This is a genomic window from Agreia sp. Leaf283 (assembly GCF_001422485.1).
Taxonomy (GTDB): Bacteria; Actinomycetota; Actinomycetes; order Actinomycetales; family Microbacteriaceae; genus Agreia.
Map to the genome: position 1 here is coordinate 398022 of NZ_LMNF01000003.1, position 56445 is coordinate 454466.

The 56445-nt window shown below is 67.1% G+C and carries 55 protein-coding genes and 1 tRNA gene (2 of these 56 running past the window's edge); 40 read left to right on the plus strand and 16 right to left on the minus strand.

The window, feature by feature from the left end; genetic code table 11:
* The 9 genes from ASF51_RS15525 to ndk form a co-directional block, all read left to right on the plus strand.
* Positions 1-218, plus strand: partial view of an ABC transporter permease gene (locus ASF51_RS15525; RefSeq protein ID WP_055931812.1) — the end only. The gene continues 727 nt to the left of window position 1, outside the view; the window shows 218 of its 945 coding nt (coding positions 728-945); its start codon lies beyond the left edge, outside the window; its stop codon occupies positions 216-218.
* Positions 215-1033, plus strand: a complete 819-nt coding sequence (locus tag ASF51_RS15530) for an ABC transporter permease (RefSeq protein ID WP_055931815.1) — start codon at positions 215-217, stop codon at positions 1031-1033. The genes ASF51_RS15525 and ASF51_RS15530 overlap by 4 nt, the downstream gene beginning before the upstream one ends.
* Positions 1030-2730, plus strand: coding sequence for an ABC transporter ATP-binding protein (locus ASF51_RS19370; protein WP_055931818.1), 1701 nt, complete (start codon positions 1030-1032; stop codon positions 2728-2730). Before ASF51_RS15530 ends, ASF51_RS19370 begins: the two co-directional genes overlap by 4 nt.
* A gap of 54 nt (positions 2731-2784) precedes the next feature.
* Positions 2785-3123, plus strand: a complete 339-nt coding sequence (locus ASF51_RS15540; RefSeq protein WP_055931822.1) for a metalloregulator ArsR/SmtB family transcription factor — start codon at positions 2785-2787, stop codon at positions 3121-3123.
* Positions 3120-3863 carry a DUF2071 domain-containing protein gene (locus ASF51_RS15545; protein WP_055931825.1) on the plus strand — a complete coding sequence of 248 codons (744 nt, stop codon included), beginning with the start codon at positions 3120-3122 and terminating at the stop codon, positions 3861-3863. The genes ASF51_RS15540 and ASF51_RS15545 overlap by 4 nt, the downstream gene beginning before the upstream one ends.
* A 234-nt stretch (positions 3864-4097) precedes the next feature.
* The gene (ileS, locus tag ASF51_RS15550; protein WP_055931828.1) at positions 4098-7532 is read left to right on the plus strand and encodes an isoleucine--tRNA ligase; all 3435 of its coding nucleotides are present in this window, start codon (positions 4098-4100) and stop codon (positions 7530-7532) included.
* On the plus strand, positions 7525-8940 hold the full coding sequence (locus tag ASF51_RS15555) for a folylpolyglutamate synthase/dihydrofolate synthase family protein (protein ID WP_082480173.1): 1416 nt from the start codon (positions 7525-7527) through the stop codon (positions 8938-8940). Before ileS ends, ASF51_RS15555 begins: the two co-directional genes overlap by 8 nt.
* On the plus strand, positions 8937-9347 hold the full coding sequence (locus ASF51_RS15560; RefSeq protein ID WP_235497282.1) for a DUF4233 domain-containing protein: 411 nt from the start codon (positions 8937-8939) through the stop codon (positions 9345-9347). The genes ASF51_RS15555 and ASF51_RS15560 overlap by 4 nt, the downstream gene beginning before the upstream one ends.
* A 69-nt stretch (positions 9348-9416) precedes the next feature.
* Positions 9417-9833: a nucleoside-diphosphate kinase gene (ndk, locus tag ASF51_RS15565; RefSeq protein WP_055932296.1), complete on the plus strand. Its 417-nt coding sequence runs from the start codon at positions 9417-9419 to the stop codon at positions 9831-9833.
* A gap of 34 nt (positions 9834-9867) precedes the next feature.
* Here the strand turns inward: ndk and ASF51_RS15570 are convergent, their stop codons facing one another.
* Positions 9868-10482, minus strand: a complete 615-nt coding sequence (locus tag ASF51_RS15570) for a vitamin K epoxide reductase family protein (RefSeq protein WP_369797322.1) — start codon at positions 10480-10482, stop codon at positions 9868-9870.
* Positions 10483-10797: 315 nt separating this feature from the next.
* Here ASF51_RS15570 and ASF51_RS15575 point away from each other — a divergent pair, with 315 nt between their 5' ends.
* Positions 10798-13461 carry an Rne/Rng family ribonuclease gene (locus ASF51_RS15575; protein ID WP_055931834.1) on the plus strand — a complete coding sequence of 888 codons (2664 nt, stop codon included), beginning with the start codon at positions 10798-10800 and terminating at the stop codon, positions 13459-13461.
* Positions 13462-13492: 31 nt separating this feature from the next.
* Here the strand turns inward: ASF51_RS15575 and ASF51_RS15580 are convergent, their stop codons facing one another.
* A complete protein-coding gene (locus ASF51_RS15580) occupies positions 13493-13771 on the minus strand; it encodes a DUF4031 domain-containing protein (RefSeq protein ID WP_055931837.1) in 279 nt (92 codons plus the stop codon).
* A 71-nt stretch (positions 13772-13842) separates the two neighbouring features.
* On the opposite strand from ASF51_RS15580, the gene ASF51_RS15585 reads away from it, so the two are divergent.
* The 13 genes from ASF51_RS15585 to ASF51_RS15645 all read left to right on the plus strand — a co-directional run bounded on the left by ASF51_RS15585 (position 13843) and on the right by ASF51_RS15645 (position 23924).
* Positions 13843-14910, plus strand: coding sequence for a permease (locus ASF51_RS15585; RefSeq protein ID WP_082480178.1), 1068 nt, complete (start codon positions 13843-13845; stop codon positions 14908-14910).
* A 4-nt stretch (positions 14911-14914) separates the two neighbouring features.
* Positions 14915-15646 carry a TIGR03943 family protein gene (locus tag ASF51_RS15590; RefSeq protein ID WP_235497283.1) on the plus strand — a complete coding sequence of 244 codons (732 nt, stop codon included), beginning with the start codon at positions 14915-14917 and terminating at the stop codon, positions 15644-15646.
* On the plus strand, positions 15636-16997 hold the full coding sequence (locus tag ASF51_RS15595) for a hypothetical protein (protein ID WP_055931841.1): 1362 nt from the start codon (positions 15636-15638) through the stop codon (positions 16995-16997). Before ASF51_RS15590 ends, ASF51_RS15595 begins: the two co-directional genes overlap by 11 nt.
* A 196-nt stretch (positions 16998-17193) precedes the next feature.
* The gene (rplU, locus tag ASF51_RS15600) at positions 17194-17502 is read left to right on the plus strand and encodes a 50S ribosomal protein L21 (protein WP_044442947.1); all 309 of its coding nucleotides are present in this window, start codon (positions 17194-17196) and stop codon (positions 17500-17502) included.
* A gap of 14 nt (positions 17503-17516) precedes the next feature.
* Entirely contained in the window at positions 17517-17771 is a 255-nt protein-coding gene (gene rpmA / locus ASF51_RS15605) for a 50S ribosomal protein L27 (RefSeq protein ID WP_044442950.1), read from the plus strand.
* A 92-nt stretch (positions 17772-17863) separates the two neighbouring features.
* Positions 17864-19378 (plus strand): GTPase ObgE, encoded by a 1515-nt coding sequence (gene obgE / locus ASF51_RS15610; protein WP_055931844.1) that lies wholly within the window; start codon positions 17864-17866, stop codon positions 19376-19378.
* 11 nt (positions 19379-19389) lie between these two features.
* A complete protein-coding gene (proB, locus tag ASF51_RS15615) occupies positions 19390-20169 on the plus strand; it encodes a glutamate 5-kinase (protein ID WP_200926149.1) in 780 nt (259 codons plus the stop codon).
* 10 nt (positions 20170-20179) lie between these two features.
* Positions 20180-21448, plus strand: a complete 1269-nt coding sequence (locus tag ASF51_RS15620; protein ID WP_055931850.1) for a glutamate-5-semialdehyde dehydrogenase — start codon at positions 20180-20182, stop codon at positions 21446-21448.
* Positions 21449-21505: 57 nt separating this feature from the next.
* Positions 21506-21724, plus strand: a complete 219-nt coding sequence (locus ASF51_RS15625; RefSeq protein ID WP_055931853.1) for a hypothetical protein — start codon at positions 21506-21508, stop codon at positions 21722-21724.
* 12 nt (positions 21725-21736) lie between these two features.
* Positions 21737-22339 carry a nicotinate-nucleotide adenylyltransferase gene (gene nadD / locus ASF51_RS15630; protein ID WP_082480193.1) on the plus strand — a complete coding sequence of 201 codons (603 nt, stop codon included), beginning with the start codon at positions 21737-21739 and terminating at the stop codon, positions 22337-22339.
* Positions 22336-23358 carry a hypothetical protein gene (locus ASF51_RS15635; RefSeq protein WP_157412187.1) on the plus strand — a complete coding sequence of 341 codons (1023 nt, stop codon included), beginning with the start codon at positions 22336-22338 and terminating at the stop codon, positions 23356-23358. Before nadD ends, ASF51_RS15635 begins: the two co-directional genes overlap by 4 nt.
* Positions 23359-23364: 6 nt before the next feature.
* The gene (gene rsfS, locus ASF51_RS15640) at positions 23365-23742 is read left to right on the plus strand and encodes a ribosome silencing factor (protein ID WP_055931859.1); all 378 of its coding nucleotides are present in this window, start codon (positions 23365-23367) and stop codon (positions 23740-23742) included.
* Positions 23743-23848: 106 nt separating this feature from the next.
* Positions 23849-23924, plus strand: a tRNA-Ala gene (locus tag ASF51_RS15645).
* A 134-nt stretch (positions 23925-24058) separates the two neighbouring features.
* Here the strand turns inward: ASF51_RS15645 and ASF51_RS15650 are convergent.
* From ASF51_RS15650 to ASF51_RS15660, 3 genes are read right to left on the minus strand one after another with little or no spacing between them, the layout of a single operon-like run.
* On the minus strand, positions 24059-24949 hold the full coding sequence (locus ASF51_RS15650) for an SMP-30/gluconolactonase/LRE family protein (RefSeq protein WP_055931864.1): 891 nt from the start codon (positions 24947-24949) through the stop codon (positions 24059-24061).
* On the minus strand, positions 24946-25677 hold the full coding sequence (locus tag ASF51_RS15655) for a FadR/GntR family transcriptional regulator (RefSeq protein WP_055931867.1): 732 nt from the start codon (positions 25675-25677) through the stop codon (positions 24946-24948). The genes ASF51_RS15650 and ASF51_RS15655 overlap by 4 nt, the downstream gene beginning before the upstream one ends.
* A complete protein-coding gene (locus tag ASF51_RS15660) occupies positions 25674-26447 on the minus strand; it encodes an SDR family NAD(P)-dependent oxidoreductase (protein WP_055931870.1) in 774 nt (257 codons plus the stop codon). The genes ASF51_RS15655 and ASF51_RS15660 overlap by 4 nt, the downstream gene beginning before the upstream one ends.
* A 44-nt stretch (positions 26448-26491) precedes the next feature.
* Between ASF51_RS15660 and ASF51_RS15665 the strand changes: the two genes are divergently transcribed.
* Positions 26492-27226 (plus strand): SDR family oxidoreductase, encoded by a 735-nt coding sequence (locus ASF51_RS15665; RefSeq protein WP_055931873.1) that lies wholly within the window; start codon positions 26492-26494, stop codon positions 27224-27226.
* Between the two features lie 33 nt (positions 27227-27259).
* Positions 27260-29278: a beta-galactosidase gene (locus tag ASF51_RS15670; protein ID WP_055931875.1), complete on the plus strand. Its 2019-nt coding sequence runs from the start codon at positions 27260-27262 to the stop codon at positions 29276-29278.
* A gap of 10 nt (positions 29279-29288) precedes the next feature.
* On the opposite strand, the gene ASF51_RS15675 is transcribed toward ASF51_RS15670, so the two are convergent.
* Positions 29289-30350, minus strand: coding sequence for a LacI family DNA-binding transcriptional regulator (locus tag ASF51_RS15675; RefSeq protein ID WP_055931880.1), 1062 nt, complete (start codon positions 30348-30350; stop codon positions 29289-29291).
* A gap of 217 nt (positions 30351-30567) precedes the next feature.
* On the opposite strand from ASF51_RS15675, the gene ASF51_RS15680 reads away from it, so the two are divergent.
* The 10 genes from ASF51_RS15680 to ASF51_RS15725 all read left to right on the plus strand — a co-directional run bounded on the left by ASF51_RS15680 (position 30568) and on the right by ASF51_RS15725 (position 41761).
* Complete coding sequence (locus tag ASF51_RS15680; protein WP_055931883.1) at positions 30568-31857, plus strand: ABC transporter substrate-binding protein; 1290 nt, start codon at positions 30568-30570, stop codon at positions 31855-31857.
* Between the two features lie 68 nt (positions 31858-31925).
* On the plus strand, positions 31926-32864 hold the full coding sequence (locus ASF51_RS15685; RefSeq protein WP_055931886.1) for a carbohydrate ABC transporter permease: 939 nt from the start codon (positions 31926-31928) through the stop codon (positions 32862-32864).
* A complete protein-coding gene (locus ASF51_RS15690) occupies positions 32861-33700 on the plus strand; it encodes a carbohydrate ABC transporter permease (protein ID WP_055931888.1) in 840 nt (279 codons plus the stop codon). The genes ASF51_RS15685 and ASF51_RS15690 overlap by 4 nt, the downstream gene beginning before the upstream one ends.
* Before the next feature lie 6 nt (positions 33701-33706).
* A complete protein-coding gene (locus tag ASF51_RS15695; protein ID WP_055931890.1) occupies positions 33707-35992 on the plus strand; it encodes a family 78 glycoside hydrolase catalytic domain in 2286 nt (761 codons plus the stop codon).
* 171 nt (positions 35993-36163) lie between these two features.
* Positions 36164-37102 carry an alpha/beta hydrolase gene (locus ASF51_RS15700; RefSeq protein WP_055931893.1) on the plus strand — a complete coding sequence of 313 codons (939 nt, stop codon included), beginning with the start codon at positions 36164-36166 and terminating at the stop codon, positions 37100-37102.
* Between the two features lie 43 nt (positions 37103-37145).
* Complete coding sequence (locus ASF51_RS15705; RefSeq protein WP_055931896.1) at positions 37146-37958, plus strand: SDR family NAD(P)-dependent oxidoreductase; 813 nt, start codon at positions 37146-37148, stop codon at positions 37956-37958.
* A gap of 31 nt (positions 37959-37989) precedes the next feature.
* Complete coding sequence (locus ASF51_RS15710) at positions 37990-38979, plus strand: helix-turn-helix domain-containing protein (RefSeq protein ID WP_055931899.1); 990 nt, start codon at positions 37990-37992, stop codon at positions 38977-38979.
* A 63-nt stretch (positions 38980-39042) separates the two neighbouring features.
* Positions 39043-39405: a VOC family protein gene (locus tag ASF51_RS15715; protein WP_055931902.1), complete on the plus strand. Its 363-nt coding sequence runs from the start codon at positions 39043-39045 to the stop codon at positions 39403-39405.
* A gap of 62 nt (positions 39406-39467) precedes the next feature.
* Complete coding sequence (locus tag ASF51_RS15720) at positions 39468-40100, plus strand: TetR family transcriptional regulator (protein ID WP_162236969.1); 633 nt, start codon at positions 39468-39470, stop codon at positions 40098-40100.
* Between the two features lie 26 nt (positions 40101-40126).
* Complete coding sequence (locus ASF51_RS15725; protein ID WP_055932311.1) at positions 40127-41761, plus strand: MDR family MFS transporter; 1635 nt, start codon at positions 40127-40129, stop codon at positions 41759-41761.
* Here the strand turns inward: ASF51_RS15725 and ASF51_RS15730 are convergent.
* Entirely contained in the window at positions 41738-42778 is a 1041-nt protein-coding gene (locus tag ASF51_RS15730; protein ID WP_055931909.1) for an FUSC family protein, read from the minus strand. The genes ASF51_RS15725 and ASF51_RS15730 overlap by 24 nt on opposite strands.
* A gap of 39 nt (positions 42779-42817) precedes the next feature.
* Here ASF51_RS15730 and ASF51_RS15735 point away from each other — a divergent pair, with 39 nt between their 5' ends.
* Entirely contained in the window at positions 42818-43333 is a 516-nt protein-coding gene (locus tag ASF51_RS15735) for a MarR family winged helix-turn-helix transcriptional regulator (RefSeq protein WP_055931912.1), read from the plus strand.
* A gap of 46 nt (positions 43334-43379) precedes the next feature.
* Positions 43380-44204 (plus strand): UbiA family prenyltransferase, encoded by an 825-nt coding sequence (locus ASF51_RS15740; RefSeq protein WP_235497285.1) that lies wholly within the window; start codon positions 43380-43382, stop codon positions 44202-44204.
* Here the strand turns inward: ASF51_RS15740 and ASF51_RS15745 are convergent, their stop codons facing one another.
* Together ASF51_RS15745 and ASF51_RS15750 are read right to left on the minus strand one after the other, a co-directional pair.
* Positions 44205-45392 carry a hypothetical protein gene (locus ASF51_RS15745; RefSeq protein ID WP_055931915.1) on the minus strand — a complete coding sequence of 396 codons (1188 nt, stop codon included), beginning with the start codon at positions 45390-45392 and terminating at the stop codon, positions 44205-44207. It abuts the gene before it with no gap.
* 46 nt (positions 45393-45438) lie between these two features.
* Positions 45439-46068 carry a DsbA family protein gene (locus tag ASF51_RS15750; protein ID WP_055931918.1) on the minus strand — a complete coding sequence of 210 codons (630 nt, stop codon included), beginning with the start codon at positions 46066-46068 and terminating at the stop codon, positions 45439-45441.
* 154 nt (positions 46069-46222) lie between these two features.
* Between ASF51_RS15750 and ASF51_RS15755 the strand changes: the two genes are divergently transcribed.
* Complete coding sequence (locus ASF51_RS15755; protein ID WP_055931921.1) at positions 46223-46777, plus strand: YceI family protein; 555 nt, start codon at positions 46223-46225, stop codon at positions 46775-46777.
* Positions 46778-46846: 69 nt separating this feature from the next.
* Here ASF51_RS15755 and ASF51_RS15760 read toward each other — a convergent pair whose 3' ends face one another.
* The 7 genes from ASF51_RS15760 to ASF51_RS15790 form a co-directional block, all read right to left on the minus strand.
* A complete protein-coding gene (locus ASF51_RS15760) occupies positions 46847-47485 on the minus strand; it encodes a TMEM175 family protein (RefSeq protein WP_055931924.1) in 639 nt (212 codons plus the stop codon).
* 9 nt (positions 47486-47494) lie between these two features.
* Entirely contained in the window at positions 47495-48448 is a 954-nt protein-coding gene (locus ASF51_RS15765) for an alpha/beta fold hydrolase (RefSeq protein WP_055931926.1), read from the minus strand.
* Between the two features lie 94 nt (positions 48449-48542).
* Positions 48543-49640, minus strand: coding sequence for a winged helix DNA-binding domain-containing protein (locus tag ASF51_RS15770; RefSeq protein WP_055931928.1), 1098 nt, complete (start codon positions 49638-49640; stop codon positions 48543-48545).
* 32 nt (positions 49641-49672) lie between these two features.
* On the minus strand, positions 49673-53125 hold the full coding sequence (locus tag ASF51_RS15775) for a DNA polymerase III subunit alpha (protein ID WP_055931932.1): 3453 nt from the start codon (positions 53123-53125) through the stop codon (positions 49673-49675).
* A 5-nt stretch (positions 53126-53130) separates the two neighbouring features.
* Entirely contained in the window at positions 53131-53457 is a 327-nt protein-coding gene (locus tag ASF51_RS15780) for a DUF6504 family protein (RefSeq protein WP_055931937.1), read from the minus strand.
* 137 nt (positions 53458-53594) lie between these two features.
* Positions 53595-54611 (minus strand): App1 family protein, encoded by a 1017-nt coding sequence (locus tag ASF51_RS15785; protein ID WP_055932317.1) that lies wholly within the window; start codon positions 54609-54611, stop codon positions 53595-53597.
* Positions 54612-54699: 88 nt separating this feature from the next.
* A complete protein-coding gene (locus ASF51_RS15790; RefSeq protein WP_055931940.1) occupies positions 54700-55437 on the minus strand; it encodes an SOS response-associated peptidase in 738 nt (245 codons plus the stop codon).
* A 67-nt stretch (positions 55438-55504) separates the two neighbouring features.
* On the opposite strand from ASF51_RS15790, the gene ASF51_RS15795 reads away from it, so the two are divergent.
* Positions 55505-56164: a TetR/AcrR family transcriptional regulator gene (locus ASF51_RS15795; protein WP_055931943.1), complete on the plus strand. Its 660-nt coding sequence runs from the start codon at positions 55505-55507 to the stop codon at positions 56162-56164.
* 138 nt (positions 56165-56302) lie between these two features.
* A protein-coding gene (locus ASF51_RS15800) for an ABC transporter ATP-binding protein (RefSeq protein ID WP_055931946.1) crosses the window boundary here: on the plus strand, positions 56303-56445 show its 5' end (the start). The gene runs 703 nt beyond the window's last position; the window shows 143 of its 846 coding nt (coding positions 1-143); its start codon is at positions 56303-56305; the stop codon falls past the right edge of the window.

The following is a 56445-nucleotide window of genomic DNA, read 5'->3' on the forward strand; positions in this document are numbered from 1 at the left end:
TCGGGGGAGCCGTGATCGTGGAGTCGGTCTTCGCCAGGCCCGGGCTCGGTCGGGTGGCGCTCGCGGCGATCACGAACCGCGACCTGCCTGTCGTGATGGGCATCATCGTTTTCACCGCGATCGTCTTCGTGCTCGTCAATCTCGTGGTCGATCTGGCGTATCGCGCGATCGACCCGCGCATCGGTGCGCCGACCACCGCGATCCGGGGTGCGCGATGAGACGCCGGTTCGCCGCCCGGGCCGGCCTGATCGTGGCCGCGCTCTTCCTCGTCGCGGTCACGCTCATGGCTGTCGCCCCAGGGCTCTTCACGCCCCTCGACCCGCTCGCCACTGACACCGACCAGGTGCTGCGGCCGCCGGGCTGGGGTCACCCGTTCGGCACCGATCAGACCGGGCGGGACATGTTCGCCCGAGTGGTCTACGGCGCGTCGTACTCGCTCGGCGTGGGCGCGGGCGCCACCGCCGCCGCACTGGTGATCGGGGTGGTCGTCGGCACGCTCGTGGGCCTCGCGCCCCGGGTCGTCGACGGCGTGGCGATGCGTGGCGTTGAGATCCTGCTCGCGTTTCCGGAATTCCTCATCGCGCTCTTCGCCATCGCCGTTCTCGGGCCGGGCCCCGTGAACGTGGCCACCGCCGTGGGCGTCGCGGCGCTCCCGGCCTACATCAGGGTCGCCCGGGCGGAAACGCTCGTCGTGCGGCGCTCGGGATATGTGGAGGCGGCCCGGGGGCTCGGGGTGCACCCACTCCGTGTGGCCGTCTCGCACGTCGTGCCGAACACTCTCCGCCCGCTCGGCGTGATCGCCACCATCGGCATCGGAACGACGATCGTCGCGGCGGCGGGCCTCAGCTTTCTCGGACTCGGCCCGCAGGACCCGACGCCGGAATGGGGACTCCTGCTCTCGGGCGGTCGAAATCTGCTCGCCCAGGCCTGGTGGGTCGCCTTCTTCCCGGGCGTTCTGATCACGGGCACGGTCGTGTCGGCGACCGTCGTGGGGCGTCGCCTGCGTCGCGCCGGCGAAGGAAGGCGATCATGACCGATGCCCGAGAGGTCGTGCGCGCCACGGGGCTGACCGTGCGCTTCGGGCCGACGGTCGTCGTCGACTCCGTGTCGCTCTCCCTGGCTGCCGGCGAATGCCTGGCGATCGTGGGGGAGTCGGGGTCGGGCAAGACCCTGACGGCGCGGGCGCTCCTGGGCCTGCTGCCCGATGACGCCGTGCTCTCCGCCGACGAACTGCTGATCGACGGCGTCGACGTTCGCCGCTTGTCCGAGGCGGACTGGCGGCGCATCCGCGGTGCCCGCGTGGGCCTCGTGAGCCAGGACGCGCTGGTCTCGCTCGACCCGCTGCGCCGGGTCGGTCGCGAGGTCGCAGAGGTGCTCGAGATCCACGGCGATCCGTCGTCGGGCGACCGGATGCCCCGGGCCGCGCTCGACGAGACGGTCACCGCCCAGCTCGGCCGGGTCGCCGTGCCGGAGCCGGAGGAGCGCGCGCGCCAGTACCCTCACGAGCTGTCCGGGGGCCTTCGCCAGCGCGCGCTGATCGCGTCGGCCCTGGCCGGCGAGCCTGGTGTGCTCATCGCCGACGAACCGACGACGGCGCTCGACGTGACCGTGCAGGCGCAGGTGCTCGAGCTGCTGTCGGGGCTGCGCGACGACGGTCTGGGAATCATCGTGATCAGCCACGACCTCGCCGTCGTTGCGGGGATCGCCGACCGGGTGGCCGTGATGCGCAGCGGGCGCATCGTCGAGGAGGGTACGACCGTCGAAGTTCTCTCGAACCCGCGGCACCCCTACACGCGGATGCTGCTGGCGGCGGCGCCGCGGCTGCCTGCTACGCCGTTCCCTGAGCCGTCGTTCCCTGAGCCGTCGTTCGCTGAGCCTGTCGAAGGGAGCCGCCCTTCGACAAGCTCAGGGAACGGCCCTTCGACAAGCTCAGGGAACGGGACTTCTGCAGGCTCAGGGAACGGCCCGGTGCTGCGTGCCACCGGGCTGGGGCGTGACTTCCGCCGCCCCGACGGGGGCGTGCGCTCGGCCGTCGACGATGTGTCGTTCGACGTGCTCCCCGCCGCGGCGATCGGCATCGTGGGGGAGTCGGGCTCGGGCAAGACCACCCTCGCCCGCCTGCTCCTCGGATTCGACGCGCCCGACCGGGGCTCCGTGACGCTCGACGGACAGCCCTGGAGCGGCGTGAAGGAGGGCCGCAGGCGATCGCGGCGCGGCGACATCCAGTACATCAGCCAGGACCCGCTCGGATCCTTCGATCCGCGATACACCGTCTCGCGCATCGTGGCGGAGGGACTGCGCGGCGGCCCCCGCACGTCGTCCCGCAGCCGGGCCGCGCGCATCCGGGCCCTGCTCGACAGCGTGGGCATCGACTCGTCGCTCGCGGGCAGGCGGCCGCACGAGCTGTCGGGTGGCCAGCGGCAGAGGGTCGCTATCGCCCGCGCCATCGCGTCGGAACCGCGCATCCTGGTGTGCGACGAGCCGGTGTCGGCGCTCGACGTGTCGATCCAGGCCACGATCATCGACCTGCTCGCAGGGCTGCGTCGCGACCTGGGCGTGGCGCTCGTGTTCGTGTCGCACGACCTCGCCGTGGTGGCCACGCTCTGCGATGACGTGCTGGTGATGAGGGATGGCCGTGTGGTGGAGCGCGGAGCGATCGGCGAGGTATTCGCCCACCCGCAGCACCCCTTCACGAAGGCGCTCGTCGATGCGGTGCCGCGGATGCCGTGACGTACGTCGTTATATAGCACTTGAGCTAATTAGCACCGGTGCTATAGTGCGAATATGCGAAACGACGATGCCACCTCCGACGTCTTCACGGCTCTGAGCTCGCCTGTACGGCGACAGATCCTGCAGGAGCTGCGCGACGGCGAGCTGGCCGCGGGTGACATCGCCGGCCGCTTCCCCGTCTCGGGCCCCACGATCTCCCGGCATCTGTCCGTGCTGCGCGGCGCGGGGCTGGTCACCGAGCGGCGCGACGCGAACCGCATCCTGTACTCACTGGTGGGCGACAGGCTCGCCCTGTCGGTCGGCGACTTCCTCTCGGCCGTCTGCCCCGAGCAGATGGTGCTGCGGGGCATGCAGAAGGCCACAGCGACGACCGAGATCGAGGCGACAGCATGAGCTACCTGCTTCCGGCCCTGTCTGCCGTGATCGAACGACGGCTGCTCATCAACTACAGGCTCGACGCGTCAGTCGCCGCCGACATGCTGCCCGAGGGGCTGCGGCCGCAGCTCGTCGACGGTTCCGCCGTGGCCGGCGTGTGCCTGATCAGGCTCGGCGGCATGCGGGCGTCGTGGATGCCGGCGGCGCTCGGCTGGGGAGCCGAGAATGCGGCCCACCGCATCGCCGTCGAATGGGACGACGAGTCCGGGGTTCAGCACGGCGTGTACATCCCCGTGCGGCACAGTGCATCTCGTCTTCCCGTGCTCGTCGGAGGGCGTCTCTTCCCCGGCGTCCACCGGCACGCGCGATTCAGCGGGTCCGAGACGGCCCATCGCATCCGGGTCGAACTCGAGGCGTCCGACCTCCAGGTGTCGGCCGATGTGGCCGTGGTCTCCGAATGGCGCAGCAGGCTCTTTCCGACGATCGACGACGCGTCGGCGTTCTTCCAGGCCGGTTCGACCGGATGGTCGCCGCGGCGAGGGTCGGCCGGGCTCGACGGGCTCACGCTCGAGACCGAGCAGTGGAGTGTCGAACCGGGCCGATTGCTGCACGTCGAGTCGTCGTTCTTCGACGCGCTGCCCGAGGGCAGCGCCGAGCTCGACAGTGTGCTCGTGATGCGCGACGTGCCCATCGTGTGGCGACAGCCGCATCGTGCCCTTCGACCGGCTCAGGGAGCGGAGAGCGCACCGGTCGGGTAGAATTGGCAGCAGCATGACAGTGATCCGGCAATCACCGGTGAGTCTTCGGAAGAAAGGCACGCGAGAGCGGGCCGAGTAGAGCCGAACGGGTCTGGCCCGTCACAGCCAAAGAACAAGCGGCCGATCGAGGTGAACACCTCGAGCGGCAAGCGAGGTGGTACCACGCGGGTCGGAGCGTTTCCGTACCAGGCGTCCTCGTGGAACAGGCAACGAACCAGCCCGTCCAGGAGAAGCATGTCGTACCCCAAGAACTCTGAAGAGAACGCAGGCGAGCAGCACCGTCACGCGGCGCCCGCCATCACGCCGAGCCCGAACTTCCCCGCGATCGAAGAAGAGGTGCTCGGCTTCTGGAAGGCCGACGACACCTTCAGGGCGTCGATCGAGAACCGTGCGGATGCCGACGAGTGGGTCTTCTACGACGGCCCGCCGTTCGCGAACGGCCTGCCCCACTACGGGCACCTGCTGACCGGCTACGCCAAGGACCTCTTCCCGAGGTTCCAGACGATGCGCGGCAAGAAGGTCGAACGCCGCTTCGGCTGGGACACCCACGGACTGCCCGCCGAGCTCGAGGCCATGCGTCAGCTGGGCATCACCGAGAAGAGCCAGATCGAAGACATGGGCATCGGGGTCTTCAACCAGGCGTCGCGCGACTCCGTGCTGCGCTACACCGGCGAATGGCAGGAGTACGTGACCCGCCAGGCCCGCTGGGTCGACTTCGAGAACGACTACAAGACCCTCGACATCACCTTCATGGAGAGCGTCATCTGGGCGTTCAAGCAGCTGCACACCAAGGGCCTCGCCTACGAGGGCTTCCGGGTGCTGCCGTACTGCTGGCACGACGAGACGCCGCTGTCGAACCACGAGCTGCGCATGGACGACGACGTCTACAAGATGCGCCAGGACCAGACCGTCACCGTGACGTTCCCGCTCACCGGGGCCAAGGCCGAGGCGCTCGGCCTCACCGCCGTGCGCGCCCTGGCCTGGACGACGACACCGTGGACCCTGCCGACGAACCTGGCGCTCGCGGTCGGCCCGGGCATCCAGTATGCGGTCGTGCCGGGCGGGTCGAACGGCGCCGCCGACGTGCACGAGGACAGGCTCGAGGGGGAGTCGCACGAGTACCTCATCGCGCAGGACCTCGTGGGCAACTACGCGAAGGACTTGGGCTACGAGTCCGCCGACGACGCCATCGCCGCGATCTCGCGCACCCACCTGGGGGCCGAGCTCGAGGGCATCACCTACGACCGGCTCTGGGACTACTACGCCGACACCGAGACGTGGGGAACGCAGAACGCGTGGCGCATCCTCGTCGCCGACTATGTGTCGACCACCGACGGAACCGGCATCGTGCACCAGGCGCCCGCCTACGGTGAGGAGGACCAGAAGATCTGCGAGGCCGCCGGAATCCCCGTGGTGATCTCGGTCGACGAGGGCGCGCGATTCCTGCCCGCCGTCGCCGACGTGGTCGGACTGCAGGTCTTCGAGGCGAACAAGCCGCTCACCCAGCTGCTGCGCGCCAACGGACGTCTGCTGCGCCAGGCCAGCTACGAGCACTCCTACCCGCACTGCTGGCGCTGCCGCAACCCGCTGATCTACAAGGCCGTGTCGAGCTGGTTCGTGCGCGTCACCGAGTTCCGCGACCGCATGGAGACGCTCAACCAGGAGATCAACTGGATCCCCGAGAACGTGAAGGACGGCCAGTTCGGCAAGTGGGTGTCGAACGCCCGCGACTGGTCGATCTCGCGCAACCGCTACTGGGGATCGCCGATCCCGGTGTGGAAGAGCGACAACCCCGAGTACCCGAGGGTCGACGTCTACGGATCGCTCGACGAGCTCGAGGCCGACTTCGGCGTGCGCCCGACAGATCTGCATCGCCCGTACATCGACGAGCTCACGCGCCCCAACCCCGACGACCCCACCGGGCAGTCGACGATGCGCCGCATCGAAGACGTGCTCGACGTGTGGTTCGACTCGGGCTCGATGCCGTTCGCCCAGGTGCACTACCCGTTCGAGAACCAGGACTGGTTCGACAGCCACAACCCGGCCGACTTCATCGTCGAGTACATCGGGCAGACCCGCGGCTGGTTCTACACGCTGCACACGCTGTCGACCGCGCTCTTCGACCGACCCGCCTTCCGCAACGTGGTCAGCCACGGCATCGTGCTCGGCAGCGACGGGCAGAAGATGTCGAAGAGCCTGCGCAACTACCCCGACGTCTCCGAGGTGCTCGATCGCGACGGCTCGGATGCGATGCGCTGGTTCCTCATGAGCTCGCCCGTTCTGCGCGGCGGCAACCTCGTGGTGACCGAGGAGGCGATCCGCGAGGCGACGAGGCAGGTTCTGCTGCCCCTGTGGAGCACGTACTACTTCTTCACCCTCTACGCGAATTCCGCCAAGCCGTCCCCTGAGCCTGTCGAAGGTTCGTTCCCTGAGCCCGTCGAAGGGGCCGGAGGCTACGAAGCGCAGCTGAGCACCTCGTCGACCGACGTGCTCGACCGCTACCTGCTGGCCAAGACCCGTGAGCTCATCCACGACGTCGCGGCAGACCTCGACGCCTACGACTCGACACTCGCCACCGCCAAGCTGCGCGACTTCGCCGACGTGCTCACCAACTGGTACGTGCGTCGCAGCCGCGACCGCTTCTGGTCGGGAACCGACACCGCGGCCTTCGACACCCTCTTCACGGTGCTCGAGGCCGTGACCCGCGTGGCCGCGCCCCTGCTGCCTCTCGTCACGGAGCGCATCTGGAAGGGTCTCACCGGAGGCCGCAGCGTGCACCTCACCGACTGGCCCGACGAGAACCGCTTCCCGGCCGATCCCGGCCTCGTGCACGCCATGGACCAGGTGCGGGAGATCTCCTCCACCGTGCTCTCGCTGCGCAAGCAGAGCGGTCTTCGCGTGCGCCTTCCGCTGGCCAACCTCACCATCGTGGCGTCGAATGTCGAGGCGCTGCGTCCCTTCGAGGGCATCCTCGCCGACGAGCTCAACGTGAAGAGCGTCACCCTGGTCGAGCAGCAGCCCAACAGCGCTGTCGAGTTCGGCATCACGTCGAAGCTCACGGTCAACGCGCGGGCAGCCGGCCCGCGTCTGGGCAAGCAGGTGCAGCAGGTCATCAAGGCCGCCCGAGGCGGCGACTGGTCGGAGAGCAACGGCGTCGTGACGGCGGGCGGCATCGACCTGGTCGAGGGCGAATACGAGCTCGTGCTCGAGACGCAGGATGCCGGGGACGGCTCCCACGCGGCCCTCGCGCTGCTCCCGGGCGGCGGCTTCGCACTGCTCGACACCGCGACCACCCCGGAGCTCGAGGCGGAGGGCCTCGCGAGAGACATGATCCGAGCTGTGCAGGACGCGCGCAAGTCCGCCGGGTTCGAGGTCAGCGACCGCATCGTGCTCGACCTGGTCTTCTTCTCCGACACCGATGCGGATGCGCTGCGACAGGCATCCTCCGTCGACGTCGCGGGGGAGACCCTCGCCACCAGCTTCACCATCTCCGGCCCCCGTGACACCCCCGCCCTCGAGGGGTACCGTGAAAGTCTGGTCACCGAGTGGATCGGCGACGCGGTGGCCACGTCACCCGAGCACGTCGTTCGCATCGGCGGCGCCAAGTACGCGAACACCGACGACCTCATCGTCGCGGTGAGCCGACAGTCAGGAATCCGCAATGTCTGATCTCGAGTCCCCCGAACCAGAGAAGTCGGGCTACATCGGCCCGCTCGACGATACCGATCCCGACGAGTTCGTCGCGGCGGGAGACGCCGTCTACGCCGCCCTGCTCGAGCGTCTGGGCGAGGCCGCGCCCCAGCCGAGGCTCTCGGCGACTCGACGGGTCGTCGAGCTGCTCGGAGACCCGCAGCGCGCCTATCCCGTCATCCACATCACAGGCACGAACGGCAAGACCAGCACGAGCCGCATCACCGAGAGCATCCTGCGCGCCTACGGCCTGCGCACGGGGCTCTTCACGAGCCCCCACCTGGAGCGCCTCAACGAGCGCATCGTGATCGATGGCGAGCCGATCAGCAACGAAGCGCTCGCGGCCAACTGGGCCGACATCGATCCGTTCCTGCAGATCGTCGACGGCGAGCTCGAGACCGCCGGCGAGCCGCGCATCACCTTCTTCGAAGCCCTGTCGGTGCTGGCGTTCGCGTCGTTCGCCGACGCGCCCGTCGATGTCGCCGTGATCGAGGTGGGCATGGGCGGAGAGTGGGATTCTACGAACGTCGCAGACGGTCAGGTCGCGGTCATCACGCCCATCTCCCTCGACCACACGAACCGTCTGGGCAACACCGTCGAGGAGATCGCCCGCACCAAGTCGGGCATCATCAAGCCGGTCTCGAACGTCGTGACCGCCCTTCAGCCCGCCGGTGCGCTGGCCGAGCTGCAGCGAGCGGTCGAGCTCACGGAGTCGAGCCTCGCGGTGCAGGGAGACCAGTTCCGCCTGATCTCCAGCGCTGTGGGCGTCGGTGGCCAGGTCGTGTCGATCCAGGGTCTGGCGGGCACGTACTCCGACCTGTTCCTGCCCCTGTACGGCGCTCACCAGGCGCAGAACGCGGCCGTCGCCGTCGCTGCCGTGGAGTCGTTCCTCGGCGGCGGAACGCACGAACTCGCCGTCGACGTCGTGAACGAGGGCTTCGCCACCGTTACGTCTCCCGGTCGGCTGCAGCTCGTGGGCATCGAGCCCACCGTGCTCGTCGACGCGGCGCACAATCCCGGCGGAGCCGAGGTGCTCGCGGTGGCCGTCACCGAGTACTTCACCTTCGACAAGGTCGTGGCGGTGTTCGGCGTCCTCGCCGACAAGGACGTCGAGGGCATCGTGCGTGCCCTCGAGCCCGTCGTCACCGAGTTCGTCGTCACGGATGCGCCGAGCGACAGGGCGATCGATGCGGATTCCTTGGCGGCGATCGTCGTCGGCATCGTCGGGCGCGACCGTGTCACGGTGGAGCCCGAGCTCGCCCGCGCCCTCGAGGTCGCGCGCGACAGCGCCGAGGAGGCCGAGCGGGGCGCGGTGCTCGTCACCGGCTCGATCACGCTCGTGGGCGAGGCCATCACCGTGGCCGCAGCCGAGAAATGGAAGCCGTGACAGACATCCAGCCCTCGCCCGACGAGGCCGAGCCGCAGCGCCCGGCGCGCGCCGGCCGACCCCCATCGGTGCGACGATCGCTCGGATCGATCGTGCTCGGCTTCGAGAGCGTCGTGATGTTCCTCGCGGCACTCGTCGCCTTCGGGCTCAAGGCGTTGCCCGCCCTGCCGGCCCTCGGAGGAGGAGCACTGCTCTGCGTCGCGCTGGTCGCCGGCGCGGGGCTCCTGCGCTTCCGCTGGGGCTACGCGTTCGGCTGGGTGCTGCAGGCGGCCATCATCGCGTCGGCCTTCCTCGTGCCGGTGATGTGGATCGTCGGGGTGCTCTTCGTGGGCCTCTGGACCTACTGCATGGTCGTCGGCTCGCGAATAGATCGCGAGAAGGCCGCCGCAGCCGCCGTTCAGCCCTGATCTCCCATCGCCGCTCGGTACAGTGAAACGGTACGTTTCCCCTTTGTCTGGAAGGACATCCCTGTGACCATCACGAGCGAAGAATCCCTCGTTCTCATCAAGCCCGACGGCGTGGCCCGCAACCTCACGGGGGAGATCCTCTCCCGCATCGAGGGCAAGGGCTACCAGCTGGTCGACATCAAGCTCATCCAGCCCGAGCGCAGCGTGCTCGCGGCGCACTACGCCGAGCACGAGGGCAAGCCGTTCTACGAGCCGCTCATCGAATTCATGGAGTCGGGACCGATCGTGGCGATCCGCATCGCGGGCAACCGCGTCATCGAGGGCTTCCGCTCGCTCGCCGGCACCACCGACCCCACCACGGCCGCTCCCGGCACGATCCGCGGCGACCTGGGCCGCGACTGGGGCCTGAAGGTTCAGCAGAACCTCGTGCACGGCAGCGACTCGCCCGAGTCGGCCCAGCGCGAACTCGCGATCTGGTTCGGCTGACCCGTTCCCTGAGCCTGTCGAAGGGCGGGTCTTCCTAGCTGTACAGAATGATCGTCGTGATGGCGTCGAGTCGAAGCTGCGCCATCACGACGATCGCCAGGTAGCCGAGCAGCACGAGCACCCACGTGAACGGGTAGATGCGGGCGAAGATGCGCCGCGACGCGCCCGAGTTGCCGAAATGTCCTTCTTTGAGGTTGAACACCGTCACGTAGAAGAACATCGGGATCATCACGGTCCACACGACCATGCAGTAGGGGCAGAGTGTTCCCAGAACGAAGATGCTCTGCGAGATGAGCCAGGCGACGAACACGATGCCGCCGAGAAGGCCGGCGTTGAAGGCGATCCAGAACCACGACGCGAACCGGGCGCCCGCGAGGATCGCGACGCCCACGATGATGGGGGCGATGAACGCGGCCACGCCGATGATCGGATTCGGGAAGCCGAAGACCGACCCCTGGGCGCTCGCCATGTTCACTCCGCACTGCACGAGGGGTGAGATGTCGCAGCTCGGGTTGTAGTCGGGATTGACGAGTGTCTCGATCTTCTCGATGGTGAGGTCGAAGGCGGCGAACCATCCGATCACTCCCGCCACGATCAGGAAGATCGCGAAAATGAAGGGTCGTCTGTTCTCGAGCGTCGTATTCACCACGGTCGGATTATCGCACGGGGTGAAATACGCATTCTGGGAATGCATGCGATAATTGGTCTCAGTCTTTCTGGCCGCGTCCGGGAAGACGCCAAAGAAGGCTTGTCGGAACGAAAGCAGGCGCAACCACAGTGGCCGCCCGCCTCATCCGAACACGAGAACTACAGTCATAAAAGAAGTACACGTGAAGGCAGCCAGAGCCTATGTCGCCGGCTGTCCGTGTAAAGGATTGGCGAGGTTTTCGCTCACGCGAAAGGCTCGCTCTGGAGAGTACCGACAGGTGGCGCGGCCACCGGTTCGGCAAGGAGTGCACCAGAAATGGTGGAAGACAACAACAACACAGGTTCATCGAACACAGAATCAGCACCGCGCAAACGCCTCTTCGGGGGTCGCAAGTCGGCTAAGAAGGCCGTCGAGCCGCCCGTTGCCGAGGCTCCCGCGACTCCGCCGACGGTGTCGGAGCCCGAGGAGCAGGCCGCCCCGGTCGTCACGTCGGGTGCCGCCTCGACCGGCGTCGGTTCGCCCTTCGACGAGGAGCACCCGGGGCTCGCGCCCCTCGAGCCCTCGGCTCAGACCGAGGCTCCCGTTCAGGCGCCGGTGCTCCGGCCCACGACGTCACTGATCTTCCAGGCCCCCGACATCCAGCCGCTGCCCGCGCGCGACGATGACGACCAGGCCGACGACGAGCGCCCCGACACCTCGGTGCGCCGCCGATCACGTCGACGCTCGGGTGAAGACAACCGGCCGGGCGACAACGATCCCGCGAACACCGTCGTCAAGGTGCGCACGCCCCGCCCCGAGCCGGAGCTCATCACCGAGCCCCAGCGGATCAAGGGGTCGACGCGTCTCGAGGCCAAGAAGCAGCGCCGTCGCGACGGTCGGGATGCGGGTCGTCGTCGCCCCGTCGTCACCGAGGCCGAGTTCCTCGCCCGCCGCGAGTCCGTCGACCGCGTCATGGTTGTTCGGGCCAAAGACAACAAGATCCAGATCGGCGTCCTCGAAGACGGCGTGCTGGTCGAGCACTACGTCGCCAAGGCGCAGGACGCGTCGCTGATCGGCAACGTCTACCTCGGCAAGGTGCAGAACGTGCTTCCCAGCATGGAGGCCGCCTTCGTCGACATCGGACGCGGTCGCAACGCCGTGCTGTACTCGGGCGAGGTTGACTGGGACGCCGCGGCGGCCGAGAACCCCAACGGTGGCAACCAGGCGCGCAAGATCGAGCTCGCCCTGAAGCCGGGTGCAACCGTACTGGTGCAGGTCACGAAAGACCCGGTGGGCCACAAGGGCGCGCGCCTCACGAGCCAGATCTCCCTCCCGGGCCGCTACCTCGTGTACGTGCCGAACGGGTCGATGAACGGCATCTCGCGCAAGCTCCCCGATGTCGAGCGGTCGCGCCTCAAGAAGATCCTCAAAGAGGTTCTGCCCGAGAACGTCGGCGTCATCGTGCGCACGGCGTCGGAGGGAGCAACGGAAGAGCAGCTCACGCTCGACGTCAGCCGCCTGACCACGCAGTGGTCGGAGATCTCGGCCGCCGTGCAGAAGCAGCAGTCTCCCGCACTGCTGCACTCCGAGCCCGATCTGCTCATCAAGATCGTGCGCGACGTGTTCAACGAGGACTTCCAGCGCCTCGTGATCTCGGGCGACGACGCCCGGGCCACGATCGAGACCTACCTGGGCCAGGTCGCCCCCGATCTGCTCGACCGTGTCGAGCGCTATGAGGGCGAGCGCGACGCGTTCGACGAGTTCCGAGTGTCGGAGCAGATCGAGAAGGCGCTCGACCGCAAGGTCTGGCTCCCGTCGGGCGGATCGCTCGTGATCGACCGCACCGAGGCCATGACCGTCGTCGACGTCAACACCGGCAAGTTCGTGGGCTCCGGCGGAAACCTCGAGGAGACCGTCACCAAGAACAACCTCGAGGCGGCCGAGGAGATCGTGCGCCAGCTGCGCCTGCGTGACATCGGCGGCATCATCGTGGTCGACTTCATCGACATGGTGCTCGAGTCGAACCGCGACCTCGTTCTGCGGCGCATGGTCGAGTGCCTCAGCCGCGACCGCACGAAGCACCAGGTCGCCGAGGTCACCTCGCTCGGACTCGTGCAGATGACCCGCAAGAAGCTGGGTCTCGGCCTGCTCGAGTCGTTCAGCGAGGCGTGCGAGGTCTGCGCCGGCCGCGGCGTGATCGTGCACCACGACCCCGTCGTCAAGCACCGCTCCTCCGGCAACGCGCCCGCCTCGTCGGCAGCGCCGCAGCAGGAGCGTCGACGTTCGGGCCGGGGCAACGGCCAGAACGGCAACGGCGGCAACGGATCGTCGAACGGCAACGGGTCGTCGAATGGCGGCAACGGCGCGAACGCGTCGTCGAGCACCGCATCCTCGTCGCACTCGGCCCCTGCCACCAAGCCCCACGGAATCACGGACGACGCGAAGAACGCCCTGGCCAAGATCGCGGCATCGACCATCTCCACGCACACCGGCGCCGTGAACATCATCACCCAGGAGCAGTCCGAAGCCGCGAAGGCCGCCACGACGCCGCCGGTCGAGACTCCGGCCGTCGTGCCGAACGAGCGCGAGGAGAACGCACAGGCCGCTCCGGATGCCGGGGGAGCCGAATCGCAGGCGCCGTCGCGCGGGCGTAAGGGCAACCGTCGCGCACGTCAGGCCAAGCCCGTCGTCGAGACGGCCGTTGTCGAGACTGCCGTAGTCGAGACCCCCGCGGTCAGGACCGAGCAGGCGTCCGACGCGTCTGACGCTCCTGCCTCGGTCGCCCCGGCGGCCGACGTGCTGCCGGCGATCGACATTCTCGACATTCCCGTCGCGAAGGCACCGGCTGCTCAGCGTCGCATCTCGACGCACGATGCAGAGGTTCTCCTCGACTCCGTGCTCGGAGCACTGCCCGAACCGAAGCAGCCCGGACAGGGCCGCTCGCGCAGCCGCAGGGTGAGCACGGCCGCTCTGTCGGCACCCACGCCCGAGCAGCAGTAGGCGCCAGAACCGCAGCAGACGTAAGAGGCCGCTACCGTCCCCGCCCGGGGCGGTCGCGGCCTTTTACACGCAGTCCGCTGCGCTCGAGTCGGCGCACGAGGTCGCGATAGCTCACCGGCAGCGCTCCCGCCGCGACGAGCTCCGCGTGCCGAGAGATCGGCACGTCGTAGTGGTCGAGATCGAAGCTGCGCGGCGGCAGTCCCGCGGCGCGCGCGAAGGCATGCAGCTCCTCGAGCGACGAATCGCTGACGAGGTGTCCCCAGACCGTGTCATGGGCGGGCCAGATGGGCCAGTCGATCAGCACGGTCATAGTGCACGAGTGTACGTCTGTGCGGCGCTTCCCAGCTTCGCCCGGCCGCGCGACTTGTACTCTGGTGCGCGATGACTTCCACCCGGCTCGAGCACCAGGAGCGCGAAGCGCATCCGGGCCACGACGATCACGACGGTCACACCCATTCGGCCTCGGTGACCGGCCGGCAGCTGCTGGTGCGGATCGGCATCGGTGCCGGTATCGTCGGCGCTCTCTTCGCCGTGCGTGCCTTCATTCCGGGGCTCGGCCTGACTCTGCCGAACCGCATGCAGGACTTCGTCACCCTCTCGATCAGCGTGATCGTCGAGTCCCTGCCCTTCGTGCTGCTCGGCATCGTGCTCGCCGTCATCGTGCAGGTCTGGCTTCCGGCCGGCTTCTTCGACCGCATCCTGCCGAAGAACCCGGCTGCGCGCCGCGCGTGCATCTCTCTCATCGGAATGCTCCTGCCGGTGTGCGAGTGCGGCAACGTCCCCCTCGCCCGCGGCCTCATCATCCGCGGCTTCACCGTTCCCGAGTCGCTCACCTTCCTGCTCGCGGCGCCGATCCTCAACCCGATCACGATCATCACCACGCAGCAGGCCTTCGGCGGCGACCCGATCATCCTCGTCGCGCGCCTCGTGGGCGGCTTCGTCATCGCCAACACGATCGGCTGGCTCTACTCCCGCCATCCCGCACCGGATGCGCTGCTGACGCCCGGTTTCGCGCGGGAGTGCGAGGTGGCGCACCACGAGTCCGGCTCCCGGATGGTGCGGAGCCTGGCCATGTTCGTGCGGGAGACCACGGGAATCATGCCCGCGCTGATCATCGGATCGCTCGTGGCCGGCGGCATCCAGACCATCGTGCCGCGCGACGTGCTCGTGGCGCTCGGCAGCAATCCCGTCTGGTCGGTTCTCGCCCTGATGGCCCTGGCCTTCGTCGTCTCGGTCTGCTCGAACGTCGACGCGTTCTTCATCCTGTCGTTCGGGGGCATCTTCTCGACCGGCGCCATCGTGTCGTTCCTGACGTTCGGGCCCATGATCGATGTGAAGATGCTCGCCTTGATGCGCACGACGTTCACCACCAAGACGCTGGTGCAGGTCTCGGTGCTCGTCGGGCTGATGTCGGCCGCCCTGGGTCTGGCGGTGAACGTTCTTGTTTGACGCGATGAAGCAGCGCTGGATCGGCGTCATTTTGACCCTCGCCGCCTGCGTGGCCACGGTGTGGTTCTGGGCAAACGGCGACCTGGGGCTCTACGTGCACCCCCGCTACTTCGTCTTCACGGTGATCGCGGCCGTCGTGGGCATCGTGGTGGTGGTCGCGAGCTTCGTCGTGCGCGTGCCGTCGGAGGACGCGGCCTCCGGCGGCGCGGCGCGTCGCGCCTGGCGCAGGGTCGTCTCGGTCGGTGTCGTGGTGGCGTGCGTCTTCGGCGCCGGAGCCCTCGTGCTGCTTCCCCCCGCCACGCTCACCTCGGCCACCGCCGACCAGCGCAGCGTGAACAGCGGAACGGTCGTGGGCTCGGGCGCCGCGCAGGCGACGGGCGACACTGCGGACTACGGGGTCAAGGAGTGGGCCACCGCGCTGCGCCAGAGCACCGATCTGCAGGGCATCGCGGGCAGCTCGGCGACCCTCACGGGCTTCGTCAGCGCCGATCCCGACGACCCGGAGAACGTCTTCTTCGTCACTCGTTTCTTCGTCACGTGCTGCGCCGCCGACGCCCAGCCGGTGGGCGTGCCGGTGTACCAGCCCGACTGGAAGTCGTCGGTGAAGCTCGACGAGTGGGTCGAGGTGTCGGGAGCGTTCGATCTCAACCCGAGCGTGAAGAGCCGCCAGCCCATGGTGCTCGTGCCGCAGCAGGTCACCGCGGTCGATGAGCCGAGCGATCCCTATGTCTACTGAGGCAGAGGCAGTCAGGCCGGCCGGCAGGCGATCGTTCGGGCGCACCCTCACCGCGCTGATCGTCGTGCTCGTCATGGCGTGCTCCGGCCTTGCAGCACTGACCCTCGGGCAGGGTCCGCGAATGGCTCGCGCCGACATCGACACCGACAGCGTCGTGCAGCTGGCCCAGCAGAGGCTGCTGATGCACTCGAACGAGGCCCTGGCCGAGGTCGACGCCGAGCAGGTCAGCGTGTCGCCCAGCGTGCCCCTGACTGTCGCCACAGACGGCAGCACCCTCTCGATCACCTTCGACCAGCGGCTCCTGTACGACACCGACTACGTCGTGTCGGTGTCGGGGGTCACGAGCCCGTTCCAGAACGCGACGTCGACGTTCGACTACGCCTTCACCACCGGTTCGCCGCCGGTCTACTACCTGCAGCCGGGTGCACCGGATGCGTCGGGCCGGGCCGACGACGCGATCGTGCGCACCACGGTCGCGGGCACCGCACGCGACGTCGTGTACTCGGCCCCGGGCATCCAGGACTTCGCCGTGGTCGGATCGAGTCTGGCGGTGTCGACGACGGCCGACGACGGCATGTCGCAGCTCGTGCTGATCGTTCCCGGGCAGAAAGCCGTCGAGACCCTGCCGTTGCCCGGTCGTGGCACGATCACGCAGCTCGGCTCATCGGTGAAACAGGCGATGCTCGGCCTGCGGTTCACCAGCGAGGATCCGGCCGCCGGGTACTCGAACACCCTCCTGCTGTTCGACCTGCTCGCCAAGCACACCTCGTTCACGCTGCCCGGAACGGTGATCGGCCAGCCCCTCTCTGTCGACCAGTGGCGATTCATCCCCGACAGCACCCTCGTCGAGACCGTCGCCGACGGGGTGCTGTCGATCTACGACTCCGCCCTGCAGCAGGGGGCCGTGATCGGCGACTACGACGGCTTGGGAGAGGTTGCTCCCGCGGGCACGCAGTCGGTGATCGGTTCAGCGGGCTCGGCTCAGGTGCTCGACCTCCTGTCGGGGCAGGTGGCGCCCCTCGAGGTCGCCCTTCCCGACGGTGCGACGGCTCTGGGGCTGCCTGTTCTCGGCGCCGACGGCTCGTCGACCGTCACGGTCGCGGCGCTCGACGACGCGGGCGGCGGACCGCGCCAGGTCGTGGTGCGGAGCGACGCCTCCGGGGCGGCGGTCGTCTTCGACACGGACTCGCAGGATGCGCAGATCGTGTCCGTCACCCAGTCGCCGAATGCGCAGTACCTCGCGATCGCCGTGTCGGCGGGCCCGCAGGCCGAGGTCATCACCTCGCTCGTCGACCGGTCGAGCGGCGCCGTCGTGCGCACACTGGCGGGGCTGCGCGTCACCTGGCCGTAGTCCGCGCGAGAGGCTGTTATGCTGTCGAGAGCGCAAAGACTCTGACCGAACCCTCGGGGGAAGGCGCTTATCATCGTGCTCCGGGTTTGACCGGGGCTCGAGTGTGACGTAAAGTTGTCCGTTGGCGCGCGCTTGGCTCAGCCCGCGTGTCAATCGAGTTTTGTGGGCATTCGCTCTCTAGAGAATAGGTACTGAAGTGGTTTACGCAGTTGTGCGCGCCGGTGGTCGGCAAGAAAAGGTAGAGGTCGGCACGATCGTCACCCTCGACCGCATCAAGGCCGACAAAGACGGCAACATCGAGTTGGCCGCCGTGCTGCTCGTCGACGGTGACAAGATCACCTTCGACGCCGCATCGCTCGCCAAGGTCACCGTCACCGCCGAGGTGCTCGAAGACCTCCGCGGCCCGAAGATCGTCATCCAGAAGTTCAAGAACAAGACCGGGTACAAGAAGCGCCAGGGTCACCGTCAAGACCTGACCCGCGTCAAGGTCACCGGAATCAAGTAGGGCAGGAAGAGCTAATGGCACATAAAAAGGGCGCGAGTTCCACTCGCAACGGTCGTGACTCCAACGCACAGCGTCTGGGCGTCAAGCGCTTCGGTGGCCAGGTCGTCGGAGCGGGCGAGATCATCGTTCGCCAGCGCGGCACCCACTTCCACCCCGGCGTGAACGTCGGCCGTGGCGGAGACGACACCCTGTTCGCACTCGCCGCCGGTTCGGTCGAGTTCGGTCACAAGGGCGGCCGCAAGGTCATCAACATCGTGGCGGGCGAGTAGCACCACCTCGCACGCACAGATGGCAGGGGCGGGCTTCGGCCCGCTCCTGCCATTCTTCGTTTTTCACAGAAACATCAACGTAAGGAGAGCAGATGGCAACGTTTGTTGACCATGTGACACTCCACCTCCGCGCAGGCAACGGCGGCAACGGCTGCGTGTCGGTGAAGCGCGAGAAGTTCAAGCCCCTCGCCGGCCCCGACGGCGGAACGGGCGGCAACGGCGGCGACATCGTTCTCGTCGCCGACCCCGGCGTGACCACCCTCCTCGGATTCCACCGCTCGCCGCACCGTCGCAGCGAGAACGGCGGCCCCGGCATGGGAGACCACCGCAGCGGCACGAACGCCGACGAACTCGTGCTGAGCGTTCCCATCGGCACGCTCGTGAAAGACGCCGACGGCACCGAGCTCGCCGACATGACCGAGCCCGGCATGCGCGTCGTCGTCGCCGAGGCCGGCCAGGGCGGGCTGGGCAACGCCGCGCTGTCGAACACCAAGCGCAAGGCTCCGGGCTTCGCCCTCCTCGGAACGCTGGGCTTCGAGGGCGATGTGCGCCTCGAGCTCAAGGTCGTCGCAGACGTCGCGCTCGTGGGCTACCCGTCCGCCGGCAAGTCGAGCCTCGTCGCCGCCCTCTCGGCGGCCAAGCCGAAGATCGCCGACTACCCCTTCACCACTCTCCACCCCAACCTCGGCGTCGTGCAGGCGGGGGAGACCCGCTACACGATCGCCGATGTTCCCGGGCTCATAGAGGGCGCCAGCGAGGGCAAGGGGCTCGGACTCGAGTTCCTGCGCCACGTCGAACGGTGCACCGCACTGCTGCACGTGCTCGACTGCGCCACCCTCGAGCCGGGTCGCGACCCCATCTCCGACCTCGACATCATCCTCGCCGAGCTGGCGGCCTACCCCGTTCCCGAGGGCCAGATCCCGCTGCTCGAACGCCCGCAGCTGATCGCTCTGAACAAGATCGACGTGCCCGAGGGTCGCGAGCTCGCCGACTTCGTCACGCCCGAACTCGAGGCCCGCGGCTACCGCGTGTTCGAGATCTCCACCGTCAGCCACGAGGGGCTCCGCCCCCTGTCGTTCGCGCTCGGACAGCTCGTCGAAGACGGCCGCCAGGCTCTGATCGACGCTCCGCCGAAGCCGCGTCTCGTGATGCGCCCCCGCGCTGTCGACGAGGCCGGTTTCACCGTGCGCGTCGAGGGCGGCTCTGGCGGCAACATCTACCGCGTGATGGGCACCAAGCCCGAGCGCTGGGTGCAGCAGACCGATTTCACGAACGAAGAGGCGATCGGCTTCCTGGCAGACCGCCTGGCCAAGCTCGGCGTCGAAGACCAGCTCTTCAAGAAGGGCGCCCAGGCGGGCTCGACGGTCATCATCGGCCTCGACAACGGCGTGGTCTTCGACTGGGAGCCCACCATGACGTCGACTGCCGAGCTCGTGACCGCCCCGCGTGGTCTCGATCCTCGACTGCTCAAAGACGGTCGACGCACGAGCAACCAGCGCCGCGAGGAGTACTTCGAGCGCATGGATGCGAAAGCCGAGGCGCGCGCCGAGCTCGTGCGAGAGAAAGAGGCGGGGCTCTGGCGCGAAGACAGCTCCGACGAGGAGTGACCCGCGTCCGACTGGCGGATCGCAGCGACATCGAGCGCGCGAGACGCATCGTCGTGAAGGTGGGCTCGTCGTCGATCTCGGGCGACAACGCCGGCCAGATCGCGCCGCTCGTCGACGCCCTCGCCACGGCGCACCGCCGCGGCGTCGAGATCATGCTCGTGTCGTCGGGCGCCATCGCCACCGGAATGCCGTATCTGCAGCTCGAGAACCGGCCCACTGATCTGGCTACGCAACAGGCGGCGGCGGCGGTCGGCCAGAACGTGCTCATCTACCGCTATCAAGACAGCCTCGACCGCTTCGACATCGTGGCCGGCCAGGTTCTGCTCACCGCCGGAGACCTCGAGAACCCGACGCCCCGGTCCAACGCGCAACGCGCCATGGAGCGCCTGCTCGGGCTGCGCATCCTGCCCATCGTGAACGAGAACGACACAGTCGCGACGCACGAGATCCGCTTTGGCGACAACGACCGGCTCGCCTCGCTCGTCGCCGAACTGGTGCAGGCCGACCTGCTCGTGCTCCTTTCCGACGTCGACGCTCTCTACACGCGCCCGCCCCTCGAGCCCGGCGCCATCCTGATCTCGCACGTGCCCTACGGCGACGAGCTCGACGGTGTGGTCGTGGGCGCCGTCGGAACCGGTCTCGGAACCGGGGGAGCGACCACGAAGGTCTCTGCCGCGCGGTATGCGGCCAGCAACGGCACGGCCGTCATTCTGACCTCGACTCCGCAGGCCGCCCAGGCGCTCGCCGGCGAGCCCGTCGGAACCTGGTTCGACGCGGCTCCGGCGTCGTAAACTGGGCACCATGCCCACTTCGACACTGGCCGCCACCGCATTCACCGACAAACTGGATGCCGCGCGCACGTCGGCGCGCAGCCTCGCGCGGGCGACGACCGATGTCAAGAACGGCGCCCTGTCGGCCATCGCCGAGCAGCTGAGGGCCAACGTGCCGGCCATCGTCTCGGCCAACGACCTCGACCTCGCCAACGGCAGGGAGAACGGTCTTGCATCCGGTCTCCTCGACCGGCTGACTCTCGACGAGCAGCGCATCGACGCGCTGGCCGCGGCGACGCTCGAGCTCGTCGGCTTGGTCGACCCGGTGGGGGAGACGGTGCGGGGGCGCTCGCTTCCCAACGGCGTTCGCATCGAGCAGGTGCGGGTTCCCTTCGGCGTCGTGGGCGCCATCTACGAGGCACGGCCGAATGTCACGATCGACATCGCCGCCCTGGCCATCAAGAGCGGCAACGCCGTGGTGCTCCGCGGTGGATCCGCCGCGGAGAACACCAACCGCGTGCTCGTCGACCTCATCCAGAGCGCGCTCGAGTCCGTCGGACTGCCTCGCGAGGCCGCCCAGACCATCGACGAGTTCGGCCGCGAGGGCGCTACTGCGCTCATGACGGCCCGTGGATACATCGACGTGCTGATTCCTCGGGGCAGCGCTGCCCTGATCAACACCGTGGTCTCCGAGTCCACCGTTCCCGTCATCGAGACCGGCGCGGGTGTCGTTCACGTGTTCCTCGACTCCAGCGCAGACCTCGACATGGCGACCGCGATCGTGCACAACTCCAAGGTGCAGCGGCCGAGCGTGTGCAACGCGCTCGAGACCCTGCTGGTGCACGAAGACGCGGCGGCCCGCCTGCTGCCGGGAGTGCTCGCCGCGCTGCGCGCATCCGGTGTCACGATTCACGCCGACGCGCGTGCACGCGCCCTGTTCCCCGACGCCGTCGAGGCCACCGAAGACGACTGGAGCACCGAGTACATGACGCTCGACCTCGCCGTGCGGGTCGTGGCCGATGTCGACGAGGCGATGGAGCACATCCGCCGGTACTCGACCCATCACACCGAGTCGATCATCACGAACGATCTGGCGAACGCCGAGCGGTTCCTGAACGAGGTCGACTCCGCGGCGGTGATGGTGAACGCGTCGACGCGGTTCACCGATGGCGGCGAGTTCGGGTTCGGCGCCGAGGTCGGAATCTCGACCCAGAAGCTGCACGCACGCGGGCCGATGGGGCTGCCGGAGCTCACGAGTACCAAGTGGCTGGTGCGGGGAAACGGGCAGGTGCGCGCTTAGCGGTATCCTTGATCGACCGCGTGATGTTCTGCGCGCCGCCGACGACGAAAGAGAACCATGTCAGTTGTGACAAGCCTCCTGGCCGAAGTTGAAGCTCACGCGGAGCTGCCGTTCCCCGCTATCGTCTTCGGGCTCATCGCCTTCGTCATTTTCGCCGCCCTCGCGGCCGTCATGTGGAGCTACCGCGACGTCGCCAACCGCCACCCGCGCAAGTCGGCGGCTTACAACGCGACGCACGACCACGGCCACGCCGACCGCACGGGCGCAGACCACTAGGCACCGAAGAACGTGACCTCCACGAACGGCCGGCGCGCCCGCATCGGCGTGATGGGTGGAACCTTCGACCCCATCCACCACGGGCACCTTGTGGCCGCCAGCGAGGTGGCCCAGTCGTTCGATCTCGACGAGGTCGTCTTCGTTCCCACCGGTCAACCCTGGCAGAAGAAGGTCGTCACCCCGGCCGAGCATCGCTACCTCATGACGGTGATCGCCACGGCGTCGAACCCTCGCTTCACCGTCAGCCGGGTCGACATCGACCGGGTCGGCGATACCTACACGATCGACACTCTGCGCGACCTGCACGAGCAGCGGCCAGACGCAGACCTGTTCTTCATCTCGGGAGCCGACGCCATCGCGCAGATTCTGGGGTGGAAGAACGCGGAGGAACTGTGGTCGCTGGCGCACTTCGTCGCCGTCTCACGGCCCGGCCATCCGCTCTCCATTTCCGCTTTGCCGCATGAAGACGTAAGCTATTTGGAAGTTCCGGCTCTAGCGATATCGTCCACTGACATACGCGGCCGGGTGGGCCGGGGTTTTCCGGTGTGGTACTTGGTACCCGACGGTGTCGTACAGTACATCACCAAGCACCATCTATATCGGAGTATTGAATGACGTTGTCTCCCGACGAGCAGCCGCTGACTCGGCGCCAGTTGCGCGAACTCGAGCGCACCATGCCGAAGAAAGACCGGCAAGATCCAGCAAAGGTGCAGGAAGAAGCCGCACGACGCGCCGCCGACACCGATTCGGCCGAGGCGCCCGCTGTTGCGAGCCCTGACGCCGCGCCTGCGGCCGAAGCCACCCAGACATCCGATGCGACCGAGGTCGTCGAAGACGCTGTCGTCGTCGACGAGCCTTCCGAGACGGTGCCGGCAGACGAGGGCGACGACGCTCCGCAGACGCCTTCTCCCGTCGGAGCCCGCGGCGCATCCGACCCGATCTCGAGCTTCGCGCCCGAGGCGGCAGAGCAGCAGCCCATCGTCGAAGAGCTCGTCATTGACGAACCGCGTATCGATGACCCACGTACCGACGACCCGCGTACCGACGACGTGCCGATCGACGACGATCCCGATGACGGCGACTCCGTCACCGAGATCACGGTCGAATCGCTCTCGAGCGGCCCCATTCTCGCGCCGATCTTCCAGCCGCCGGCCGTCGTTCCCGACGAGCAGGCTCCCGCAAAGGTCGACGACGCCGACGCATCGTTCGACGACCTCATCTCGTCGCGCACCGTCGGCTCGACCAATTCGTCGCAGACCAGCGCACTCGTGCTGCCGGCCGTTCCGAGCAGCATGGACATGGGCACGGCGCTCGACGAGACCGGTGAGGTCATCATCACCGGATCTATCGACCTGCCGTCGAGCATGGGCGCCAGCGGCGCTCCCGCAGCGGGCATCGAGTCGAAAGACCTCGACGCCCTCCTCGAGGTCGGCGAGACAGAGCAGAGCGGCGACGACGTCGCGCCTGTCAGCGCCAGCCGAGCCGTGAGCACGGGCGCATCCAACAACGCCCTCGTCGCTCCTCCCAAGCGGGGCAGGGCCAACGTGCCCGTCGTCCTCGCGATCACCGCGGGTGTACTCGCGATCGGCGTCGTGGGCCTTCTGCTCGCCGCCTTCGTCTTCAGGATCTTCTAAATTCAATTGACAGCCTCAGCACGCTCCATCGAGCTCACCCAGATCGCGGCCTCGGCCGCAGATTCGAAGCAGGCATCCGATCTCGTTGCCCTCGACGTCTCCGGTCCGCTTCCCCTTGCCGACGTCTTCTTCTTGGCCTCAGGCCGCAACGAGCGCAATGTCGTGGCTATCGGTGAGGAGATCATCGACCGACTCGCCGAGCAGGGCGTCAAGATCCTGCGCCGCGAGGGCCTCTCCGAGGGTCGCTGGGCCCTCCTCGATTTCGGCGACCTGGTGGTGCACGTCTTCCACGAGGAGGACCGCATGTACTACTCGCTCGAGCGCCTCTGGAAGGACTGCCCGGTCGTTCCGATCGAGGTCGCCTCGACGGAGGCCAGCGCCTGAGCGTGACGACACTCCGATCGCATCTCGATTTTTCTTGAGCGGGATCTGTGTTGTAAGCTAGGCAAGTTGTTTCGGCCCGGGTGAAAGCCCAGGCGGAGACATGAACGGGGCTGTGGCGCAGTTGGTAGCGCACCTGCATGGCATGCAGGGGGTCAGGGGTTCGAATCCCCTCAGCTCCACCATCAGAGAAATTCAGAACAAAAAGGAACCGCCTGACAAGGCGGTTCCTTTTTCTTTGCGAGGTAGACGCTCTCTGTTTTTTTGGCGGCGATGAGGAAGCCTGCCGATGCGCCGGCGTAATGCGCCGCAGATCGGATCAGGGCTGATACAGGGTCGCCGCACCACCGCGAACCCCCGGTTGCACCTGGAAGATTGCCCCTGCGAGAGGGTGTGCCGTGCAGTCGTCGGGGGAGTAGTCCTCACGCGACGTCGTAAGGAAGAGCGTGTCTCGATCCGGTCCGCCGAAGGCCACGCTGGAGACCTGCGGGGCATCGACATGGACGATGCCGATCAGCTCGCCAGAGGGGTCGTAGCGGTGTACGGCTGACGCTCCCCACATCGCCACCCACAGCGCACCCTCGTCATCGATCGTCATACCGTCCGGGCTTCCGGGATGGCCAGAGAGATCGATCGAGCCGTCGTGCCGGAGAGCGGATCCCTTCGCGAGGTACCGGTCGATCCGGCGGGTCGGTGTGTCGACGTAATACATCGTGGTCCCGTCGGACGACCACGCCAGCCCATTGGAGATCGTGACCCCGGAGATCACTTCGGAGACCGCGCCACGGTCGAGCACGTAGAGGGAGCCGGCCCCGTGGCGCTTGTCCATAGCCATCGTGCCGAACCAGAACCGGCCGGACGGATCAACCTTGCCGTCGTTCATGCGTCGATGCACGCCATCTGCGGGGAGGACATCGACGAGAGCGGAAACCTCGCCCTGGAAAGAGAGCAACCACAGGCCGTCTGCGGCCGCGACCATCCAGCCTCCGCGGACGTCGCCGACGACCGCGCCCACGGGGCCGTCGAACGCGACAGGGGGATGGAGCAGGTAGCCTTCCTCGCGAGGGGTGGCCGAGCGCACGAGCTTCGCATACTGGTCGACCCACAGCAACGTGCCGCTGCGCGTGTCCCAGAGAGGTCCCTCGGCATGGTGCGAGACCGGCGGGATGCAGACGACCGCCTCCCAACGTGCGGGAACGGAGGGCTTCATGATTCGTTATCCGCCGTTGCCGAGGCCGCCTCGCCTGTTCGCTCTGCCTTCTCCCCGAGGCGATCGCGGGTCTGATCGACGAGCACACGGGTGAGGGCGACCGCGGCGGCGGCGTCGCGAGAAGCGAGAGCGTCGGCGAGCTGTACATGGATTGCCAGTGCCCGCTCTCCTTCTTCGTCGAAGACGGGCACGCTCCCTGAGTACCGCAGCCGCAGGGCGGCGAGCACGGTGTCGGAGAGCTGGGCGAGGACGGAGCTCGACGCCGCCGTGACGAGCGCCGAATGGAAGTCCAGGTCGGCTCGCGTGAATTCGGCGACGCGCCGATCGCGGTAGGCCACGGTCATCTCCTCAGCAGCCCGCACGACCGCGCTCAGCTGTTCTTCAGTGCCCTGGCCTGCGGCGAGCTCTGCGGCGGCCGGCTCGATGATCGAGCGCAACTGCATGAGCTCGCGGAGTTGCACCTGCGCGTCATCGGCGTGCGAACGCCAGGCGATGATTCGGGGGTCGAGAAGATGCCACTGCTCGCGGCCGAGTACGGTGATCCCCACTCGCTGGCGCGCGACGATCATCCCCAGCGTCTCGAGTATGCGCAGAGCCTCTCGGATGACGGACCGCGAGACTCCGTGATCGCGGGTAAGCGCCTCGATGTTGAGTACCGTCCCTTCCCGCAGCGCGCCGCTGACGATGGCGGTGCCGATGGTATCGACGAGGGAGCGTTGATGGGTCATGAGACGGGTGGAGCTATACCCTCGTATGCGCGCTGCGGGAGCTGCGTGGCGAGCTTGCCACCGCTCACGTCGACAAGAGTCCCCGTGATGTAGTCGGCGGCGTCGCTCGCGAGGAACACGAGCAGGTCTGCGATGTTGTCCGCGGTACCCCAGCGGCGGAGCGTCAGCGTGTCGAGCAGTCGGTCCTGAGCCGCCGGGGGCATCGCATCGAATCCGTTCATCGCGCTGGGAACCATGCCGGGAGCATACGCGTTGACCGTGACGCCCCACGGCCCCAGCTCGCCGGCGAGTACCCGCGTGAACTGCACGACGGCCGCCTTGGATGCGCCATAGGCGGCGGCTCCCACCGACGGCACGATCGCCGCGAACGAAGCTGCGTTCAGGATGCGTCCGTGACCGGACGCCTTCACATGGGGCAGCACCGCTTGCGACATCAGGAAGACACCGGCGACGTTGACGTCGAAGCATCGACGCCAGGCGGCCAGGTCGAGATCCTCCACGCGGCCCTCGACGTTGATCCCCGCATTGTTGACCAGCACGTCGATGCCGCCGAACCGCTCCACGATGCGATCGACCCCGTTGCTGACCGATGCAGGATCGGTCACATCGCCTTCGATCTGAAAGACGGCGTCGACGGGGTCCTCCGGGAAAGCGACATCGAACGCTGCCACGTGCGCGCCCTCGTGCACGAAGCGCTCCGTCAGAGCCCGTCCGATGCCCCGGCCTCCACCCGTCACCAGAACCACCCGATCTGTGAGATCCACCAGCATGCAACACTCCCGCCAACCGTAATAGTCTGCTTATTATAGATCTCATGAATTCGGATACGCGAGTCGCCTGGGTGACAGGAGCCGGAAGCGGAGTGGGGCGCGCCTGCGCGACGGCTTTGGCGGAGCAGGGATGGACTGTGGCCCTTTCGGGGCGCAGGGCGCCAGAACTGGCGGAGACGGCGGGTCTTGTCCGCGCGGCGGGCGGTACGCCCATCGAGGTGCCGTTCGACGTCGCCGCTGACGATGCCCGCGACCTCGTCGAGTCAATAGCCGCAGCGACCGGCACAGATCGTCTGGACGCGGTGATCCTGTGCGCCGGTTCGAACACCCCTCGGCGGTCGTGGTCGGATCAGTCGATGGCGGAATTCGCGGCCGTCGTGCAGACCAATCTCCTCGGTGTCGTCCGGAGCACTGACGCTGCGCTGCCGGGGCTGCGTTCTGCATCGGGAGTGCTGGTGGTCGTGTCATCGATCGCGGGCTGGCGTCCATCTCCCGGTGCGGGAGTCGCCTACAGTGCGAGCAAGGCGGCTCTTGCTCCGGTCGTCCGCACCATCAACGACCAGGAAGCCGACTCAGGAGTGCGGGCGACTCTGCTCTGCCCCGGAGACATCGACAGCGATTTTCTGAGCCAGCGACCCGTGGTCCCTGGCGCAGCGGCCCGCTCGGCGATGCTCGCGCCCTCGGATGTCGCCCGCTCGGCGATGTTCGCGATCGATGCTCCCCGTCACGTGCGGATCGACGAGCTCGTGATCTCCCCGCTGTCCCAGCGCTCCTTCTGACCGCGCTACCGAAAAGACGAACGAAAGGCTCCTGTGGAACATCGATGGCTCCGCTCCGGCGAAGAACACACAAAGCGCATCTCGTTCGGCGCCGACTACAACCCTGATCAGTGGCCGCGCGAAGTCTGGGCCGAAGACATCCGGTTGATGCAGGAGGCCGAGGTCGACGTCGTCTCGGTCGCCATCTTCTCGTGGGCGAAGATCCAGCCGGCCCCTGATCGGTGGGACTTCGAATGGCTCGACGAGATCATCGACATGCTCCACGCCGGCGGCATCGGAGTGGATCTCGCGACGGCCACAGCCTCTCCGCCGCCCTGGCTCACGCTGGCCCACCCGGAGATTCTTCCGGTCACGGTCGACGGACGGATCCTCTCGCCCGGCGGCAGACAGCATTGGCGCCCCACATCGGCCGTGTTCCGAGCGCACGCACTCGAGCTCGTGGAGCGCATGGCCGAGCGGTACCGCGATCATCCCGCCATCGTCGCGTGGCACGTCAGCAACGAGCTCGGATGTCACAACGCCTGGGACCACTCCGACGAGGCGACGCACGCGTTCCGCCGGTGGCTCGAACTCCGATACACCGACATCGACGGGCTCAACGAGGCGTGGGGGACGGCGTTCTGGTCGCAGCGCTACACCTCGTTCGAGGAGGTGCTCACTCCACGTCTCGTGGCGGCCATCCCGAACCCGACCCAGCGCCTGGACTTCCTGCGCTTCTCCTCCGACGCTCTGAAGGAGTACCTCATCGCCGAGCGCGACGTGCTGCGGCGCGTCACCCCCGACATCCCTGTCACGACGAACTTCATGATCATGGAGGGCAAGAACCACGCCGCGTATGACGACTGGGCGCGGGAGGTCGATTTCGTCTCGAACGATCACTACCGCTTCGCCGGAGACCAATCCTTCGACGAATTGGCCTTCTCGGCGGCTCTCACGTCGGGCGTCGCCCAGGGATCGCCCTGGTTCCTTATGGAGCACTCGACCAGCGCCGTCAACTGGCAACCCGTGAATCAGCCGAAGCTGCCGGGGGAGATGTCGCGGGACGCGCTCACCCACGTCGCCTATGGCGCCGACGCGGTGTGCTACTTCCAGTGGCGGCAGTCCCTCGCCGGTGCGGAGAAGTTCCACTCCGCCATGGTTCCCCACGCCGGCGCCGACAGCGAACTGTTCCGGGATGTCGTGCAGCTCGGCAGGCGGCTGCGTCGACTGGGCGAGGTGGCCGGGAGTCGGCGCGAGGCGGCGCCGGTCGCCATTCTGTTCGACTGGGACTCCTGGTGGGCGAGTGAGCTGGAGTCGCATCCCAGCACTCTGCTGCGATATCGCCGCGACGCCCTCGACTGGTGGCGTGCGCTCGCAGACGCGGGCATCCGCGTGGACGTCGTCGCGCCGGGTACCGACCTGACCCCGTACGTCGTCGTCGTCGCACCGATGCTCTACCTCGTCCCTGAAAAGACGGTTAGCGAGTTGACCACCTACGTCGAGGGCGGCGGGAACCTCATCACCACGTACTTCTCAGGGATTGCGGATGAGAACGATCATGTCGTTCCCGGCGGCTACCCAGGTGCGCTGCGAGAGCTCCTCGGTGTCAGGGTGGAGGAGTTCCACCCGCTTCTGGAGGGGGAGGAGGTCCTGCTGGACGGAGACGTGCGCGGTTCTCTGTGGAGCGAGGCGATCCAGCTCCGGAGCGCAGAGACGCAGGTGCTCCGCCGCTACGCGTCCGGACCTCATTCCGGTGAGCCGGCGGTGACGCGGCGCGCGGTGGGAGCGGGCAGCGCCTCCTACGTCTCGACGCGTCTCCGAGGGAGAGATGTGCTCGACGTCGCCGCCGAACTGCTCACAGTCGCCGGAGTGACCTCCGAACTCCCCGCGGAGATGATCGGCACCGTCTTCCACTCGCGGCGGACGATCGGCGGCACCGCATTCGACTTCTATGTCAATCGCACCGACGACCGAGTCGCGCTTCCCGGTGAGGAGCCGGATCTCTTCGATCAGCGGAGTATTCCTCCGCGGGGGGTCGCGGTTGTCCGTCGGTCAGGCGCCTCGCTCGGATGACGGCGGGCGCTCAGCTGTTCGCCTGCGGGGCGACCTTGGATGCGCTGGAACGGCGGATGCGCAACTCCGGTGCGAAGGTGTGCGTGACGGCCTCAGAGCGTCCGAGTATACGCTCGAGGAGTAGTCGAGCTGCATCGGCTCCCATCTCCTCGCCTGACTGGTCGACAGTGCTCAGGCCCAGCAGCGGGTGATCGGCGAGGGGTACGTCGTCGTAGCCGACGATGGCGACGTCGTCAGGTGACAGACCCAGCTCGGCGCTGACTCTCATCGTCGTCAGCGCGATCGCATCGTGTCCCGCGAAGACCGCGGTCGGCCTCGGCCGTCGCATCAACATCTCCCGTGCAGCGGAGCGTGTATCCATTCGTGCTTCATCGAGCCGCACGACATGGGGCTCCAGCCCACGAGCCAGCATCATGTCCTCGTAGACGCGCAGCCGTCGAGGGTGCGGGTCTGTACTCGGCTCCGCGAGGAGCCGCTCGTCGTTCGTGATGTGACTGATCGCGGTATGGCCCGCCCCGAGCAAGTGCTCCATGACAAGACGCGCGCCCGCCTCGTCGTCGCTGATGACCGCGTCGTAGTTGACAGGGTCGTCGTGTTGTCCGATCTGCACGAGAGGCACGCGGCGACCGAGCTGCTCCATCCAGTCCTGCGGCACCGCTGGCGCCACGGCGATGATCCCGTCGACCTGTCGATCAAGGAGGCTCTCGAGCGCTGCCGCGCCGCTCATCGAGTCGACCATCGGAGCGATGATCATCTGGTAACCGGAACGACTGACGACAGACAAGATGCCCACGAGGATACGGGTGAAGAAGCCGTTCTCAACTTGTGGCAGCTGAACGCCGATCGTGAAGGTCGAACCGCGCATGGCACGAGCAGCGACTCTCGGCCGGTAGTTCAAGTCGTCGATCGCCGATGTCACGAGATCGTGCATGGCGCTGCTCACACCGTAGGCATTACGGATCACCTTCGAAACAGCTGCTCGGGACACGCCTGCGCGCTTGGCAACGTCTTCGATCGTCGCCGGCCGCGGAGTCTTGGCCCCTGGGCCAGGTGTCGAGTGGGGCTGCGTCATTGAGATCCTTCGCTCGGTATCTTCCCACTGTAGAACGATTGACACGAGAAAGGCGAGGGCGTACGCTCACCTCGTGGTCATTCGTCTCATACTTTTGTAGATCAATCTACAAAATGTAGATTGTTCTACATCGCGATGCATGTCACCGGAGCAGTTGCTCCACTCAACCCTTACAAGGAGGTAAGCAGTGTCCTCAATCTTCACAACGCGGCGATCCATGGCTCTCATCGCCGGCGCCGCTCTCGCCGCCGTTACACTGGCGGGCTGCTCGACGGCCGACGGATCGAGCGCCGATGGCCCCGTCGAGATCTCGTACCTGACGACCAACGGCGACGACTCGATCGCCACGGGCGAAGCGCTCATCGCAGCCTTCGAGAAGGAGAACCCCGATGTCAAGGTGACCCTGAACACCCGCCCTGGTGGGGCAGAAGGCGACAACCTCGTCAAGACGCAGCTCTCCACCGGAGAGATGGACGACGTGTTCTTCTACAACACGGGTTCCCTGTTCCAGGCGCTCAATCCCGACTCCACACTCGTCGATCTCTCCGATTCCGATTGGGTATCCGATGTGACCGATGGGTTCAAGGAGGTCGTTTCTACTGACGGCGGAACCTACGGCGCACCGCTCGGTGCCTCGTATGCGGGCGGTATCGCCTACAACAAGAAGGTGTTCGCCGACCTCGGAATCGAGATTCCGACGGATTGGAACTCCCTCGTCGCCGCAGCACAGAAGATCAAGGCGGCGGGCGTCACCCCGATCGAGCAGACGTATGGTGACACCTGGACTTCGCAGATCTTCCTTCTGACCGATTTCGGCAACGTGCTGAAGCAGGACCCGAAATGGGCCGAGGACTACACCGCCAACAAGGCGAAATTCTCGGATGAGCCGGCTCTTGACGGCTTCACGCACCTGCAGCAGGTCTACGACGAGGGCTTGTTGAACGCCGACTTCGCCTCCGCTACGGCCGCAGACGGTACAGCTGCGTTGGCCGACGGGAGCGCCGCGATGTATCCGATGCTCTCCTCTTTCGTGCTGTCCACTCTGATGCAGAACTCGCCTGACGCTGTCTCGAACATCGGCTTCTTCGCCATGCCGGCCGAGAACGCGTCTGACACGACACTCACGGTGTGGGAACCGAGCGCCGTCTACATTCCGAAGACCACGGAGGGCGCCGAGCTGGACGCCGCGAAGAAGTTCGTCGCGTTCGTCAATTCCCCCGAGGGCTGTGCAGTGCAGGTCGAGAATGTCGTTCCCGGAGGACCATTCTCGACGAGCGCCTGCTCCGTACCGGGCGACACCCCCGCTCTCGTCGCTGACATTCAGGCTTACATCGACGCCGACAAGAGTGCGGCCGCCCTGGAGTTCCTGTCGCCGGTCAAGGGCCCGAACCTCGAGAACATCTCGATCGAAGTAGGGTCCGGAATCTCCTCTGCGAAGGATGGCGCCGCAGCCTACGACGACGACGTGAAGAAGCAGGCTCAGCAGCTCGGTCTCAAGGGCTGGTAAAAGGCGGGATGCCCCGTTTCTAGGCAGGGGGCCGGACCTCGTTCCGGCCCCCTCACAAAGGAGTGATTATGACTGACCTTCGGCAGACGAATGCCGCTCGACCCTCGACGAAGACCACGTCTCGGCCACGTCCCTCGAGGACGCGGCGACAACGTAGGAGCATTTACCCCTCGTGGTTCTACATTCCGGCTGCCGCTCTGTACATCGTGCTCTTCGCCGTTCCCACTTTCGCCTCCCTCTACTTCAGCCTCACTCGCTGGACTCTCTTCGACGTCACCTTCATCGGCTTCGACAACTTCGTGCAGTTCTTCAGCGACCCGCAACTCCTGCGCTCCTTCATGAACACCGTCGTCTTCGCCGTCGTCACCAGCGTCGCCAAGGTCGTACTCGGCTTCGCGCTGGCCGTCCTTCTGACGTCGGAGCTGATCGGCCGTGGTTACCTGCGGGCGGTGACCTTCTTCCCCGTGCTGGTATCGACCATCGGCGTCGGTCTCACCTTCAAGGCACTTCTCGACCCGTTCGACGGGATCGTCAACGGGGCCCTCGCCGTTTTCGGGATACAAGGACCCGGGTGGCTCACCGATCCGAACCTCGCGCTGCTCAGCGTCGCGGTCGTCGATGTCTGGAAGGGTTTGGGAATCGCCACGCTCGTGTACATTGCCGGCATCGTGGCGATCCCGCAGGACTACTTCGAAGCGGCACGCGTCGATGGCGCCAGCTCATGGAACGTATTCCGGAACATCACCTTCCCGCTGTCCTGGCCCGCGACCGGAACCGTCATCATCTTGTCCGTCATCGGAGGTCTCCGCTCATTCGACCTGATCTGGGCCATGACCAAGGGCGGCCCCGGGTTCAGTTCCGACGTGATCGCCTCGGTCATCTACAAGCAGTATCAGGCCGGGTTCTACGGCCTCTCAACCGCGGGGAACGTCGTCTTGTTCATCGTCGTCACCGCCGTGATGATCCCCATCTCACGTCTCATCAACAAGAGGAGCCTCGACGTATGAGCGCGCTCACCATCCGACGGTGGACCGTCGGCACCATTGCGATCTTCGTCTCGGTGGTCGTCTTCCTGGTCCCGTTCGCTTTCATCCTCATCACTGCGGCCAAGACCGCTCCAGAAGCATCGCAGCTGGCGTTCACCTGGCCGGCCGAATGGCAGTTGTGGAACAACATCGGCGCCGTCATCGCCGATCGCAACGGCATCCTCGTTCGAGCTTTCATCAACAGCCTGGTGCTCACTGTCGCCAGTGTCGCCGTCATGGTGATCTTCGCCGCGATGGTCGGCTACGTGCTGCAGCGCAAGCGGTCACGCTGGAATCCGATCATCAACTTCTTCGTGCTTGCCGGCCTCATCGTCCCTCCCGCTGTGGTTCCCACCATCTGGGTGCTGCAGGGACTCGGTATCTTCAAGACGCTCGGCGGCCTGATCCTTATCGAAGCCACCTTCGGGCTCTCGTTCTGCATCCTGCTCTTCCAGGCTTTCGTCGCCACCATCCCTCGCGAGCTCGACGAGGCAGCGGTTCTCGACGGGGCCGGCCCGATCAGACTGTTCTTCCGCATCGTTCTGCCGCTGCTGAAGCCGGTCATCGTCACGGTCATCGTCGTGCAGTCGGTCGCCGTGTTCAACGACTTCGCCAATCCGCTCTACTTCTTGCCCGGAGACGCGAATGCGACAGTGCAGTTGACGCTCTACGCCTACGCGTCGAGCGCGACGAGCGCCGGCGCGCTCAACCTGCTCTTCGCCGATATCCTCCTCATCACCATCCCCCCGTTGATCATGTACATCTTCTTCAATCGTCAGATCGTCGCGGGCATGACCAGCGGCGCGATCAAAGGCTGACCCGCCGTGTTCACTTCAGCTCTCCTTATTACCGCCGACATCGCCCAGGGGGGTGCGCCGGTTCTTTCAGGACATGTTCTTCTCGATAGCGGACACGGAGCCGTCGAGAGGGCGGTCCTGCGGTACTCCGCCCTCGGCGTCGTCGAAGCGAGGATGAACGGCGTCCCCGTCTCGGATGCGCTCCTCACGCCAGGCTGGTCGAGCTACGAATGGCGGATCAGGGTCGCCGAGACCGACGTGACCCCTCTTATGGAACCTCGCACCGAGCTCGAACTCGAGATCGGCAATGGCTGGTATCGGGGCGGCCTCACCTGGGCGGCGACGACCAACGTGTACGGAAACGAGCTCGCCGGGATCGCCGAACTCGAGATCAGCTATGAAGACGGTCACCTACAGCGCTGGGGTACCGACCAGACCTGGACTGCCCGACCATCCGACACGGTCTCCGATGACCTGTACAACGGACAGACGATCGACGCTCGTCGCAGAGATATCGAGTGGGAGCGTCAACCCGTGCGAATCGTCGAGGACTCCGCGAAGATGTTCGAGCCCTACATCGGGCCCCCGGTGACACCCCGGGAGGAACTGGGGATCATCGACGCCTGGACCACGCCCTCCGGCAGGATCATCGCCGACTTCGGTCGCAACATCGTGGGATGGGTTCGATGCCGGGCAGCCGGTGTCCGCGGGCAGACCGTGACACTCCGACACGCGGAGGTCGTCGAGCGCGGCGAACTGAGCACGCGGCCGCTCCGCTCGGCTGAGGCGACCGATCGCTTCATCCTGTCGGGAGGGGAGGACGTCTTCGAACCCTCGTTCACCTTCCACGGGTTCCGTTATGTCGAAGTGGAGGGATGGCCCGGGGGGATCGATGAGCTGATCGGCGGGGGACTGACGGCGCTCAGCATCAGTTCCGATCTGCGTCGAACAGGCACCTTCTCCTCGTCCGAACCTCTGCTGAATCAACTGCACGACAACGTCGTGGCGAGCACGGTGGGAAACTTCGTCGATCTCCCGACCGACTGCCCCCAGCGGGACGAGAGGCTGGGCTGGACGGGAGACATCGCCGTGTTCGCGCCGACGAGCACGTTCCTCTTCGACTCCTCCGACTTTCTGCGCGACTGGCTGCGAGACGTGACGCTCGAACAGGAGCATCAGGGGGGAGTGGTTCCCTATGTCGTACCGGACGTACTCAAGTACGTTGGTGCCCCCGCGGACATCACGCCGGTGGATTCCACGGCGGTCTGGAGTGATGCGATCGTCTGGGTTCCGTGGGCCGTGTGGATGTCCTCCGGCGATGACGCCGTCCTGCGTGAGAACTTCCCTGCGATGCTGTCCCACCTGCGTCACGTCGAGGGGCTCCTCTCTCCCTCGGGTCTGTGGGATCAAGGATTCCAGTTCGGAGACTGGCTCGATCCGGATTCGCCCCCCGAGGATCCCGCAGCGGCCAAAGCCGACAAGACCCTCGTGGCGATGGCTTCTCTGCACAGGTCCGCGGCGCTCACTGCCGAGACCGCCCGCGTGCTGGGCTTCTCGAGCGAGCAGGCCGAGATGGAACGTCTGCGGGAGGACACGCGAAAGACGTTCCGTGCAGCGTTCGTCGATGACGATGCGGAGCGGCTACGGAACCACTGCGAGACGGCGTACGCCCTCGCCATCGCGTTCGATCTCCTCGACCTCGACGAGATCGGCTGGGCAGGATCGCGGCTCGCCGAGCTCGTCGAGGCGAACGGATATCGCATTTCGACCGGCTTCGCAGGTACGCCTTACATACTGACCGCGCTGAGCCGGAGCGGACAACTCGCGACGGCCGGTCGACTCCTTCTTCAGACCGAGTGCCCGTCGTGGTTGTACCCCGTGACGATGGGCGCGACGACCGTGTGGGAGCGATGGGACTCGATGCTTCCGGACGGGAGTATCAACCCGGGTGAGATGACCTCGTTCAACCACTATGCGCTGGGGGCTGTCGCCGACTGGATGCATCGAGACCTCGTTGGTCTGGCGCCCGCGGAGCCCGGATATCGTCGTGTCATCGTCGCGCCGAAGCCGATTGCCGGGGTGGAGTGGGCGAAGGCAGAGTACGACAGCCCTCACGGGCGCATAGCCGTCGGCTGGAATCGAGATGGCGACAGCATCGTCGTCGACATCACTCTTCCTCCCGGGGTGACCGCCGATGTCTCGGTGGGCGATCTCGACGTTCGAGTGGCTGCCGGCGTACATCACCTGAGCGCGAACCTCAACGGCCACGCTGCGACCTCACGAGAGGGGAGTCGTATCGCGACGCCCGGTTGAAGGGAACCTGACCCGAGTCTGATATAGGTGAGACCTCGTTTCGCCCTCCGCGTCACGAGGCGTGTCTGGAATGCGCCACATCGATGGTCACACACGCCAGATGGCGGATGACCCGTCTCTCACTCAGACACATACTTGGTCTCGACCGTTTCAAAGAAGAAAGAGGTTGCGATGAATCAGTCTTCCGTTCCTATCCCTGTGGGTGTCAGTGATCAGGCGCGCGCCGCGCTGTCGGTACCTGCCTTTCAGCTCGACTATCCCGCCATCGACGATGCCGAATCATGGAAGGCGTTGATCGAGGCGACCAACAAGGTCATCCAAGAGCAGTATCTTGCCTCTGCGGGTTCGCTCCCCGTGACGATCAGCCATAAGGAAGTTGCGGGAGTTCCGATATTCGAGGCGCGTGCCGAGGGCCTCGCAGACAGCGCAGACGTCCCGATCTGCATCGATTTCCACGGCGGAGCGCTTATCTACTGCGGCGGCTCGATCGCTGCGGAGATGATCTCGGGAACAGCTCTCATCAACGGGATGATCACGTGGGGGCCCGACTATCGCATGCCCCCTGAACATCCGTACCCCGCCGCCCTGGATGATGCCATCGCGGTCTACCGTGCTGCACTGGACGTTCGAGACCCCGCAGACATTTTCGTCCAGGGGTCCTCCGCTGGCGGCAATCTCGCGGCAGCCCTGCTCGTCCGGGCGTACGAGGAGGGGCTGCCCATGCCGGCCGGGCTCGTGTTGATATCTCCAGAGATCGACCTCACGGAGTCCGGCGACACGTTTCAAACGCTGAAGGGCGTCGACAAGATGGCCAGCCTCATGCCGGTCAACGAACTCTACGCCGCTGGGCGCGACCTGGCTGACCCGTTGCTGTCGCCTCTTTTCGCGGACGTGACCCATTTCCCACCCACCCTGCTCACCGCAGGCGGACGAGACCTTTTTCTTTCGAACGCGGCGCGGATGCACCGCAAACTCCGTGCGGCGGGAATCGAAGCCGAATTGCATGTCTTCGAAGCCATGACACACGGGGGCTTCGGCGGGGCGAGCCCAGAGGACCTTTCGCTGAACGATGAGGTACGCCGCTTCTACGATCGCCACCGTCGGCTCTAGTCGTCGACCAGAATCACATTCGCTACATCATTAAGGAGATTCAATGTCATCAGAACTAGTCGAGAAGGTCGCTGTCGTCACAGGCGCAGGAAGCGGAATCGGGGCCGAGTCCGCCCGCCGGTTCGCGCGTGCCGGCGCAGCCGTCGTGGTCGCCGATCTCAACCTCGAGGCCGCACAAAGCACGGTAGCGGACATCCACCAAGCTGGAGGCACCGCAGCGGCGGTCGCCTTCGACCTGGGGGACGAGCAATCAATCAAGGAGCTGATGGCATCCACCGCTGCGCAGTTCGGCGGGATCGATGTCGTGTTCAACAATGCGGCTGCGGTTCACCTCGCGGGGGCCAAGGACACACCGATCGAGCATGCAGGCGCGGAGCTGTGGGATGAAACGATGAGAATCAATCTCCGGGGCACCATGCTGTGCACGCAGTTCGCCGCGCAGTACATGTTGCAGAGAGGTGGGGGCTCCATTGTGAATACAGCGTCCGATGCGGGTGTATCAGGCGATCTCGGCCACCCTGCCTACGGCGCGAGTAAGGCCGGCATCATCAACCTCACCAAGTACGCGGCAGTTGAATATGGCAAGCGCGGAATCCGCTGCAACGCGATTGCACCCGGTCTCATTGTCACCCCCGCGACCGAGGCCACCTGGGCCGCGGGACCAATGCGAGACATTATGCTCCGCCAGCACCTCACCCCGTACCTGGGTTCGCCCAAGGACATAGCGGAGGCCGCGCTGTTCCTTGCCTCCGAAAGAAGTCGTTTCATCAGCGGCCAGTTGCTTCACGTCGACGGCGGTCTGTTGGCCCATCATCCCTACGTGGCGGACTTGGTAGCGTTGTCTGACCAAGGCTGAGACCTGGGAGAGATGAAGGGCAAGGGAGCCTGTGATCGAGCTGATCAACCGAACGAATGACCCGGAGGCCGCCAAGGCCCTATCGATCATCGCGCAGTTCGATGCGGTCTTGGCGCGCCGGGGCGGCATCTCCGATGTCATGATCACGATCGCGGACGTAGCCGGACACCCGGTGACCTTGTTGGACGAGGTGCGGGGGATGGCCCTCCGTTGCGACCAGAACGAGGTGACGACAGGAGACCTTGCTCTTCGCCCCAGCGGGGGGATCTCCGTTGATGCTGGCCGCGGCACCTGGCTGATTCTGGAAACTCAGATCGAGACGGACGCTGATCGACTGATCCTCGAGAGAGCCGTCTATGCGATCCGCACCACGATGGATCGCGAGCGCACCGCCAACCGTGCAGGCGTACAGTCCGCTGCGGAGGTCGCATCCATTCTCACGGACCAATCCATCCCCGATGAGATCAGGCATCAGGTCGCCCGAAGATCGGGCCTGCGCGTCGGCGCGGCAATGTGTGCCGTCGTGATTGACGGAGACGACGTGATGGTCTCCAGCGATGAGAAACTGGCGACCCTTCTCGAGAGGGTGCACGGATCACGCGTGGGCGTGGGCCGGCCCGGATCGATATCGGACCTTCCTTTATCTCTGGAGGGGGCGCGAGTCGCATACCGATTCACGGCGCTGAACGACGGTGACCATGGCCGCCTAGTCGTTCGGGTCGGATCTCTTGGCGCCCTGGAGACGTTCGCTCGGCTCGTCGCCCGAGACTGTCCCCCCATCGATGACGTTGACGCCCTTGAGCGCACGCGAACCGTCGCACCCTGGGCAGATGAGTCCCTCAACGCGTTGGCTGATGCGTTGACTCTTCGGGAAGCGGCCGAACACGTCGGAGTGCATCACTCGACGTTCTCTAACCGGGTCGAGACGTTGCGACAGGAACTCGGGTGGGATCCGCGCACAGCTGACGGTCGGTTCCGGCTCCAACTGACATTGGCGATGCGACGGTTGATGCACCGCTGAAGATCTGCATCGCCCCGTAGGCGTGCAGGTACCGCACACCACGCGGAATGACAGGATGCAGGTATGGAGATTCGCAGGGCCATGACCGTGATCAAGACCGACCGGCCGGCCGACGCGCGTCGTTTCTATGAAGGGTTCCTCGGCTTCCGTGTCGCGATGGACGAAGACGGAATGCTGATGCTCGCCTCGACGAGCACGCCGACGACGCAGGTGATCGTGGCGTGGGCAAGTGAGACGGCGGTCGACCCGGAGCTGCTCTCCGTCGACGTCTCGATCGAGGTGGCCGATGTCGACGCGGCGTACGCACTCGCCCGGGACAACGATCTCGAGATCGTCCGCGAACTCCGTGACGAGCCATGGGGCATTCGCCGCTTCTTTGTTCGGGATCCGACCGGCCAGACTATCAACATCGCGAGCCACGTGTAGCTCTGCCTCGGCAGTCGCCACACGAATTGCACCAATGAGCCAAGAGTGCAACAATGCACTCTATGAATGAAAGTGCAACGATCGATCGGCGTCAGCGGCGCATGGTCGAGACGGCATCCCGCCTCACGTCGATCTCGCGTCGGCTCACGGCCGAGCACGGGCTCGGCGGCTTCACCATCGAAGAACTCTGCGACCTGGTCGGCGTCTCGCGTCGCACCTTCTTCAACTACTTCCCCACAAAAGAAGACGCCGTCATCGGCGCCGATCCCGAGGCCGAGTCGCTCGTCTTCGCCGAGCAGTTCCGGGCCCGCGGGTCGCGCGGCTGGCCCGTGGTGATCGACGACCTGCTCGAGCTGGCCATCCAGCACTTCGGTGCCATGGAGGGCACGGCCGAGGAGCACGCCCACTTCTTCGCCGCCCTCGACCGCGAACCGCGACTGCTCAAGCGCTTCATCGGCATGAACATCGAACGCGAGAAGCAGGTGATCGCCCTCGTCGCCGAACGCGAGGGCGTCACGACCGACGACCTGCGGGCGCAGGCCGTCGTGCACATCCTGTTCAGTCTTCTGCGCAGCGTCGGCGACCGCCTGCACGACCTTGCCGGCCCGCCCGATCTCGCCTCCCTCCTCACCGAATCCCTCGCCGCCGCACGCACCGTGATGGCCGCTCCCACTCCTCGAAAGGCCCACCCGTGACCACTGCTTCCACCGCCGAGAGGCCCATGCTCCTCACGAAGAGGCGCATCTGGATCATCTTCGGCGCACTCATCGCCGGCATGCTGCTCTCGAGCCTCGACCAGACGATCGTCTCCACCGCCATGCCCACGATCGTCGGGCAGCTCGGCGGCGTCGAGCACCAGGTCTGGCTGACCACGGCCTACCTGCTCGCCACCACCATCGTGATGCCCGTCTACGGAAAATTCGGAGACGTGCTCGGCCGCCGCAATCTGTTCCTCATCGCCATCGCGCTGTTCACGATCGCCTCGGTCGGCTGCGCGTTCGCGGGCGACTTCACCCAGCTCATCGTCTTCCGCGCCATGCAGGGCCTGGGCGGTGGCGGACTCATGATCCTGTCGCAGGCGATCATCGCCGACATCGTTCCGGCTTCCGAGCGCGGCAAGTACCTCGGCCCGCTGGGCGCGATCTTCGGCCTCTCCGCCGTCGGCGGCCCCCTGCTCGGCGGCTTCTTCGTCGACCACCTCACCTGGCAGTGGGCGTTCTACATCAACATCCCCGTGGGCATCGCGGCGTTCGCCATCGCCTGGTTCGCCCTGCGGCTGCCGAGTAAGAAGGCCACACAGCCGATCGACATCCTCGGCGTGATCCTGCTCTCCGCCTTCACGACCTGCCTCATCTTCTTCACCGACTTCGGCGGCGACAAGACCGACCACGGATGGACAGCCCCCGAGACCTGGATGTTCGGAGGCGGCATGCTGATCGCCGCCATCCTCTTCGTCATCGTCGAGGCGCGCGCGAAAGACCCGGTCATCCCGCTGGCGCTCTTCAAGAACCGCACCTTCGTCAACGCGACCCTGATCGGGCTCACACTCGGCCTCGGCATGTTCTCGGCCATCGGATTCATCCCCACGTTCCTGCAGATGTCCTCGGGAACCTCCGCCGCGGCATCCGGGCTGCTGATGCTGCCCATGATGGCGGGCCTGATCGGCACGTCGATCGTCTCGGGAATCGCGATCACCCGCACGGGTCGATACAAGCTCTTCCCGATCGTGGGAACGCTGCTGACGGCCGCCGCGATGGTCGCCATGACGACGCTGACCGCCGATACACCCATCTGGCTGATCTGCGTGTTCCTGTTCGTCTTCGGCGCGGGCCTGGGCCTCATCATGCAGGTCGTCGTTCTTGTGGCGCAGAACTCGGTGAACCCGTCGATGGTCGGAACCGCGACGAGCACGAACAACTACTTCCGCGAGGTCGGCGCCTCGCTGGGTGTGGCCGTGTTCGGCACGATCTTCACCACCCGCCTCTCCGAGAACCTCACGACGGTGTTCACGAACGCCGGCGCAAGTGCATCGGATGCCGCGGCCTCGACATCGACGCTCGACCCGCAGACGCTCTCCCAGCTGCCCGACAGCGTGCGCGACGGCATCGTCACGGCCTACGCCGACGCGCTGGCGCCCGTGTTCTGGTACCTGCTGCCGTTCATCGGCCTGGCCTTCCTGCTGTCGCTGTTCCTCAAGCAGATCCCGCTGTCCGACGTCGCCGGCCTCGTGGCCCGCGGAGAGGCCGTCGGGGGAGAGGAAGCCGAACGCCTCGAGGCCGAGGAGCGCTCTGCCGCAGCATCCGCCTCGGACAGCACGGATGTGCCCGAGAGGTCACACGCCGACGACCGCAGCTGACCGCGGCCGCCAGACCAGCGTGAGCACAATGCCGACGGCGGCGCCGAAGACCGTCTCCACGAGGCGATCGGCGATGAGTGCGCCGCCGTCGGCCGCGTGGGCGAGTTCGACCATGCACAGGGCGAGGGGTGTGACGAACACCATCGTCAGGCCGTAGTTGCGGCCGACGAACAGTTCGGCCGCCACCTGCAGTGCGACCACGACGGCGATCGTGCCGAGCGCGGGCAGGTCGAGTGCGAAGAGGACGGCTGCGAGGCCGATGCCGACGATCGTGCCCAGGATGCGGTGGCCGGCGCGCACGAGCCGCGCCGTCGCATCCGGCCCCGACAGGGCGGCGACCACCGCGACCATCGCCCAGTACGGATGCCCGATGCCGGCCAGGGTGGGCACGGCTCCGGCGACCAGGACTCCCGTGACCAGGCGCGCGACGGTGGATGCCTCGCCCGGCCTGGCGAGGGCGTCTCGGAACGACACGGCGAAGGTCGAACGAGGGCGGTGCCTGGCAGACGGCCGGATCGCTCCGACGGCGCCGACGGCCAGCGACAGTGCTGCGCTGGCGGATGCGACGGCCAGGGCGAGACCGATCGTGGCGGGCGAGCTCGGCACCGACGCGCACGCCGCGACGGCGAAGGCCACGAACAGGGCGCCGGGCGGGTGGAGCGCGACGGCGTTCGACAGCAGGGTGGCGAGCCCGGCGGCGGCCGCGACGACCGGCACGACGATCCATTCGCGCGCGTCGGAGATGCCGACGGCTGTTCCGAGCACGACGGCCGAGACCATCATGGCGGCCGCCACGGACTGCATGCGGAACCGGGCCAGATGGCTGTGGCTGCGCCCGTAGAGCGAGGTGAACGCGCCGAAGGTGGCGTACAGCGACAACTCGAGGTGGCCGGTGAACCAGAGCGCGAGCAGGGGGACGGCCATCGAGATGCCGGCGCGGAGGGCCACGGTGTGCGCCCCGTTGTGCGGGCCGAAGGCGACGAGATGGCGGGCGCGAGGAAGGGTGGCGGAACTCATTGGATATAGTTTACTAGTAAATTACTTCTGGGAGGGTCGATGATCGAACGCACGCCCGACGCACGCCGACCGGCGGACGCGGTCGACGACATCCAAGCCGAATGGCATCGGCTGAGGCCAGACCTTGATCTCGACGCCATCGGAATCGTGGGGCGCGTGCTACGCAGCGCCGCCCGCATCGTGCACCACAGCGACGACGTGCTCGCCGCCCACGACCTCACCCGCGGAGAGTTCGACATCCTCGCCGCACTTCGGCGCTCCGGAGCGCCGATGTCGCCGGGCGAACTGCGCACCATCTCCCTCGCGACCGCCCCGTCGACGACGAAGAGGCTCAAGGGGCTCGAGCGTCGCGGCCTGGTTCAGCGGTCGTCGAACCCGGCAGACGGCAGGGGAGCGTTGATCGCCCTGACCGACTCCGGTCGGGCCCTCGCCGACGAGGTGTTCCCGCTTCAGCTCTCCGCCGAGGAGGCTCTTCTGGCCGGACTCACGACCGTTGAGCGCACCGCCCTCGAGCGCTCCCTGGCGCTGCTTCTGGCCAGTATCGAGCGCGAGTGAAGCTCGGGCCCGCTCCGTACCTATAATTCGACGTATGCTCCGGGGGATGATTCGCGCGTCCCACCCGGGGCCCGCCGCCGCCGTCACGCTCGTCACCGTGGTCCTGGCCATCGGAACGGGCGTCGAGCCGATGCGGGTGGTTCTGGTCGGTGCTGCCATGCTGGCGGGCCAGCTGTCGATCGGGTGGAGCAACGACTGGATCGACGCCGACCGCGATACGGCCGTCGCCCGCTCGGACAAGCCCATCGCATCCGGTCTGGTCACCCGCTCTGCGGTTCGAGCCGCGGCCATCGCGGCCGCCGCGATCGCGATCCCGCTCTCCCTGCTGCTCGGCCCCCTCGCGGCGGTCGTGAACATCGTGGGCATCGCATCCGGCTGGAGCTACAACGCGTGGCTCAAGCGCACGCTCGCCTCGGGAGTGCCCTATCTCGTGACCTTCGGAACGCTTCCGCTGTTCGTGACGCTGTCGCTCTCGGAGCCCCGACCCTCGACCTGGTGGGCGATCGCCGTGGGAGCGCTTCTGGGCTTCGGCGCGCACTTCGCCAATGTGCTGCCCGATCTCGCCGACGACGCCCGCACGGGAGTTCGGGGACTGCCGCACGCCCTCGGGCGCGGGGCGTCGAGCGTGATCGCCTTCGCCTCGCTGGCACTCGCCTCGATCGTGGCGTGCCTCGGCATCGCGGCCGCCTCGCCCGCGCTCGTCGTAGTGGCGGTGATCGGGCTCGTCGCCGGGGTGGCCCTCGCGGTCGCAGGCATCGTGCTGGCCCTGACCAGACCGCCGACGCGACTGCTGTTCCAGCTCATCATCGCCAGCGCCGTCGTCGACGTGATCCTGCTGGCTGTGGCGGGACCGGCTATCGTCGCGCGGTGATCAATACCAGTGCGGCGAGCGGGCGTTCCAGCTCGACAGGGCGTTGCACGGAGTGCCGTATCTGTCGCTGATGTAGATGAGACCCCAGGTGATCTGGGTGGCTGCGTTGGTTCGCCAGTCCGTGCCGACGCTGTCCATCTTGTTGGCCGGCAGCGACTGCGGAATTCCGTAAGCGCCGCTGTCTGTGTTGTAGGCGTTCACGCGCCAGCCCGATTCCCCGTTCCACAGCCTGACGAGGCATCCGAACTGGTCGCCTCCCCAGCCGTAGTTGCCGAGAACCGATGACGCGTACGCCTGTGCTTCGGCCGGCGATGCCACCGACGACGAGTCCGGCACCCACGAGCTGCCGTCCCCTCCGGAGTCGGAGGCCGCTGCCGCTGCTGCCGCTGCGTCGGCAGCTGCCGCGTCGGCGGCTGCTTTGCGCGCAGCCTCCTCGGCGATCTTGGCCTGGCCCTCGCGGTAGCCCTGTTCGGCAGCTGCGGTCGTGTTCTTGAGAGAGGCGAGTTGCTCGTAAAGGGTGGCGCTGTGCGCCTTCTCTTCGGCGACCTGGGCATCGACCGCAGCCTGGGCGTCTTCGGCGGCGCCGAGCGCCGCTTCGGCCTCGGTCGACAACCGATCGCGCTCGGCGAGGGCGGCATCGGCCTGGGCCCGCAGCGACGAGGCGTTGTTCGCCGCGATCTCGGCCGCGTCGCGCAGACCGACCGTCTGCGAGGTCAGCTGGCTCATGGTTCCGAGCTTGTAGAGGAGCTCGTCGGACTTCTCCCCGTTGAGCAGCAGATTGACCGTGCCGTTGTCGCCGCCCGATTTGTAGAGCTGGGCCGCGATCTGGCCGACCTGCTTCTTCGTGGCCTCGGCCGTGGCCGCCGCCTGGTCGGCGCGGGTCTCGAGGTCGTCGGCGGAGGTCTGCGCCGCGTCTCTGTTGTAGGTCGCGATGTAGTACTCCTCACCGCGCTTCAGGGCCTCATTGCTGAGGGTGGTCGCCGTCTCCTCGAGCTCGTCGAGCAGCCCGGTGATGCGGTCGGCCTCCGCCTGGGCGGTGGCCTCGTTCTGCTTGGCGGCCTGCACGTCGTCCCATGAGGGGTAGTCGGCCGCGCGGAGCGGCCCGGCGGCCGCACCCGTGAACGGCACCGCGACGAGCGCGGTGACCGTTGCGAGCACGCCGAGGAATCGCAGAACGGGGTGGGCCATGGTTCAAGGGTAGGCGAACCGTCTGGGAATCCCGGGATGAGGGGGACTACGAGAAGATCGGGTCGCGGGTGCGGCTGCGCTTGAGCTCGAAGAAGCCGTCGTAGGAGGCGACCGCGACGACGCCGTCCCAGAGGGCGAGCGCCTCGTCTCCGTGGGGAGCGGGGGAGATGACGGGGCCGAAGAACGCCACGCCGTTCACCGCGATGATCGGGGTTCCGACGTCGTCGCCGACGAGGTCGATGCCGCTGCGGTGCGACGCGCGGAGCTCGGCGTCGAATTCGAACCGGCCATCGGCATCCGGAAGCGCGCGATCGGCGATCGACGCATCGAGACCCGCCTCGGCCAGCGACTCGGCGACCACGGCCTCGACGTCGGTCGCCCGCTCGTCGAGATGGATGCGCGTGCCGAGCGCGTCGTACAGCGGCTTGAGCGTGGACTCGCCGTGCAGCGCCTCGGCAGTCGCCACCACCCTGGCGTAGCGCAGGGCACGCGGGAAGAACGCGCGGTACGACTCGTCGACGTCGTTGTTCTCGTTGAGGATCGCCAGGCTCATGATGTGCCAGTGCACATCGAGGTCGCGGTGGCCCGCGACCTCATCGACCCAGCGGCTCGCCATCCACGCCCAGGGGCAGGAGGGGTCGAACCAGAAATCCACGCGTGTTCTGTCATTGGTCATGGTGCAATCCTCTCAACTGTGTCGCCGCATGACGACATTCATCGCGCATTCAGGATCTCGTTTCCTCGACATGGAATAATCCGGGAGGTACATGCATTTGTATCGAAGTGGGTTCTGCTCCCACTCCCTTCTGTCTCAGACGAAAAGAGAAATCATGACCGACACGATCACCATCCCGGGTTACAAGGCCGGCACCTGGACCATCGACCCCTCGCACTCCGAGGTCTCGTTCAGCGTTCGCCACCTGCTCATCAGCAAGGTCAAGGGCAAGTTCGAGAAGTTCGACGCCACGTTCACCACGGGCGAGAACCCCCTCGACTCGAGCGTCTCCGCCAAGGCCGAGGTCGTCTCGATCAACACGAACGACGAGAACCGCGACGGGCACCTGCGCACCAACGACTTCTTCGACGCTCCCACGCACCCCGAGCTGACCTTCGTGTCCACGGGCATCCGCTACGAGGGTGGCGACTTCCTCGTCGACGGCGACCTCACCATCAAGGGCGTCACCAAGCCCGTCACGTTCGACCTCGAGTTCGGCGGCTTCCAGGACGACCTGTACGGCAACTACAAGGCCGGACTGACCGCGACCACCAAGATCAACCGCAACGACTTCGGTGTCAGCTGGAACGCGCCGCTCGAGACCGGCGGAGTCCTCGTCGGCGACGAGGTCACCATCACGATCGACCTTCAGGCCTCGCTGCAGAAGTAGTCGCACCCCGGCGGGTCATCCGCCTGTCGAAGCCGTCGCCCGGAATCACCGGGCGGCGGCTTCGTCGTTTCACGGGAGAGCGCGCCGTGCCGGCCTGTTGGCGACTCGCTGCAGGATCGCGCTGAGCAGGTAGACGAAGAACGCCCACGGCCCGACGAACGCCGACAGCACGACCACGACGACGCCCAGCCCCACGGCGATGAGGCCGTTGGTGCGGTATCTGCGCCGGGTCTCGTCTGACAGCCCTTCCACGAGTCCGCGCTTCGAGGCGGTCGCGTACTCCCACTGCGCCACTCCCATCGCGACGACGAACAGGAAGTTGAGGGGCAGGGCGAGCCGCCCCGCCAGAAGCTCCGAGTACTCGCTGTTCAGGCTCGTGGTGAAGGGGATCAGCACCACCCCGAGCAGCCGCACCGTGTTGAGCAGGGTCAGCGTGCTGTCGATGCGTTCGAGGTACTCGAACTGCCGCACGTGCACCGACCAGAGAAAGCACAGCAGCAGAAAACTGATCACGAACGAGAGCAGGTTCTGCTGCAGCCCGAGCAGCTGGTGCCACAGCTGATCGTTCGTCGTGGCCCTGTCGAACCCGTCGATCGTGAGGTCGAGCACCAGCAGGGTCGCCGCGATCGCGAAGACGCCGTCGGTGAAGGCCTCGACCCGTCGCGTCGAGACCGGCTGCCGTGCGGCCGAGGGGGGTTCCGTTGCCATGATCCGACTTTAGCGGCGTGCGGCCATCAGGCCGAGGGCTTCGAGCGTCTCGTACGGGCGCTCGACATGGGCGAAGTGGCCGCTGTCGCCGATCTCCGCGAGCGTGGCCTGCGGCATCGCCCCGAGCAGACCCGTGAGGTCGCGGTACGGCACGAACGAGTCCGTGTCGCCCCGCACGGCCCAGACGGCGCAGCGGATGCCCCGCCACCGCCGCGCCGCACGGTAGCCGCGCGTCGCCTCGGCGGCGCGCACGAAGCTGTCGGGCCGCACCTCATCGGCCAGCGCGTCGATCACCGAGCGCGGCACGCGCAGAGGGTGCCGGAACAGGGGACTCACGGCGAGTCTCAGCAGCCCGCCGCGCCGCACGGCCTGCACGAGCCCGATCCCGCGGTCGTCTCCCATCCGAAGCGCCCGGAAAACGGCGAGCAGCATCGTGAAGCCGGGCACTGCCAAGAACGATCGCACCGGGTGCTCCACGCTGGCCAGCACCGAGAACGCCGTGGCCGAGATCAGTCGCACGGCCTCGACCTCGGCCGGTCGGGTCGCTGCCAGGTGCAGCGCGATGAACGCGCCGAGGGAGTGTCCCGTGATGTCGACGCGGTCGTATCCGAGCCGGGTGTGCACGACCTGCCACACGACGTCGGCGAGGGCATCGAGGGTGAGCTGCGACCGGATGCGCGGGCCGGGCGAGGCGCCCCAGCCCGGCAGGTCGATGGCGACGACATCGGTGAGCGGGTGGCCCGCGGCGACCGCGGCCTGGATCAGGGGCGTCCAGGTGGTCCACGATCCTGCCGCGCCGTGCAATAGCAAGGTTGCGGTCGATCCGCTCCTCGTGGGCGAATGGTGCACGCGCACGGGCCCGAGAGGGGTGTCGACCGTGAGCGGTACGAGCTGCAGGGATGCCGCGTCGTAGACCAGGCCGAACGGGGCGTACTGCGGGGAGGCGGTGTCGAGATCGGTCATGTCTCCCCGTATTCGTAGGCGGCACGGGCGATGGATTGCGCCCGCGCAGCCCGGGCGTCGTTCAGGAGCCGATCACGAGCTGATCACTCGTCGATCACGCGTCGACGACTGTGGTCGATCCGGGCACCAGGCCGAGATACCGGGCGTAGCCCGCCGCAGCTCTCTCGACGCGCCCCACGGTCGTTCGCGCCATCGGTTCGAACGCGGTGGCCACCGTGTCGACCGTGCCGCGGCGGATCGTGCGCCGCCACGTGGCCACCACCTGCCCTTTCGCCACGACCATGGGCAGGAAGATGCCGTTCGCCCCCGGCACGACCCGCTCGCTGTGCTCGGGCGGAAGCACCGCATCGCGATCGGCGTACCCCAGGATGTACTCGTCGAAGCCGGGCAGCAGCAGTATCGGGGGAGCGGGCGGGGCATCGGTCTGCTCTGCGCCGAGGTAGTAGACCGTGTCGTCGACGACGAGCTGTCGCAGTCGGTCGCCCGCACCCTCGATTGCTCTCCGGGCCTCCGGCACGAGGATCTTGCTCCACCACAGCAGGTCCCGCACTGTCGCCGGTCCGTGCGAGGTGAAGTACCGCACGGCGAGCTCGGTCAGGGCCTCGTCGGGCGTGAGGCGACGAGGCTCGGGGATCCATTCCTCGGTGAGCACCACCGCCTGGCCCGAATCCTGCATCGGTCCGAAGCAGATGAGCCCGGTGTGGGCCAGGTACCAGAGCAGGTTTCCGCCTCGCTGCTGGTCTGTGGCGACCCCGGATGCGTCGAGCTCGGCGAAGAGGTCGGCCCGCGACAGCCGGGCGCCGCCCCGGAGGACCCCGCGCACGACGTCGGCGGCGCGGGCGAAGACCGACTCGTCGAGGCCGAGGCCCGCGTGCCTCGTGGCCGCACCCCGCACGATCCTGTCGCGGGTGAGCTCGAGCATCCAGCCGAGGTCGACCGCCGGGGTCACGTGGAGCGTTCCCCGAAAGGGCCACGAGCGCACGATCGCGCCCGTGTCGAAGGCCCGGTCGACGTCGGCGAGCGTCGTGGAGGGGCTGCGCACGGCCAGCGCCCACTGCGCGCTCGACAGGTCTTGCGCCTGCAGCGCGAGCATCGCCGTGGCCACGTCGGCGGGTGCGGTGAGCGTGCTGCCCGCGAGCTGCTGCGCGGCAAGCCGGAGGTTCGCGATCAGGGTGCGGTCTGTGCGGCGCATCTGCCTATTGTGCGCCTCGGCCCGCCGCCGCACTACGAGGCCTCGCGCCCCTGGTGGCGCTGGGTCTGCTGCCACTGCGCCCACAGCGCCTTGAGGTCCCACGCGTTGGTCGCCTCGATGGAGATGCCGCGCTCGCCCGTGCGCCTCGTCTTGCCCTGGATCACCATGAGTTTCGTGCCGAACAGCAGCGCACCCGCACGGTCTTGCGCCTCTTCGAAGAAGGTCGAGTCCGAGCATCCCGAACCGTCGTCGAGGCTGATGAAGACCACGCGTTTGCCACTGCGCATCGGTGGCGTCTGCGTGGCGACGCGGATGCCGGCCACCAGCACGGTGGTGCCGTTCCAGCACCCGAGCAGCTCGCTCGAGGGCATCACGCCCAGCTCGTCGAGCAGGGGTCGGTAGCTCTCGATCACGTGCTCGCTCACCTCCATCTGCAGAACATCGAGTTCGGTCGCGACGCGCTCGACCATGCTCGGTTCGGGATTCGCCTCGGTGAGCTGCTCGCGGTCGTCGACGAAGATCGGCAGTGTGGGCTGGGCGTTGCGCGTCGCAGGCCGTTTGGACCGGGCGACCAGCTCGCGCACCCGGGCCATCACATCTCCGCGGGTGGGCTGCGCGCCGCCCGACGAGCCGTCGTGCGCCGCGAGCGAGTCGAGGGCCCCGACGAGGGCGAGTCGGGTGAGCAGCGCGCGCGACGGTGCTGCCCGCTGGTAGAAGTCGCCGATGCCCGCGTAGGGCTGGCCTGCGAGGATGCGGTCGAGTTCTGCGGAACTGATGCCGTGCACGTCGCTGAGCGACAGTCGTATTCCGAGGATCACGTCGTCGGGATCGGCGAGCACGCCGTGCGACCGGGGCGGCTCGATGCGCTCGACCCTGTAGATGTCGCGCGAGGCGCTGACATCGAGCGGCAGGATGGGCACGCCCATGCGCCGGGCCTCGGCGAGCAGCAGCCGGCGTGGATACATGCCCGGGTCGTGCGTGAGCAGGGCGGCCACGAATTCGGCCGGGTAGTGGGTCTTCAGCCAGGCGCTCTGAAACGTCGGCAGCGCGAAGGCCGCCCCGTGGGCCTTGCAGAACCCGAAGGAGCCGAAGCCCTTCAGCACAGCCCAGATGCGCTCGATCGCGGCGTCGTCGTAGCGACGGGCTCCCGCGGCGTCGACGTTGGCGGCGGTCTCGAGCCGGAACCGCTGCTCGACCAGCGCCTCGGGATGCTCGATGGTTCGTCTCAGCTCGTCACCCTCGGCGAGGGTGACCTGCATGCACAGGGCGAAGATGCGCAGGATCTGCTCGTGGTAGATGACGACCCCGTAGGTGCTCTCGAGGAAGGGGCGGAACGTCGGGTGCAGATACTGCGGCTGGGCGAAGCCGTGCTTCACGTCGAGGAACGGAGCCACCATGTTGCCCTTCATCGGCCCGGGCCTGAACAGCGAGATATCGGCGATGAGGTCTTCGAACTCGGTGGGCTGCATCTTGCCGATGAGTTCGCGCTGGCCCGGGCTCTCGATCTGGAACATGCCGAGGGTGCGGGTCGTTCGGATCGCCTCGAACGTCGCCTCGTCGTCGAGCGGGATCTCGTCGAGCTCGATGATGCCGTCGGCGCTGACGTAGCGCGCGTCCACCGGAAGTCCGCCGGCATGGGCGGCACGACGGCCGTGGATGCGCTGGATCTCGGACACCGCGTACGCGAGGGAGCTCTGCATGCGCACGCCGAGCACGTCGAGCTTCAAAAGGCCCGCGTCGTCCATGTCGTGCTTGTCGTACTGGCTCATCGGAAGACCCATGCCGCTCGGCTGCACCGGGGTGGTGCTGAGCAGGTCGTCGTTGCCGAGGATCACGCCGCACGGGTGCATGCTGATGTGCCGGGGAAGACGGTCGAGCCGTTCGGTCAGATCGACGAGCATGTCGATCTGGGCGTCGTTCTTCACGAGCGCGGCGATCTCGCGCAGCTCGGGCTTCTCGGTGAGCACCTGGCGGAAGTCGCGGGCGTTGAACCGCCACAGGTTCGTGGCGACGAGGTCGATCTGGGCATCGTCGAGCCCGAGGGCGAGCCCGGCGTCGCGCGCCGCACCCCGTGCCCGGTAGGTGTTCTGCATCGACATGAGGCTGACCCGGTTCTGGCCGAAACGCTCGAAGATGGCCCGGTAGATGTCGTGCCGACGGGCCGACTCGACGTCGATGTCGATATCGGGCAGGGTCGACCTCGCGTTGCCGAGAAAGCGCTCGAACAGCAGATCGTGCCGCGCGGGATCGACGTTGGAGATGCGCAGCAGGTAGTTCACCAGGCTGCCCGCGCCGGAACCGCGCGCCTGGTTGCGCACATTCATGGAGCGCATCAGCGACGACACCTCGGCGACGGTGAGGAAGTAGCTGGCGAAACCGAACCCGGCGATCGTCGAGAGCTCGTCGTCGAGGCGCGTTCGCAGCGACTCGAGCTCGCTCGGTTTCGCATCGGCATAACGCTCGAGCAGCCCGGACTCGCTGCGGCGGCGCAGTTCGACGACCGGGTCGCCCTCGATGCCGAGCACGGCCGAGGAGGGGATCTTGGGGCGACGCCAGGCCAGGTCTGCGTGCGCGTCGAGCCGGCAGGCGTCTGCGAGGCGCTCGGTGGCGGAGAGCAGCTGTTCGGCAGCGGATCGAGGCAGGGCCGAATGATCGACGACGAGCAGGGCGAGCCGCCTCATGGTCTCGGCGGGCTTGAGCCAGGCCTGCGCATTGGGCTGCGGCTGGAAGGCGCCGAGGGGGCGGAGCCTGTCGGCCGCGTCGAGCACGTCACCCGTGACGGCGTCGTCGGGCTGCAGGTAGCGCACGGCATTGCTGAGAACGGCGGGAACACCGACCGTGTCGGCCAGCTCGAGCAGGCGCGCGGCATGCCGGATGCTCGCCCGGTCGCCCGGCTCGGTGAGGTGGCACACGATCTCGACCGCGAGCGCGCCCGGCAGCAGGCGCTTCCACTCGGTCAGAAGAGATGCCGCCAGAGAGAGGTCTGCGGCGGCGACGGCCTGTGCCACATCGGAATCGGGCCCGAGCAGCACGGTCGCGACGGGGCCGGATTCGCCGAGGATGAACCCGCTCGGCCTGGACTTCTGCACGCCCACATCGCCCGGCTGCCGGGGCATGCCGTCGGCGGCCGGGCTGTGGGCCGCGCTGATGAGGCGGCAGAGCGCGGCCCACCCCTCGCCGGAGTTCTGGCCGTGGGCGAGCACGGTGATGCGGGCGGGCGACGCCGCCGCGGCCGTCGCGAGGTCGGCGGACGCGCCGCGTCGTCGTTCGGGCAGCAGAGCGAGATCGACGCCGACGATCGCGTCGATGCCGGCGGAGAGGCAGGCGCGCACATGGCGGATCGCGCCGTAGAGGCCGTCGCGATCGGTGATGGCCGCGGCCTCGGCGCCGTCGTGCACGGCGGCGGCCACGAGGGCCTCGGGCTGCGACGTGCCGAAGTGCGCCGAATAGGCCGACGCGACATGCAGATGAGTGAACCGGGCCATGGTCGTCAGGCGAAGAGCTGTGCGTCGAGCACGTCGTCGGATGCGCGGCTCAGGCTCCAGACGCCGGTGGCCGCGTGCAGGCCGAGGTCGAATGTGCCGTCGAGCAGGGAGGCGCCGGAGGTGAGGGGCAGGGCGTCGACCCTCCACATCTCACGATCGATCAGGCTCTCGCCCGCACCGCGCGGCGCACGGGCGTCGAGCTGCCACCAGGGACGTCGCGCGAACCAGCGTTCCGGGGCGCTGATGACCCCGTAGACGACACCCCGCCACACGAAGCGCACGGGGGAGCCGTCGTCGGACAGCTCGACGCTCACGGGTTCGTCGATGTTCATGGGCCGCTCTCCGATCGGGAGACATTCGAATATATCTTCTATATTCGAAGTGTACGAAGCAGCACCGACATGCGCCAGTCGACCCGGCGTGGCGGCAGACGTCTCAGGGTGCCAGACGACTCAGAGTGCCAGACGACTCAGAGCACGCCGGCGTCGTGGAGCTGGTCGGAGAGGCCGGCGCCGTCGGGCGCGTAGACCCAGGTGGCCCCGGTGCGCTCGGTGTGCACCTCGTCTTTCGAGCGGCCACCGGCCAGCACGGCCTCGCTGTTCGAGAGCTGCCGGATCGCGACCGCGGCGACGTTCTGCGGGAAGTCGGTGGTGAACTCGGCGTAGATCTCCTCGTCGTGCTGGCCGTCGTCGCCGATCAGCAGCCATCGCATGTCGGGGAACTCCCGGGCGAGCCGGCGCAGGTTCTCGCGCTTGTGTTCGCGCCCGCTCCGGAACCAGCGGTCGTGGGTCGGCCCCCAGTCGGTGAGCAGCAGCGGGCCCGCGGGGTAGAGGTTGCGCGAGAGGAAACGAGTGAGGGTGGGAGCCACGTTCCATGCGCCGGTCGACAGGTAGATCACGGGAGAACCCGGGTTCTCCGTGGTCAGGCGCTCGAGCAGCACGGCCATTCCGGGCGTGGGTACTCGTGCGTGCTCGTCGAGCACGAAGGTGTTCCACGCGGCGAGCAGCGGACGCGGCAGCGCCGTGACCATCACCGTGTCGTCGATATCGCTCACCACGCCGAAGCGGGTCGAGTCCTCGAGCACGAAGACGGGGGACTCGACGGTCTTGCCGCCCTCCGTTCCGATCGTGACCGTCTGCCAACCGGGATCGAGCGCGACCTCGATGACGACATCCACGACCCCGCCGCGGTCGGCCGCGACAGTGTGCGATCGCCCGCCCGCCTCGATCGTGACCGGCACCTTGCCGAACGGCACGCTCGTGAAGCTGCGCCATCCCCTGATGCTCTCGATGTGCTTCTGGGCCTTGCGGTCCGCTCGCGAGCCCGGGCGCGCGGGTGTCGTGAGAAGCACACGGGCGAGCACCCGGAGCCATGTGGTCGAGCCGTATCCCGCGTAGGGGATGATTGTCGGGACCTTGCCGCTGGCCTGCGCACGCTTCTGCCGGAACTCGTGCACGGCGTCTTCTATGCGCGCCGCACGGTGCATGATGACCTCGGCACCCTGCTTGGCCGAGAGTGTCTTGTCTGCTTTCCGCACACCCCAGTGTTGCACGCATCCCCTGTCGGGGTCGGGGTCAGTGAACCGGCAGCACGAGTTCTGGTGAGTCGTTGCCGACGGTGCCGACGGCCGTGCCGACCGTGTGGAACACCATGTCGTCGGCGAGTTCCTCGGCCGCGAGGGAGATCTCCGCCAGCAGCCGTGCGTCTCCCGTGGTGCGCGGGTCGAGCCAGTCCTCCATGAGGCCGGGCTCCAGGAACACCGGCATCCTCTCGTGCAGCGACGCGAGCGGACCTGCGCCCTCCCTCGTCAGGATCGTCGTCGACAGCAGCCAGCGCGCGGGGTCGTCGGCCGCAGCGGCCGGGTTGCGCCACCATTCGTACAGGCCCGCGAAGAGGATGGGTTCGTCGTCGCCCGACGACACGAACTGTGGCGTCTTGCCGCCGTCGGGCGCGACCAGCCACTCGTAGTATCCCGAGGCGGGGATCGCCGCACGGCGGGAGACGACGGCCTCGCGGAAGGCCGGTTTCTCGGCGGCGGTCTCGATGCGCGCGTTGAACAGGGGTGCGGATGCCGTGGGCTCGGTTGCGAACGACGGCACGAGTCCCCAGCGCGCCGCCTCCAGGCGCCTCAGCACCTCGGGGGCGTTCTCGTCGGTCGCCGCAGCGCGATTGACCGCGTCGATGATCACCGGGATGCGCTGGGTCGGCGCGACGTTCCACGACGGCTCCGGCAGGTCCGCCCCCTCCACATCGACGTCGAAGAGGGCGACGAGGTCGCCGGCTGCACGGGACACGACGAAACGACCACACATGTGCTCTATTCTGCCGCCCCGGCGCAACTAGTATGATCACGACATCCCCATTGAAAGGATCGGCGCCGTGCCCAACAACGTCTTCGAGGAAACCCGCGCCGAGGCCGTACAGGTGCGCAACGAGCCGATCCAGGCGCGCAGCTCCGACCGCATCGCCGCCCTGCTCGACGCCGCCGCCGCCGTTGTCGACGAAGTGGGCATCGAGCGCCTCACGACCGCCCTCGTCGCCGATCGCGCCGAAGCATCCATCGGCACCGTCTACCGCTACTTCCCCGACCGCATCGCGGTGCTGACCGCCCTCGGCACGCGCAGCGTCGAGCGCTTCCTGCGCCAGTTCGAGGCAGACCTGGCCGAGAAGAAGCCCGCCGGATGGGTCGACGCCGTCGTCGTGTCGATCGGATCGTCCGTGGCGATGCACCGTGGCGAGGTGGGATTCACCTCCATCCGGCTCGGTGACCTCGTCTCCTCGCCCGAGACCGACGTCTCGCGCATCAAGTCGCACCGCATCGCCCAGACCCTGCACGACGTTCTCGTCGACGACTACGGAATGCCGCAGGACGCGGCCTTGCTCACGCGTCTCGAGATCGCGGTCACCATGATGGACGCCCTCCTCGTGCGCGCGTTCATGCTCGGAGGAACCGGCGACGAGAAGATCATCGGCGAGTGCGAGCAGATCGTGCACGACTACCTCACGAGGCACTACGAGAGCGACTCGCAGACCGTCTGACGCGCGCGACCGGCTGCACCTTAGCCTGCCGGACACAATTCGTCATGCCCAGCGGGTGTGCTTTGCCTATCGAGGCGCTCCGTGTTTGGCTGGTCATACACGCGTGCACTCGGGCGCGCCAGACGAACGGGCCAAGACATGATCGAGTTCCGTCAGGTGTCGAAGCAGTTCCCCGACGGCACACTCGCCGTCGATGACTTCAGCTTGGTCATCCCCTCGCGCAAGACCACGGTCTTCGTGGGCTCCTCGGGCTGTGGCAAGACCACCATCCTCCGCATGAT

What these genes read in the sequence shown, in the direction of transcription:
- ASF51_RS15530 (WP_055931815.1), top strand. Translation starts at nt 215, where the DNA reads ATGAGACGCCGGTTCGCCGCCCGGGCCGGCCTGATCGTGGCCGCGCTC.
- ASF51_RS19370 (WP_055931818.1), top strand. Translation starts at nt 1,030, where the DNA reads ATGACCGATGCCCGAGAGGTCGTGCGCGCCACGGGGCTGACCGTGCGC.
- ASF51_RS15540 (WP_055931822.1), top strand. Translation starts at nt 2,785, where the DNA reads ATGCGAAACGACGATGCCACCTCCGACGTCTTCACGGCTCTGAGCTCG.
- ASF51_RS15545 (WP_055931825.1), top strand. Translation starts at nt 3,120, where the DNA reads ATGAGCTACCTGCTTCCGGCCCTGTCTGCCGTGATCGAACGACGGCTG.
- ileS (WP_055931828.1), top strand. Translation starts at nt 4,098, where the DNA reads ATGTCGTACCCCAAGAACTCTGAAGAGAACGCAGGCGAGCAGCACCGT.
- ASF51_RS15555 (WP_082480173.1), top strand. Translation starts at nt 7,525, where the DNA reads ATGTCTGATCTCGAGTCCCCCGAACCAGAGAAGTCGGGCTACATCGGC.
- ASF51_RS15575 (WP_055931834.1), top strand. Translation starts at nt 10,798, where the DNA reads ATGGTGGAAGACAACAACAACACAGGTTCATCGAACACAGAATCAGCA.
- ASF51_RS15580 (WP_055931837.1), bottom strand. Translation starts at nt 13,771, where the DNA reads ATGACCGTGCTGATCGACTGGCCCATCTGGCCCGCCCATGACACGGTC.
- ASF51_RS15585 (WP_082480178.1), top strand. Translation starts at nt 13,843, where the DNA reads ATGACTTCCACCCGGCTCGAGCACCAGGAGCGCGAAGCGCATCCGGGC.
- ASF51_RS15590 (WP_235497283.1), top strand. Translation starts at nt 14,915, where the DNA reads ATGAAGCAGCGCTGGATCGGCGTCATTTTGACCCTCGCCGCCTGCGTG.
- ASF51_RS15595 (WP_055931841.1), top strand. Translation starts at nt 15,636, where the DNA reads ATGTCTACTGAGGCAGAGGCAGTCAGGCCGGCCGGCAGGCGATCGTTC.
- rpmA (WP_044442950.1), top strand. Translation starts at nt 17,517, where the DNA reads ATGGCACATAAAAAGGGCGCGAGTTCCACTCGCAACGGTCGTGACTCC.
- obgE (WP_055931844.1), top strand. Translation starts at nt 17,864, where the DNA reads ATGGCAACGTTTGTTGACCATGTGACACTCCACCTCCGCGCAGGCAAC.
- ASF51_RS15620 (WP_055931850.1), top strand. Translation starts at nt 20,180, where the DNA reads ATGCCCACTTCGACACTGGCCGCCACCGCATTCACCGACAAACTGGAT.
- ASF51_RS15625 (WP_055931853.1), top strand. Translation starts at nt 21,506, where the DNA reads ATGTCAGTTGTGACAAGCCTCCTGGCCGAAGTTGAAGCTCACGCGGAG.
- ASF51_RS15635 (WP_157412187.1), top strand. Translation starts at nt 22,336, where the DNA reads ATGACGTTGTCTCCCGACGAGCAGCCGCTGACTCGGCGCCAGTTGCGC.
- ASF51_RS15650 (WP_055931864.1), bottom strand. Translation starts at nt 24,949, where the DNA reads ATGAAGCCCTCCGTTCCCGCACGTTGGGAGGCGGTCGTCTGCATCCCG.
- ASF51_RS15655 (WP_055931867.1), bottom strand. Translation starts at nt 25,677, where the DNA reads ATGACCCATCAACGCTCCCTCGTCGATACCATCGGCACCGCCATCGTC.
- ASF51_RS15660 (WP_055931870.1), bottom strand. Translation starts at nt 26,447, where the DNA reads ATGCTGGTGGATCTCACAGATCGGGTGGTTCTGGTGACGGGTGGAGGC.
- ASF51_RS15665 (WP_055931873.1), top strand. Translation starts at nt 26,492, where the DNA reads ATGAATTCGGATACGCGAGTCGCCTGGGTGACAGGAGCCGGAAGCGGA.
- ASF51_RS15675 (WP_055931880.1), bottom strand. Translation starts at nt 30,350, where the DNA reads ATGACGCAGCCCCACTCGACACCTGGCCCAGGGGCCAAGACTCCGCGG.
- ASF51_RS15680 (WP_055931883.1), top strand. Translation starts at nt 30,568, where the DNA reads ATGGCTCTCATCGCCGGCGCCGCTCTCGCCGCCGTTACACTGGCGGGC.
- ASF51_RS15685 (WP_055931886.1), top strand. Translation starts at nt 31,926, where the DNA reads ATGACTGACCTTCGGCAGACGAATGCCGCTCGACCCTCGACGAAGACC.
- ASF51_RS15690 (WP_055931888.1), top strand. Translation starts at nt 32,861, where the DNA reads ATGAGCGCGCTCACCATCCGACGGTGGACCGTCGGCACCATTGCGATC.
- ASF51_RS15700 (WP_055931893.1), top strand. Translation starts at nt 36,164, where the DNA reads ATGAATCAGTCTTCCGTTCCTATCCCTGTGGGTGTCAGTGATCAGGCG.
- ASF51_RS15705 (WP_055931896.1), top strand. Translation starts at nt 37,146, where the DNA reads ATGTCATCAGAACTAGTCGAGAAGGTCGCTGTCGTCACAGGCGCAGGA.
- ASF51_RS15715 (WP_055931902.1), top strand. Translation starts at nt 39,043, where the DNA reads ATGGAGATTCGCAGGGCCATGACCGTGATCAAGACCGACCGGCCGGCC.
- ASF51_RS15720 (WP_162236969.1), top strand. Translation starts at nt 39,468, where the DNA reads ATGAATGAAAGTGCAACGATCGATCGGCGTCAGCGGCGCATGGTCGAG.
- ASF51_RS15725 (WP_055932311.1), top strand. Translation starts at nt 40,127, where the DNA reads ATGCTCCTCACGAAGAGGCGCATCTGGATCATCTTCGGCGCACTCATC.
- ASF51_RS15730 (WP_055931909.1), bottom strand. Translation starts at nt 42,778, where the DNA reads ATGAGTTCCGCCACCCTTCCTCGCGCCCGCCATCTCGTCGCCTTCGGC.
- ASF51_RS15735 (WP_055931912.1), top strand. Translation starts at nt 42,818, where the DNA reads ATGATCGAACGCACGCCCGACGCACGCCGACCGGCGGACGCGGTCGAC.
- ASF51_RS15740 (WP_235497285.1), top strand. Translation starts at nt 43,380, where the DNA reads ATGATTCGCGCGTCCCACCCGGGGCCCGCCGCCGCCGTCACGCTCGTC.
- ASF51_RS15745 (WP_055931915.1), bottom strand. Translation starts at nt 45,392, where the DNA reads ATGGCCCACCCCGTTCTGCGATTCCTCGGCGTGCTCGCAACGGTCACC.
- ASF51_RS15750 (WP_055931918.1), bottom strand. Translation starts at nt 46,068, where the DNA reads ATGACCAATGACAGAACACGCGTGGATTTCTGGTTCGACCCCTCCTGC.
- ASF51_RS15755 (WP_055931921.1), top strand. Translation starts at nt 46,223, where the DNA reads ATGACCGACACGATCACCATCCCGGGTTACAAGGCCGGCACCTGGACC.
- ASF51_RS15760 (WP_055931924.1), bottom strand. Translation starts at nt 47,485, where the DNA reads ATGGCAACGGAACCCCCCTCGGCCGCACGGCAGCCGGTCTCGACGCGA.
- ASF51_RS15765 (WP_055931926.1), bottom strand. Translation starts at nt 48,448, where the DNA reads ATGACCGATCTCGACACCGCCTCCCCGCAGTACGCCCCGTTCGGCCTG.
- ASF51_RS15770 (WP_055931928.1), bottom strand. Translation starts at nt 49,640, where the DNA reads ATGCGCCGCACAGACCGCACCCTGATCGCGAACCTCCGGCTTGCCGCG.
- ASF51_RS15775 (WP_055931932.1), bottom strand. Translation starts at nt 53,125, where the DNA reads ATGGCCCGGTTCACTCATCTGCATGTCGCGTCGGCCTATTCGGCGCAC.
- ASF51_RS15780 (WP_055931937.1), bottom strand. Translation starts at nt 53,457, where the DNA reads ATGAACATCGACGAACCCGTGAGCGTCGAGCTGTCCGACGACGGCTCC.
- ASF51_RS15785 (WP_055932317.1), bottom strand. Translation starts at nt 54,611, where the DNA reads ATGCACCGTGCGGCGCGCATAGAAGACGCCGTGCACGAGTTCCGGCAG.
- ASF51_RS15790 (WP_055931940.1), bottom strand. Translation starts at nt 55,437, where the DNA reads ATGTGTGGTCGTTTCGTCGTGTCCCGTGCAGCCGGCGACCTCGTCGCC.